Here is a 54,521-nt window from a genome sequence, read left to right on the forward strand (position 1 = left end):
GTTTTGTCGCGCTGATCGCGCTGCGGCTGATGGTGGGCGTGTTCGAGGCGCCCGCGTACCCGATCAACAGCAAGATCGCCACGGTGTGGTTCCCGGAGCGGGAGCGTGCCACCACCATCGGGTTCTACACCTCGGGCCAGTTCATCGGGCTGGCGCTGCTGACCCCGGTGCTGTCCTGGTTGCAGACGATGCTTTCGTGGCACTGGGTTTTTGTCAGCACCGGCCTGGTCGGCATCCTGTGGGCGGTGATCTGGTACGCCGTGTACCGGGAACCGCGTGATTCGCGGGCGAACGAGGCCGAGGTGGAGCTGATCCGGTCCGGTGGCGGGCTGGTGGACCTGGCGCGCGAGCGGCCGGAACGGGCGCGGATCACCCGGGCCGATCTGGCGGTGGTGCTGGGGCGGCGGAAGCTGTGGGGCATCTACCTCGGCCAGTTCTGCCTGACCTCGACGCTGTGGTTCTTCCTCACCTGGTTCCCGACGTACTTGGTCGAGTACCGGGAGATGGACTACATCAAGTCCGGTTTCCTGGCCTCGCTGCCGTTCGTCGCGGCGCTGGTCGGCGTGCTGGTTTCCGGTGTGCTGTCGGACTTCCTGCTGCGGCGGGGGGTCTCGCTCGGCGCGGCGCGCAAGGGGCCGATCATCGCCGGGTTGCTGCTGAGCACGTTGATGGTGGGCGCGAGCTTCACCGATTCGACGGCGCTGGTGATCGTGTTCCTTTCGGTGGCGTTCTTCGGGAACGGGCTGGCGTCGATCACCTGGTCGCTGGTGTCCGCACTGGCCCCGCGGCGGTTGTTCGGGCTGACCGGCGGGATGTTCAACTTCATCGGGAACCTCTCCTCGATCGCGACGCCGATCGTGATCGGCTTGATCGTGACCGATGAGAGCTTCACACCGGGATTCGCTTACATGACGGTGATCACGGTGGCCGGGATCCTGTCGTACGTGTTCCTGGTGGGGAAGGTGGAACGGGTCGAAGAACGGGGGTAGCGCTCGTGCGGAGGCTGGGTTCGGGTATACGTACGACCGGTCGTATACCTGGGTTCGGCTTTCGCGGCATGGTGATCTCGGTGGGGGCCCGGAGCTCGTGGTCGGACAGGAGTTGGCCCGGCGAATGCCGTCGCGAAGTGGAGCGGGGATCTTTCACCGGGCCGGTCATCGCTCGGCAGCCTAGGCCGGACCCAGATATCGGCAGCTTAGGCCGGACCCAGATTTACGTACGACCGGTCGTATACCTTGATCCGGCCTCCCGAGCGCGGCGACCCCGAGAGCGCGTCCCCCTGACGGGTGTTCGCGCGCGCGCCCGACCGCCCCGCGGCTTAGCGTGACCCCCAGGTGAACAGGGAGGAGCCGCGGCGATGAGCCATCACGCACCCGAGGTGGGCCGGAGCCCGATCACCGGACTGGCGAGGGCGGCGTGGCAGGCCGTGCTCGCCGCCGGGGTCATCGCCCTGCTGCTCGGCGTGGTCGTCCTGGTCTGGCCGGGGCCTAGCCTCCTCGTGGCCGGCGTGTTCTTCGGCGCCTACCTGCTGGTCAGCGGCATCTTCCAAGTGGTGGCAGCGTTCGGCACGCACGTAGCGACGCCGATGCGCGTGCTCGCCTTCCTCAGCGGTGCGCTCTCGGTCGTGCTCGGCGTCTTCTGCTTCACCAGCGCGTTGCGATCCCTGGTGCTGCTCGCCCTGTGGATCGGCATCGGCTGGCTGTTCCGCGGCATCACCCAGACGGTGGCCGCCGCCGCGGACATCGCCATGCCCGCCCGCGGCTGGCAGGCCTTCCTCGGGGTGGTCAGCGGACTCGCCGGCCTCGTCCTGATCGTCTCCCCGCTGAACTCGATCGCCGTGCTCACCGTGCTGACCGGGTGCTGGCTGCTGGTGGTCGGTGTGATCGAGATCGTCACCGCCCTCCGGCTGCGCGCGCGGTTCCGCTAGTCCAAACAGAACTCGTTGCCCTCGGGATCGGTCATCACGATGAACCCGAAGCTCAGCGGGGGCGCGGGTTCGTGCCGTTCCAGCCGGTGCGCGCCGAGCGCGACGAGCCGTTCGCATTCGGCCTCCAGCGCCGCCATGCGCTCGTCGCCCTGGAGCCCCGGCGCCGCGCGGACGTCGATGTGCAGGCGGTTCTTCGCCACCTTGTCCTCCGGCACCTGCTGAAAAAACAGCCGCGGCCCCTGGCCGTCCGGGTCCTCCACCGCGGAACTCGAATTGCGCTGGTCCTCGGGCACGTTCATCTTGGCCAGGAACTCGTCCCACGCGGCCAGCGGGTCGGCGCCCTCAGGCAGTTCGACGCCCGGCGGGGCCGGGTGCACGTAACCCAGCGCGTCGCGCCAGAAGCAGGACAGCGTCCGCGGGTCGTGCGCGTCGAAGGTCAGCTGGATGTGGCGGCTCATCGGGTGGCTCCGTTCATGTGCAGGTACAGGTCGCGCAGCAGGCAGACCTCGGACAGGTGGTGGATCAGCTCGCGGTGGATGTGCTGCACGAGGTCGGCCACGGCCAGCTCGGGATACGGCTCCTTGTCCCCGATCGGGGCCCGCAGCTCCGCCTCGCTCAGCCCGCGCACCCCGGTCAGCCAGACGTCGAGGTGCTGGTCGAGCTGCTCGAGCGCACCGGCCGCGGTCCCGGCATAGTCCCAGGTTTCGTAGGCCGCCGCCGGGGCACCGAAGTGCGCGGCGTTGCGCGCGGCGAGCACGCCGACGATGACGTGGGCGAGGCGCCAGGCGATGGTGGTGAAGGGCGCGGGCTCCGGCTGGGGGAAGGCGTAGTCGATGGTGAAGTCCCCGCCGCCCACCTGGATGGGCGCGGTCGAGGTGCCGCGCGGCCGCACGCTCCAGGCACCGGGCACCGGCGACCAGAAGTACTCGTCGTCGGTCAGGCCCTCGATGCGGGCGCGGATCTGGTGCCGCCAGTGCCATTCCCACTGCTCGCGCAGTGTCCGGTTCCAGTCGAACTCGTTCATGGGGAACACTCTGACACGCCTAGCGGACAGGATCGGTCCGCTATCTGTGGTGAGGTGAACGTTGTGGACGGTGACGACCGGGGCACGACCGAGCGGGTGCTCACCCTGCTCGGCCTGCTCCAGCAACGGCAGGTGTGGACCGGGCCCGAACTGGCGGGGCGACTCGGGGTCACGCCGCGCACGGTCCGGCGTGACGTCGAACGGCTGCGTGCGCTCGGGTACCCGGTGCACGCCAGCCAGGGCGTCGGCGGTGGTTACCAGCTCGGCGCCGGGCAGGACCTGCCGCCGCTGCTGCTCGACGACGAGGAGGCGATCGCCACCGCGGTCTCGCTGCTGGTCGGCGCGGGTGGCGCGGTCGCCAGTGCCGGGGACGCCGCGCTGCGGGCGCTGGCCAAGCTCGACCGGGTGCTGCCGGCGCGGCTTCGGCGCGAGGTGCGGGCGCTGTCCGGTTCGGTGGAGTCGTTCGACGGGGGCCGCGTGCCGGTCGACCCCGGGGTGCTGATGACGCTGGCCAGGGCGTGCCGCGACGAGGTCGAAGTGGGCTTCGGTTACGCGTCCGGCGTGCGGCGGGTCGAGCCGTACCGGCTGGTCGCCTCCGACCGGCGGTGGTACCTGCTCGCCTTCGACCTCGATCGGGTGGACTGGCGCAGCTTCCGCGTCGACCGGATGACCGAGGTGATCGCGCGGACCTGGCACTTCAGCCCGCGCGAGGCGCCCGACGCGGCGACGTTCGTGCAGGAGAGCGTCGCGGTCCGGGTGTACCCGCAGCAGGCGCGCTTCCTCGTGCACGCGCCCGCGAGCACGGTCCGCACGCAGATCTCGGGTTCGGCGGCGGTGGTGCGGCCTCGGGGGAAGGGGCGCTGCGAGGTGCTCAGCGGCGCGGCCAGCCTCGACTTCGTGCTCCTGCACGTGGTCCTGCTGGGGCACGACTTCGAGGTGCTCGAACCGCCGGAGCTCGCGGCGCGCTGCCGCGTGCTGGCGGACCGGCTGCTGGCGGCCGGGTCCGTGTGATCATGGCGGGGTGGAGCGGACATTCGAGACTGCGTCGGGGCCGATCATCGGGCGGGTCGAGGACGGGGTGGTGCGCGTGCTCGGGGTGCCGTACGCGACCGCGAACCGGTTCGAGCTGCCCGAGCCGGTGCCGCCGTTCAGCGAGCCCTTCCAGGCCTTCGACCGGGCGCCCGCACCACCGCAACACCGATCCGAGCTGCTGATCCGCCTGATCGGCGACGACGACCTCGGGGACGGTGAGGACTGCCAGCGCCTGTCGATCACCGCGCCCGCGGACCTCGCCGAGGGGGAACGCCTGCCGGTGCTGGTGTGGATCCACGGCGGCTCGTACGTCACCGGGGCGGGTGACCTCACCGTGTACGACCCGCGGTCGCTGGTGGGGGAGCAGCGGGTGGTGGTCGTGACGGTGACCTACCGGCTGGGCGTGCTCGGTTTCTTCGGCGACGGTGAGCGCGTGCCCGCGAACCTCGGGTTGCTGGACCAGCTCGCGGCGTTGCGCTGGATCAGGGACAACATTCTCGCGTTCGGTGGTGACCCGGAATCGGTGACGTTGTTCGGCCAGTCCGCCGGTGGTGACGCGATCGCGCACCTGATGATCAGCGAGGGGGCGGAAGGCCTGTTCCGGCGGGCGATCATCCAGAGCGCGCCGCTGGGCATCACCTCGGGCCGGGCCGCGATGACCACGGCGATGCTCGCGGCGGTGGGCGACCTGCCGCCGGACGCGCCGGTCAGCGACGTGCTGGCGGCGCAACGCGTGGCGGAGAAGGCGGCCAAGCGCTTCGGGCTGCCCGGTGGCATGCCGTTCGGGGTGCAGTACGGCCTGCCGCCGGTGCCCGCGGAGTCCACACGGGACGAAGCGTGGCGGAAGGCCGCGCCCCGGATCGACGTGCTCATCGGCTGCACGGCCGAGGAAGCCGCCTTGTTCGCCGGTGCGATCCCGTTGGTGGAAAGGCTTTTCCGGGTTCCTCTGCTGGGCGCGGCCGCTCGGTCGCTGACCACGCCGCTGAGCCGGAAGATCTACGACACCCCCGCCGCGGCTTTCGCACGCAGGCACCGGGACGCGGGCGGGCAGGCCGTGCGGTACCGGATGACGTGGCGGCCTTCGGGAAGTCCGTTCGGGGCCGCGCACATCACGGACCTGCCGCTGATCCTGGGTACGCGGCAGGCCTGGGAAGGCGCCCGGTTGCTGGGGAACGCCTCCTGGTCCGAAGTGGACCGACGAGGCCGTGCGGTCCGCGCCGTCTGGGCCGGTTTCGCGCGCACCGGCCAGGTTTCTGCTGCCGGGGCGGCAGCCGCCAGGGACAGCCTGGCCTTTCCTCGTTCTGAATCCACGATAGAGTGTGACGCAGGTCACGCGAATGGCGACGGTCCCACGGCCCAATTACCGTCGTGAGGCCAATGACCGAACCTGCCGCCGCGGGCCAGGGCGTCCCGGACGAGGACCGGCCCGATCTGGGCGGCGCCGACGTAGTCCGCACCTTCGGCCTGCTCTACGACCGCCACGCCAGAGGGCTGCACCGCTACCTGACCAGAAGAGCCGGGGCGGTCGCGGACGACCTCGTCGCCGAGACCTTTCTGGTGGCGCTCCAGACCAGGCACAACTACGCCCCCGATCGGGGGACGGCGCGCTCCTGGCTCTACGGCATCGCCACCAACCTGCTCCGCGGCCACGTCCGCGAGCAGACGCGCACCCTGCGCCTGGCCGCCCGGATGGTGGGTGAAGCCCGCCAGAACGCCGAGTCGCCCGACGCGCGGGTGCCGGATTCGGTCGACGCCGAGGAACAGACCAGACGGCTGGCCGGCGCGCTCGCCCGGATCGACCCGGGCAACCGCGACGCGCTGCTGCTCACCACCTGGGCGGAAATGGACGCGAACGAGGTGGCCGAAACCCTGGCCATCCCGGTCGGCACCGTCCGCTCCCGCCTCCACCGGGCGCGCCGCCAGTTGCGCGCCGAACTGGCCAGAAAGGACCGAGGACGATGAACGACACCGAAATCGACGACCTGCTGCGCCAGGTGCGCGCGGACGTGCGCACCGACGAAGACGTACTCGCTCGAGGCCGCGCGAAGGTGCTCGCCGCCGCGGCCGATGTGGAAGGGGTTCCCGTGCTGAAGGCCCGGACTGTCGAATCACCGAAGAAGAAGCGCTCGATGTGGCTCGCCGCGGCGGCCGCCGCCGTGGTGGTCGCGGGTGCGGTCGGCACCCAGTTGCTGCCGGGGGATGAGGCGGAGATCGACGTGGCCAGCGCCGCGATCCTGGACCGCGCCGCGCAGGCGCCGGGTACCGACGTGCCGCTCGCGCCCGGTCAGTTCCGCTACGTCGAGACCCACGCCTGGAACGTGAACCGGTCGCCGGAGAAGGACCTCACCTATCGCGTGGAGTCGGTGACCCGCGAGTGGGTGCCTGCCGACGAACGCCAGGAATGGTTGCTCCGCAAGGAATACACCGGCAACCGCGAATTCCTCTCCGGTGACGAACGCGATGCCGCACCGGAGAACACCACGGCCGAGGAGGACATGCGGGCGCCGTGCGGTGAATACGGCACCCCCACCGGGGGACCCGGGTGCGAAGGCACCTGGCAGCACCCGACCGCGGAATGGATGGCGGGCCTGCCACGCGATCCGGCGAAGCTCGGTGAGCTGCTCCGCGCGGACCTGCCGGACAACGACCGGGGCGAGGTCCGGGTCTTCGACTACGCGAGCGACCTCCTGCGCACCGGCCGCGTTCCCGCCGACCTGCGTTCGGCGCTGTATCGGGTGCTGGCCACCGTGCCCGGCATCAAGCAGGTGGACAACGCGGCCACTTTGGACGGTCGGGTCGGCACGGCGCTCGGCATCGAGGACGACGATTCACGCCACGACATCGTCATCGACCCGGTGACCGGCCAGTTCATCGGTGAGCGGGACGTGCTCGTCGAGGACAACGACGCCGGGATGAAGGCGGGAACGGTGCTCAAGTCGAGCTCGGTGAGCACCGGTACGGCCGACGAGATCGGCGTGGTACCGGCGAAATAAAACGGCCGCGGCCGGCCGGGCACCCCGGTTCGATTCCGCTGAGCGGCAGCGAACCGCCTTTTTCGGGACGACCGAGAACGTTCGGGTTGATCGACACGACTGAGCGAGCGATAAGGTCGGCCAAAAGGGGGTAAAATGTCGGGAATGCCCGCGATGGCGTGGTTCGAAGGCACCACCGATTTCATCCGCTGGTCCGCCCCCGACCGCGAACAATGGTCGGCGGTGCAGGTGCTCGACGACCGGCGCACCGGCCGCGTGGTGGCGATCACCGGCCGCGGCGACAACACCTACATGGCCTGGAAGGGTGTCGAGCGGAACATCTGGTGGTCACGCCTTGACGGCGGTGTCTGGTCGCCGCGGGAATCCACCGGTTTCCGCACGCTGACCTTTCCCGCGCTCGGCAGGCTCGGGGACCGGACCTTTCTCGCCTTCCGCGAGGAACGGCGTTATTTCCGGCCCCCGAGCCACCAGCAGCACACCATCTGCTGGGCCGAACTCCACGGCGATCACTGGGAACCCGAGGCGCACGACCTCGGCCTGCACTTCGTTGACGAAAACGTTTCGCTCGCCGAACACGACGGCTGCCTGCACATGGTCTGGCGGCGCACCTTCGACTCGCGGGTCTGCCGGGCGGTGTTCGACGGCGCCTGGACGGTCGAGGGCCCGCTCGGGAACTGGCGCACGAGCGCGGTGCCCGCGATCGCCTCCGACGGCGTGCGCCTGCACCTCGCCTGGCGCCGGGTCGAGGACGACCACATCGGCTGGGTGACCGGGAGCGGCGACCGCCTGGGTGACGAGGTGGTGCTGCGGGACCGGCGGAGCTCCGGCGCGCCGGCACTGGGCCGCTCCGGCGACGGCGAACTGGTGATGGTCTGGCTCGACGCGGCGGGCGGCGGGCTCCGGTGGGACCGCTGTCGTGACGTGCGCTGGGAGTCGAGGCCGCACGCGTTCAACGACCGGCGTGCCGACGCGTGGCACGGCGTCAGCCTCGCCTGAGCCGGGTTCATCCGGTGTGATCCATTTCACCGTTGCTCAACGCGGTGCCGCGGGCACACGTCCACCCAGTGTGGATCGGCCCAGCAGAGCCAAAACTCGCACTGCTGAGTGACCACAGTGGACTGAACGCCGGAGAAAGGGATTTCATGTCTCAGGCAGTTGTCAAGCGCGTGCTGGCCGGGAGCGTTGTCACCGCGGGGGTGCTCGCGCTGGGGATCACCGGGGCGTCGGCCGCCGTCGCCGTTCCGCCCGAGGAGGGCGAAGCGCCGGCGTGCGCGGTCGACCAGCTCAAGCTCGGTGCGGGCGAACCGGTTCCGGCCGGGGCACAGCACAGGATCACGTTGAGCCTCAAGAACATCTCCGACCGCACGTGCAGTGTGGACGGTCTGCCCGCGGTCGACCTGACCGGTCCGGCCGACCCGGTCTTCGGTGACACCTACCGCCTCGCGCCGGGGGCGCGGCCGGGCGGGTTCGCGGTTCTGGTGCCGGGTCAGGGGGAAGAGGTCGCCGAGGTGACCGTGCTCGGCGGCGGCTCCTGGACGCCCAAGGCCATCGAGGCCACACCGCCGGGGCAGGACGCGCCGCTGCTCCTCGAATGGCCGGGGCTGCCGGTGCTGCGCCAGGACGGGGCCACCCACCCGGGTTCCTTCGTGCAGGGCATCGGCTGAAGCGCGTGAAGAACCCGACCCTGGGCGCGGTCGCGCTGGCCGCCGGTGTGCTCGTCGCGACGAGTGCGCCGGCGGCCGCCGCCACCGGCGCGGACGTGGTGACCAAGATCGAGACCGAGGACCGCGCTGCGGCGCTGGCGTACTGGACGCCGGAACGCCTGGCCGCCACCGACCCGGAGAACGAAGCGCCCGCCGAGACCATCGGCACGGTGCGTCCCGGCCCGGTGCCCGCCGGGCTCGGCAAGCTGTACTTCACGCTCGTGCCGGGCGGGGACGGATCCTGTTCCGCGACCGCGGTGCCGAGCGCGAGCAAGGACGTCGTGCTCACCGCCGGGCACTGCGTCAACGCCGGGCTGACGCCGCAGGACGAGCCGATCCAGGTGACCAACGTGGTCTTCGTACCGTCCTATGAGGACGGTTCCGGCCCGCACGGGGTGTTCGCGGCACGGGCGTTCGCCTGGCCGGACACGTACCAGGGGCCGATGAGCGGAACCGACGACGTGGCCGTGCTGGCCCTCGACCCGGTCGATGGCAAGCACGTCGCCGACACCACGGGCACGCAGGAGGTCACCTTCGAGCGGCCGGAATCCCCCGCGCCCACGGACATCCTGGGCTACCCGGTGTCCCGGCTCGCGCACGGCCAGAAAGTCCAGCAGTGCGACGTGACGGCCGAGTACGCGCCGGATTCCGTGGTGGACAAGTGGATCTCGCCGTGCGATCTGGCCGGCGGGTCCAGCGGCGGCCCGTGGCTGACCGGCTTCGACGACGCCACCGGACTGGGCACCATCTACGGCGTGACCAGCTCGCGAGTTCGGTGAACCGCTCCTTTCATCAGGGTATGACTGCTAGCGTGTTGGGCTGAACACAAGCGGTCGCTGGGGGACGGGTCTTCAGGGAGGGGCAGGCGCGGTCATGACCGGAAGTACGGGTTTCAACACGCAGTCGGATGCGGAAGCGCAGGGTGGCGCCCCGCCCCCGCCCCCACCCCCTCCCGCCGCCGGCGACGCGGGCAACAGCTTCCTGGACAGCCTGTTCGCCGTGGACCCCTGGACGACGAGTCGGTCAAGCAGTTCAGTGCTGACGCCCAGCGGATCAAGGACCTGGCCACCGCTGGCCCAGCAGGCGGCGGTTTTCGCACTGGAACCCGAAGCGGGCCAGAAGTTCGTCAACGCGGTGACTCACTACGTCGACGAGGTCTGGCCCAGTCTCCGGAGCGACGTCATGGAGCTCGCTGAGTACCCGGAGCTGGGTAGCGGTCCGTACGTGGCCAAGGTGGCCGAGCACGACAGATCGGTGATGGATGGGGACGACGCTGCTCTCATACCCAACTTTGGGTATGCGCGAAAGCGCCTTAATAACTTTGTGGGAAGCGATACAGACGGCCACTCAGGCTTATTGTGAAGGCGACGAAGAATAAGCATGACTTTCAAGGCGATCGACAAAGAATGAGTGGACCTGTGCTGTCTTTGCGCACCTTGGTGATCCCGATGTTGGCGCTGGCCTTTCTGGCTGCCTGCACGGTGGAGGGGCCGGGAAATTCGGTCACCGTTCCGGCGGAGCCGCCGGCGGCGGAATCAACCGGGTCGAGTCCTTCGCCGCGTGACATTTTCGCCGGCGTTCAGGTGTGTGAGGTGCTTGACGGTGCCGTTGCGGGACAGGGTTTCCCGCCGGGAAAATTCTCTGATATCGGTAGCGACAACGGTTGCCGGGTCGAGAAGACCGGAATTTCTTTGGGTATGAGCCTGGATGACAAGCAAGGCATAGACGACTTCAAGGTGGACCCGTCGAAGAGGTTCAGCGGAGAAGTGAACGGACGGCGGGCATTCCAGGTCAAGGAGCCCCTTGGCGAGGTCGGGGACTGTCAGGTCGCCGTTGACATGGGCGCCAATGCCCGCTTCATTATCACCGTGGCGCTGGGGTCGAACCGGCCAACGGACGAAGCCTGCGCGCAGGCGACGAAGACCGCCCAAGTAGTCGAGCCGGAACTGCCGAAAGGGTAAGTGACGGTTGACCAGCCGATGTACGAGGCCGACGTCTACAGCAAGGCTTACACGGACGCAGGTGGCGGACAGGGGAACATCTTCGCCGAGCCGACGGCGATGGCCGACGCCCAGGCGTACTCCATCGTCCGCGGTCAGGCGCTGACCCACGGGCAGATTTTTCCGTGAGGGGCTTGATACCTCCCACCAGGATTACCTCGGTATCTCCCATGCGCAGCTCTACACGATGGCGCATACCGGCAATGGGGAGCAAGGGCACCGTCGACGAGAACGGGGTGACCACGCAGCTGTCCACCTCCGCCTTCGGTGACGCGGTGCGCGGGCTCTACGACCGCGCGGGCGAGCTGTGACCGGTTTGAGCCTCGTCAGGGACGGGGTGCGCGGGTAGCGTTCGCCCGTGGAAAAAGAAGCCCATGAGGTCGCCAGGAGTGCGCCGTTCCAGCTCGCCGCCCGGCTGGGCCTGGTGGCCTACGGCGTGGTGCACCTGCTCGTCGCCTGGCTGGCCGTGCAGGTCGCGCTCGGTGCGGGCGGCAAGGCGGACAAAACCGGGGCGCTGCAGTCGATTTCCGGCGGGGCCTGGGGTTCGGCGTTGTTGTGGCTGATCGCGGCCGGGCTGGCGGTGACCACGCTGTGGCAGCTGTTCTCGGCGGTCACCGGCAGCTGGCGCGGCGGCGCGGAACGCTGGCTCCGCGCGATGAACCTCGGTGAAGCGGTCCTGTTCGGCTATCTGGCCTACAGCGCGGGCAAGCTCGCGGCCGGGAAGCCCGCGTCGTCGACCGACAGCGCGCAGCTCGGGCTGATCGGTTACCTGCTGAGCCAGTCGTGGGGCAAGCCGGTGGTGGTGGCGCTCGGGGTCGGGATCGTCGTCGCCGCGGCGTTCATCGCACGTCACGGCCTGACCAAGCGGTTCAGCCGGGAGCACGACCTGAGCAAGGCGAGCCGGGGCGTGCGGACGGTCGTGCTGCGGCTGGGGCAGGTGGGCTACAGCGCGCTGGGCACGGTGTACGGCGTCGCGGGCGTGCTGGTGGTGATCGCCGCACTGCGGAGCAGGCCGGAACAGGCGACCGGGCTGGACGTGGCGCTGAAGCACCTCGCCGGGCAGCCGTACGGCTCGATCCTGCTGGTCGCCATCGCGCTGGGACTGGCGGCCTTCGCCCTGTTCACCCTGTTCGACGCCCGCTACCGCCGCGCCACCTAGTCACCCACCTGCCCGAGCCGCTGGTCGCCGAGTTCGGCGTGGAGGCCGGCCAGCAACTGGCGCAGGAGCTCCGCGAGCTGGGCCTGCTGCGCCGCGGACAGCGCCGACACCAGTTCCGCCTCGCGGCCGAGGACGCGGTCGACCAGCCGCTCGACCATGGCGTGCCCCGCCGGGGTGAGGGCGACGTCGACCTTGCGGGAGCCGTCGGCGCGCGTGGTGCGGGTGACCAGGCCGTCGCGTTCGGCGCGGGCCACGCGCTGCGAGATCGCACCCGCCGAGACGAGCGTCAGCTCGGTGAGTTCCCTGGTGGTCAGGCGGTACGGCGGCCCGCTGCGGCGCAGCACCGAGAGCAGGTCGAGGATCGCGGCGTCGGCGCCCGCCGCGGCCAGTGTGCGCGTGCGGTCCTCGCCGAGCAGCTTCGCCGCGTGCCAGATCCGGGTGACCACGCCGATGGAGTCCACCTGGGTGCCCGGCCGCTCCACGGTCCAGGCCAGCGCGATCGCGTCGACGGGGTCGTTCGGGTCGAGTGCCACACCACTCCTCGTTTAGATCTAAATCTTCTGCTACGTTTAGGCCTGAACATGTTAACCGACCGAAGGGGAGAACCCCGTGAGCAGGACCATCGTGGTGACCGGCGGCGGCACCGGGATCGGCAGGGCGATCGCGGCCGGGTTCGCGAAAGCCGGGGACGACGTCGTCATCACCGGACGGCGGCAGGAGGTGCTGGACCGCACGGCCGCCGAACTCGGCGTGCGGGCCGCGTGCTTCGACGCGGCCGACCCGGCGCAGGTGGAGCGGTTCGCCGCCACGCTCGGTGAACTCGACGTGCTGGTCAACAACGCCGGCGGCAACACCGACTTCGACCGCGCGGCGCCGGGCACGCTCGCCGCGGTCGCCGAGAACTGGCGGGCGAACCTCGACGCGAACGTGGTGACCGCGGTCCTGGTGACCACCGCCTGCCTGGAGAAACTGCGGCCCGGCGGGTCGATCATCACGATCGGCTCGATCGCCGCGGACAAGGGCGCCGGTTCCTACGGCGCCGCGAAGGCCGCGATCGCCTCCTGGAACATCGACCTGGCCAGGACGGTCGGCCCGCGCGGGCTGACCGCCAACGTGGTCGCGCCCGGCTACATCGCGGACACCGAGTTCTTCCGCGACAAGCTGACCGACGAACGCCGGTCGTCGCTGATCGACGCCGCGATGACCCGGCGCGCCGGTGCTCCCGACGACGTCGCCGAAACCGTCGCCTTCCTGGCCTCCAGCGGCGCCCGGCAGCTCACCGGCCAGGTGCTCAACGTCAACGGCGGGGAGTGGGCGACGCGCTGAGCGCCCGTCCCAGTACCCGCAGGCGCTCGCGGATCTCGGGGCCGGTTTCGAGTTCGAACCCCGGGGCCAGCGCACCGACGGCGGCGATGTACTGGGTGATGACCTCGGCGCTGTCGGTGCTCAGCAGAACGGTGCAGCTTTCCGGGCCGTCGTCCTGGATTCCGCCGGGGAGCGGGGAGAAGAGCTTGGCGCGGACCGTTTTCGCGGGCAACGGCACCCGCATTCGCGCGGTGTAGCGGTAGAGCGCGGTCGACAGCGAATTCATTACGTAATCGGCCGCGCTCTTCGCGGGGAGTTCGCGAGGGGTGAACCGGTGGCGCGTGGACGCGGGCTCGCCGATCCGATCGGCGCGGAAGACGCGCCAGTCCTCGCGGTGCACGTCGAAACCGAGCAGGTACCAGCGGCGTTCCACGGTGACCAGGCTGTGCGGCTCGACCCGGCGTTCGCTCGGCTGTCCGGCGCGGTTGCGGTAGGTGAAGGTGACCGTTTCCCTGTCCGCGCACCAGGAAGCGAGGGCGGCGAGGACGAGCGGATCGGCTCCGGGCGGTGCGTGCGGTGAGCTCGCCTCGGCGAGGGCGGCCAGTCGTGGCCGCAGGCGCGCCGGGAGCATGCGCTTGACCTTGGCCAGCGCCCGCACCGAACTGCTGTCGAGGTCGGTGATGCTGCCGCCCGCCCGCGTCACCAGCCCGGTGGCCACGGCGATCGCCTCGTCGTCGTCGAGTTGCAGCAGCGGCATCTTCTGCCCGGCGCCCAGGCGGTAGCCGCCCGCGGTGCCGGTGGTCGCTTCCACCACGTAGTCGAGCTGCCGCAGGCGTTCGACGTCCCGGCGCACGGTCCGGGTGGTCACGCCGAGCCGTGCCGCGAGGTCGCCGCCCGGCCATTCGGGACGGCTCTGGAGCAGCGACAGCAACCGGAGCAACCGCGTGGACATGTCCTGGTGCGTCATTTCTCCCGCCCGTCGCCTTGCGGACCTCTGGTGTCCGCAACGGATCCTACGTTGGCGACCATGATCGAGAACAACCACGAAGTGCCCGGTTACCAGCTGCTGGCGGCGCACCGGCCCGCGGTGGTCGTCGACGCGTCCACCAGCGAAGACATCCGCGACGCGGTGCGGCTGGCGGTGGCCAAGGGCGAGCCGGTCGCCGTGCAGGCCACCGGCCACGGGCTCACCCGGCCGCTCGACGGCGCCGGCGTGCTGATCACCACCGGGGGCATGGCGGCGGTCGAGGTGAACGCCGCGGCGGGCACGGCCTGGGTCGAGGCGGGCGCGCGGTGGCGGGACGTCATCGACGCGGCGGCGCCGTACGGGCTGGCGCCGCTGTCGGGCAGCCTGCCGGGCGTCGGCGCGGTGTCCTACACGCTGGGCGGCGGGGTCGGCGTGCTGGCCCGGCGGTACGGCTTCGCCGCCGACCACGTGCGCCGCATCGACCTGGTCACCGCGGACGGTGAACTCCGCGAGGTGACCGCCGAAAGCGACCCGGACCTGTTCTGGGCCCTGCGCGGCGGTGGCGGCAATTTCGGCGTGGTCACCGGGATGGAGATCGAACTGGTGCCGGTAGCGCGTCTCCACGGCGGCACGCTCACCTTCGACGTGAGGCCGGAGCTGCTGGAGACCTGGTACCGGTGGACGGCCGGGCTGCCCGAGGAGATGACCTCGGCGGTGGCGGTGCTCGCCTTCCCCGGTCACCACGTCGCCAAGGTTCAGATCGCCCACCTCGGGTCCGGAAAGGACGGTGACGAACTGCTGGAACCGTTGCGCGCACTGGGGCCGCTGGCCGACGAGGTGCGGGAGATCCCGTTCGCCCGGTCCGAAGTGGTCTTCGGCGAACCGGACCAGCCGCACGCCTACCGGGGTGACAACCTCCTGCTGGCCGACGTCGAGCCGGCCAAACTGCCCGCGCTGGCCGACCGCACTGCGGCGATGTGCGTGGTGGGCCTGCGGCACCTGGGTGGCGCGCTGTCGCGGCCCGCCGGGATCCCGAACGCCGTCGGTCACCGCGACGCCGGGTACCTGCTCGGCGTGCTTTCACCGACCAGCCCCGAGGAGGTGCCCGCGGTGCGTGCCCGGCACGATGCGCTGCTGGAACCGTGGTCGGCGCAGGCGGTCGGGCGCTCGCTGAACTTCCTCTTCGACGACGTCGATCCCGGGAAGGTCGAGTCCGCGTTCGCCCCGGCGGACTACCGGAAGCTGGCCGCGCTCAAGGCCGAACTCGACCCGGATGCGTTGTTCCGCGCGAACTTCCCGATCCCGCCGGGGTGAACCCCGCGTGGTTCAGTCGGCGGTGCACAGGCCGGTGCGCCACGCCCAGGCGGCCACTTCGACCCGGTTGCGGGCGTCGAGCTTGCGCTGCACGTTGGACAGGTGCGTTTTCACCGTCGCCTGGCTGACGTGCAGGCGGCCGGCGACTTCGTCGTTGGTGTGGCCGCGGGCGACCAGGCGCACCACGGCCTCCTCGCGTTCGGTCAGCGCCTCCACCGGTTCCGGCTCGGGCGCGGCGTCGGGAGTGCGCCGGGGCGCCAGGTGCGAGAGCAACCGCACGGTCACCGACGGGGACACCATCGAAGCGCCGGTCGCGGCCGCGCGCACCGCTTCGACCAGCAGCGCGGGTGACATGTCCTTGAGCAGGAACCCGCACGCGCCGTTGCGCAACGCCCGGTAGACGTACTCGTCGAGGTCGAAGGTGGTGGCGATGAGCACGTTCAGCGGGTCCCGCACCCCGGCCCCGGCCAGCAGCCGGGTGGCTTCCAGCCCGTCCAGCCCGGGCATGCGGATGTCGAGCAGGCACACGTCCGGGCGCAGGCGCCGGGCTTCGTCCACGGCGGCGCGGCCGTCGGCGACCGCGGCGACGACCTCGATGTCCGGCTGGGCGGCCAGGATCATCCGGAAGGCCGTGCGGATCATTTCCTGGTCGTCGGCGAGCAGCACCCTGGTGGTCATGGTGCCGATGATCCCTTCACCGGCAGCAGGGCGGTGACCCGCCACCCCCGCTCGGCCGGGCCGGCGACGAGCGAGCCGCCCGCGGCACCGACCCGTTCCTCCAGGCCGACCAGCCCGTGCCCGCCGGTGCCCTGCGGCGCGGGCGTGCCGTCGTCGGTGACGGTGAGTTCCAGCAACCCCTCGTCACCCGGCCGGGCGCGCACCTCCACCCCGGCGGCGTCCTCGGCGTGGCGCAGCACGTTGGTCAGCGACTCCTGCACCACGTGGTGCGCGGCGTCGAGCACCGGACCGGGCAGCGGCCGCGTGGCGAGTTCGGTGTCGAGCGCGGTGGTCACGGCGGGACCGGTGGGGGAGAACCCGCCGACGGCGGCGTCCACCACCTCGCCGAGCGTGCGGTACGGGAGGTGGGGCGCGGGTTCGTCGTCGCGCAGGGTGGTCACCATCGACCGCATCGAGGCCAGCGCCCGCGAACCGGCCAGCTCGATCCCGGCCAGCATCGCGTCCAGGTCGGCCGGGTCGGGCGTGATGCCCGCGGCGGTGGTGTAGCGCACCGCCTTGGTCTGGGCCACGATGCCGGTCACGTGGTGGGCGACGAAGTCGTGCAGGTCACGGGCGTAGGCCAGCCGCTGCGCCTGCTTGGCCAGCTCGAAGCCGTCGGCCCGGCGCCGGTCGTGCAGGCGCAGGTACAGGCCCAGCAGCACCAGGAAGGCCACGCCGAGGAGCAGCAGGGCCGCCATCAGCCCCAGGTACTCGCTCTCCACCTCGCCGACCCGCAGCGGCAGCAGCACGATCGCCACCGCCAGCGCGGCGGAGGCGCCCGCCGCCCGCAGTCGCGGGAACTGCACCACGCCGTGGACCAGCAGCCACGCCAGGCCGGCCAGCTCCACCACGCCGAACGTGTTGTCCGGCCAGTCCCGCGCCAGCCAGCAGTACGCGGTGAACGCCACCGAAACCGCGGCCACGCCGGCGACGGCCGCCGGGCGCACGGTGGTCAGTGCCAGCACGAAGACGGGCAGCGCCGCGCACAACGCCAGGCCCACGCCGGTCGGCACGCTCTCCGCGCTGAACGCCTCGGCCACGGCGAGCCCGAGTGCGACAACCACGATGGACACCACGGCGGCCCGCTGCGGCAGGCGGCGCCGATCGCTCAGTTCCGGCATGTCGATCACGCTACGACAACCCCACCGGCGCGGACCTCATCCTTTCGGCTGGGCGCGGCGACCGGGTCTAGGCGATCCGGTGGAGCGTCCTTTTCGGAGCACCGCCCAACCCGGTAAGTGTCCACTGTGGACCGACCGGTGCGCGGCGGATTCCCCCATCGGAACCAAGGCGTCCTAGCCACTGGCGCTTGGCGGAACCTTGGGCATATCTTGAACGCCAAGCCGGAGAGGAATTCTGATGGCGGCGGAGTTCTCCTTGCTGGGGGCGATCGAGGCCCGCGAACACGGTCGGCCGGTCGCGCTCGGGCACGCCCGGCAGCGCCAGGTGCTGGCCGTGCTGCTGGTGGACGCCGATCGACTGGCGCCGGTCGGCCGTTTGGTCGACCGCGTGTGGGGCGAACGGGCCCCGCAGGGGGTGCAGGCGACCCTCTACAGCTACGTCTCCCGGTTGCGCCGAGCGCTTTCGCTGCTCTCGCAAGCCGTCACCATCCAGCGCGGGCCCGGCGGCTACCTGCTGGCCGTGGACCCGGGCGCGGTCGACCTCCACCGGTTCCGGTCACTGACCGCGCGGGCTCGTGCCGCCGACGACGGGCAGGCCACGGCCCTGTTCGAGCAGGCACTGGACCTGTGGCGCGGAGAGCCGTTCGCCACCGTGGATTCGCCGTGGTTCAACGGCTTGCGAGAGGCACTGCACCGCGAGCGGTTCGCCGCCGAACTCGAACTGAACGACCTCCGGCTGCGCGGCGGCCGCACCGCCGAAGTGGTGACGGCCTGCGGTGCCGCGCTGGCCGCGCAACCGTTCAACGAGCGCGTGGCCGGGCAGCTGATGCTCGCCCTGTACCGCAGCGGCCGCACCGCCGACGCGCTGGCCTGCTACGAAAGCGCCCGCCGCCGCCTCGCCGAGGAGCTGGGCGTCGATCCCGGTGAGGCGCTGAACCGGCTGCACACCGGCATCCTGGGTGCCGATCCCGCGCTCGCCACCCCGGCACCGCCCGAGGACGGCGAACCGGAACCGGCGGTGCGCGTCCGCGCGTGGTCGCCGCCCGCGCTGCTCCCGTCCGGGGTCCCGGATTTCACCGGCCGCCCCGGCGAATCGGCGGCCCTGCGGGAGCAGTTGACCGGACGCGCCGGGGTCACGGTGATCGCCGGGATGGGCGGGGTCGGCAAGACCGCGCTCGCGCTGCACGCCGCGCGGCAGGCGGCGGAGGCCTACCCGGACGGGCAGCTCTGGGCGAACCTGCGCGGGGCGGAGGCGTCTCCGCTGAAACCCGGTGACGTGCTCGCCCGGTTCCTGCGCGCGTTCGGGCTGGCGGACCGGGCGATCCCGGCCGAGCCCGCCGAACGGGCGGAGCTGTACCGCACCCTGCTGGCCGGGCGCAAAGTGCTGGTGCTGCTGGACAACGCGGCTTCGGAGGAGCAGGTCCGGCCGCTGCTGCCGGCCACGCCGGGCAGTGCCGTGGTGATCACCAGCCGAGCCAGGCTGACCGCGCTCGAAGGCGCCCGGCGCATCGACCTCGACGTGTTCACCGCGGAGGAGTCGGTGGGACTGCTCGCGCGGGTGGCCGGCGAACACCGCGTGCGCTCACAAGCCGAGGACGCCGCGGAGATCGTCAGCCTGTGCGGCGCGCTCCCGCTCGGCGTGCGGATCGCGGGCGCCCGGCTGGCTGCCCGGCCCGCGTGGCGGTTGGCCCATCTGGCCGCGCAACTCCGCGACGCGCGCCTGGATCGGCTGGCCACCGGTGATCTGGCCGTGCGGGCCTCGCTGACCTTGAGCTACCAGGGGCTCGATGAGCGCTCGCGACGGTTGTTCCGCCTGCTGGGCCTGTTCGAGGTACCGGATTTCCCGGCGTGGCTGGCCGCGACCGTGCTCGACTGCCCGGTGGGCGAGGCGACCGAGCACGCCGAGGCACTGGTCGACGCGCACCTGCTCAGCGTTTCCGGCACCGACCCCGCCGGTCAGTACCGCTACCGCTTTCACGACCTGGTAAGGCTTTTCGCCGCCGAACGCGCCGAGGCCGAGGAACCGGAGGACGAGCGGCGGCGGGTGGTTTCCCGTGGTCTGGGCGGTTGGCTCGCCCTCGCCGAGCGCATGGCCGCGAAGATCCCCGGCCCGTGTTACGCCTCGATCAGCGGTGACGCGGTGCGTCCGCGGGCTGAGCGCCTCCTGCGCGGGTTCCGCGACGAATGGGCGGACAGCTGGTTCGACGCCGAGCGCGCCGCGTTGCTGTCGGCGGTCCGTCAGGCGTGCCGCCTCCGCGACGCCGAACTGGCCTTCGACCTGGCCGGGTGCCTGGAGAAGTACTTCGACCTTCGGGGCATGTACGCGGACTGGGCCAAGCTCGACACCGAGGTGATGACCGTCTGCCGGGACACCGGGCACCGGCTCGGGGAAGCGGTGATGCTGCGCGGCCTGCTCGACGTGACCACGTGGATCACCGACGGGCAGGACGGCAACGCGATGGCCCGGCTGCACGCGGAGGCCCTGCGCCTGCTGGAGGTGTTCACCGGACTGGGGCACCAACGCGGGATGTCGGACGCGGCGGTGATGTGCGCGTGGTCGTTCACCGCCACCGGTGCCTACACCGAGGCCGTCGCCATGGCCGAACGCGCGCTCGGCCTCGCGGAGATCTCGGGTCACCTCGGCGGGCGGATCCGCGCCGAACTGGCGCTCGCGCTGGCCCACTTCCAGAACCGGCGGGTGGACATCGCCATCGCCCACGCGGACAACGCGCTGGAGCACGCCCGGATACTGGGCAATCCGCGCTGCGAGGCCACCGCCCTGCAGTTCGCCGGGATCGGGCACCGCGAGCTGAGCCGGTTCGGCACGAGCAGGCGGATGCTCGAAGAGTCGCTGGCCATTTCCCGCCGCTACCGCGACAACTACACCGAGGTGCTGACCCTGCTCGCGCTGGCGCGCCTGCACTTCCAGTGCGGCGACCCCGAGGCGGTCCCGACCGCGCAGGCCTCGCTCGCGCTCAGCCGCGAGTACCGGATGACCCACCACCTGGCCGAGGCGCTCGAACTGCTCGGTGAACTCGAACTCGCCGCGGGCAACCCGGCCGGGGCGGTGCCCTACCTGGAGGAGTCGGTGGCGCTGTGGCGCACCCGTGGCTGGCACTCGTACCTGGCTACCGCGCTGACCGGGCTCGGCAAGGCCCACGCCGATACGGATCCGCGCGCCGCTGCGTCCGCCTTCGAGGAGGCACGCGCGTTGTTCGACCAGGCCGGGGACCCCGCCAAGGCCGCCGAAGTGGGGCAACTGGCCGAGCGGGCCGGTGAGTGGGCAGACTTGGCCGCAGGCGGGCCGGCGGTGGCGCCGGCGCCACGAACAGGTGAGGGAAGGTCCAGATGACCGGCAAGGATGTCGCGGCCAAGGCCACCGAACTGCTCCGGCTCCACCGCGAGCCGGAGTTGCTGCGGGTGGTCAACGTCTGGGACGTGATCAGCGCGAAGGTGGTCGGTGACACCGCGGGCACCACCGCGCTCGCGACGGCCAGCCACTCGATCGCCGCTTCGCGCGGTTACGAGGACGGCGAGAAGATCCCGGTCGCGGAGATGATCGAGGAGGTGGGGCGGATCGTCGCCGCCACCGAGCTGCCGGTGAGCGCGGACCTCGAAGGCGGTTACGGGAACGCGGCCGAGACGGTCCGGCGGGCGATCGGCGTCGGTGTGGCCGGGGCCAACATCGAGGACCAGCTCAAGCCGCTCACCGAGGCGGCCGCGCAGGTCGAGGCGATCGTGAAGGCCGCGGCCTCGGAGGGCGTGCCCGATTTTGTGCTCAACGCGCGCACCGACGCGTTCGTGAAGGCGGGCGACCGCGACCCGGCCGAGGTGCTCGCCGACGCGGTCCAGCGCGGCAAGGCCTTCCTCGACGCGGGCGCACCCGTGGTTTTTGTGCCCGGTTTGCTTTCCGAGGAGCAGATTTCCACGTTGAGCGAGGCATTCGGCCCGCAGCGGCTGACCGTCATCGGGCTGCCGGGTTTGCCGTCGCAGGAACGGCTCGTCGAACTCGGTGTCGCGCGCATTTCCTACGGCCCGCTTACGCAGCGGGTCGCGCTGACCGCGCTGGCGGAACTCGCCGAATCCGTGCGTGACGGCGGTGGAATTCCGGAAGGAACTCGTCCACTGAACTGAATTTCCCCGGCGCTGCGCCGATTCGGCGGTCGCGGGGGGCGGTCCGGCCCGGCCACAGTTGACGGGCCGGGCCCGGCCGGGCCCGCGGAGCGAAGGGGAAATCCGATGAGCAATCTGGTTCTCGCCCAAGCCGCCGTCGACATCAATCCCGGACTCGCCACCATCGGTTACGGACTGGGGGTGATCGGTCCGGGTATCGGGGTCGGGCTGATCTTCTCCGCGGTGATCAACGGCACCGCGCGCCAGCCGGAAGCGCAGAGCAAGCTGATGACGCTCGCGTGGACCACCTTCGCCATCATCGAGGTGCTCGCGCTGATCGGCATCGTGCTGTTCTTCATGGTCTGACGGATACCCGGGGGTGCGGGCCGGTTCGCCCGCGCCCCCGTTCCGCGAGGTCGGTGTCCTACCGGGGGTCCGGAACGACCTTGGCGATGGCGACGTTGGCCAGTTCGGTCGCGGTGGCCGAGACGTTCGCGCCGTCGGATTTGTTGGAGTACTCGAATTTGTAGACGACATTGCGGTAGCGGGCAGTGACGTCCGCCGACGTCTTGTTGACCGTGATCAGGGCCTCGTCCGCGCCCCGCACGTTCACCGCGGCACCTTTCTGCGCACTGCGCCGGTAGTGCTCTTTCGCGGCGTCCACTCCGGACTCGGTCCGGGTGGCGCGGAAGTGGTAACTGGTGACGATCAGGTGCGCCGCCGGCACCTTGTCCTGGGACCAGGTGTCGGTGTTGCTCCAGTTGCACTGCCCCTGTTCGCGCGCGTCCGAGGAACTGCTGGACCCGGTCGGCTTGAACGTCATCCGGCCGGGGATGTAGGCCTTCACCTCGTGCTCGTCGAAGACCGCGCAGCCGCCCAGCGATTTCTCCACGTCCTGGGAGGCGTCGATGGGTGGTGGCCCGTCGGGCTCGTCGTTCGCGGTGAAGACCCAGATGCCGACGCCCGCCAGTATGAGCACGAAGACGGTGGCGAGCACCCCGATCAGCAACCCCAGCTTCCGCTTCGGCGGCGGATACCCCTGGCCGTAGTGGGGGTGGTGCTGCTGCGGGTACTGCTGCTGGGATTGGAACTGCTGGTGCTGCGGCTGCTGGCTCTGCGATGGCTGGCCCGGCGGCGACGGCTGCTGCGGCTGCTGCGGCTGCTGGTGCGGCGGCTGCTGGTTCTGGTGCGGCGAGTACTGCTGGTTCTGCTGGGGCGGGTACTGCCCTGGCATACCGGGCCCGGTCATCCCACTCCCTCGGTCAAGCTGCCTCGTGCGTCGGGCGCCAGTCTCGCGAGGGGGCTTTCACCGCGCTTTCAGCCCGAGGAAACCGCCGCCGCCATCCGGTCGAGATCGGCGAGGAACTGCGCCCGGCGGCTCGCCGGAACGGCCTCGGTCAGGCGCTGGTCGATCGCGTAGACCGCCGCCCGTGCCTGGTCCAGGCGCTCCTGACCCGCGTCGGTGAGGCGCGCCGGCAGCGCCCGCCCGTGGTCGCTGGTGGCGGGCCGGGTGATCAGCCCGTCGGCCTGCAACGCGCGCAGCACCACGTTCATCGACTGCCGGGTGACGAACGTCCCCCTGGCCAGTTCGGCGTTCGACAACCCCGGCTGCTGGTCGAGCAGTTCGAGGCAGGCGTACTGCGGCACGGTCAGCCCGTGCTCCCGCAGCGCCTTGTCCATGGCGCCGCGCAGGGCGGCGGCGGCCCCCTTGAGGCGGTACCCGAGGCGGGCGGTCACGTCTTGCATGTCAGGAGTTTGACATACGACCACCGCCGGGTCTACCGTCGCTCATGTCAAAGTCCTGACATCAACCAGGAGGTACTCATGGGACCGGACTTCCTCGCCCTGCAGGTGCGCGACGTGGCGAAGGCGGCCCTCTTCTTCGAGGAGCAGCTCGGCCTGACCCGCGCGCCCGCCTCCCCGCCGGGCGCGGTGGTGTTCGCCACCGAACCCATCCCGTTCGCCGTGCGCGAGCCCCTGCCGGGCCTCGACCTCGACGCGATCGAGCAGCCGGGCGCCGGGATCGCGCTGTGGTTCCGCACGGACGACGCGCAGGCGCTGCACGACCGGCTGGCCGGCGCCGGTGTCCCGGTGCTACGGGCGCCGGAGAACGGCCCGTTCGGCCGGATGTTCACCTTCGCTGCCCCGGAGGGCTACGCGATCACCGCGCACGACGGCTGAGTCCACTGTGGAGCACCTCGGCCGTCCACTCCGGACGCGGCTGGGTGTGCAACCGCCAGTAGTGCTCGGCGATGTCGTCGGGGTCGAAGGCGGTGCCGGGCGCGACGGGGCCGTCCACGGTCACCGAAGCCACGTGGACGCCCTCGGCTCCGTACTGGTGGTCGAGCAGTCCGACCAGCGTGCGCACCCCGGCCTTGCCCAGGGACAGACTGGTGTAACCGGCTTTCGGCTCGGGCATGCCGCCGGTGATCAGGAACGAGCCCCCGGCCATCGCGGGCAGGACGTGCGTGGCCGCGGTCAGCGCGCCGAGCACGTTGACCGTGTACGCCGCCAGGTGCTCGCGGACGCTCAGTTCGCCGGGAGCGTCGGGCTGGATGAGCGCGGCGTTGTAGACCACGACCTCCGGCGGCCCGAGCCGGTCGATCGCGGCGTCGAGCGCGCCGCGCAACGAGGCTTCGTCGGCGGCGTCGGCGGTCAGCGAGAGCACTTCGGTGCCGTGAACGCCGACCGCGGCGGCGACGGCTTCGAGGGTGGAAGCAGTCCGGGCGAGCAGGGCGATCGGCAGGCCTTCCCTCGCGAAGCGGGCGGCGACCGCGCGGCCGATGCCCTGGCCCGCTCCGATGACAATGGCTCCCGGCATGGCACTCCCTCGAATCGGCGACGGCCGCGAACCTAGACCCTGACATCGGTGTGAAGGTCAAGTCACCGGATCGGGGGTTGGTGTTTCATCAGGAATTCATTGCTGTTCGTTAGTTTCTGACGAATGAAGAGGATTTCCGCATTTCTCGCCGGGGTCATGGCCACCGCGGGCGTGGTGCTCGCCGGGGCGCCCGCGGCGCAGGCCCAGTCGTGCGAGGGCACCTACACGATCGTGGTCGGCGGGACGGGGGACAACAACTCCGCCGCGCCCTACTGGGGTGGCAACATCAGCCAGCGCGTCGGCTACCCCGCCCAGCCGATCGGCATCAACGCCCGGCAGGGGGTGAACGAACTGAACCGGCTGATCCGCGACCACCGCAACGCCTGCCAGGACCAGCACGTCAAGGCGATCGGCTTCTCGCTGGGCGCGGCCGTGGTGCACACCTGGGTCACCGAGAACTGGGAGACCTTCGACAACGTCAACGCGGTGCTGATCGCCGACCCGAAGCGGGCGGGCGACCCGGGCGCGCCCGGTGCCGCCGCGCACCCGCTCGTCGCGCCGGTGGCCGGGTTCCCGCTGTCGGGGGCCGACGACTTCTTCGGCGACGTCCCGGTGCTCACCCTGTGCACCGACGACATCATCTGCGACGCGAACGCCGCCTCCGGCCTGCCGGGTTACCTGTGGGAGGGCAAGCACGGCAACTACAACTTCAACGTCGACACCTACGCCGACGACGCCAGCGGGCAGTGGTTCAACGGCGTCTTCTACCCGTGATCCGGCGCACGATTCGACGGCGGGAGCCCGGGTACTCATGAGTCCATGAGCACGATGGGCGTCGAGGAGGAGTTCGTGCTCGTCGACGCCCATCGGGTGCCGGTCCCGATCGCCGACAAGGTGTGCCACACGGCCGGGAGCCCGGCGGTCCGGCGTGAACTGCGGGACACCCAGATCGAGGTGGCCACCGGCATCTGCCGCACCGCCGCCGAACTCGAGGACCAGCTGACCACCGGCCGCGAGCTGGTCACCCGCGCGGCCGCCGAGCACGGCGCGATGCCGATGGCGACCGGCACGCCCGCCGAACCCTCACCGCCGCCCGGCCGGGGACGCGGGCGCGGCCGGGCCATCGACGACCGGTTCCGCGCGGTCGTCACCGACTACGAGGCCTGCGGTTGCCATGTCCACATCGGACTCGAAGACCGCGACACCGCGGTGGCCGTGGTCAACCACGTGGCCCCGTGGCTGCCGACGCTGCTGGCGCTGTCGGTCAACTCCCCGTTCCACGCCGGGCACGACACGGGGTACGCCAGCTGGCGCATGGTGCAGCAGTCCCGTTTTCCCGGCTCCGGGATCCCGCCGTGGTTCGCCGACTTCGCGGCCTACGAGCGCGCGGTCGACCGGCTGGTGGACTGCGGCGTGCTGATCGACGCGGACATGAGCTTCTGGCTGCTGCGGCTGTCCACCAAGTTCCCGACCGTCGAGTTCCGGACCGCCGATACCGCGAGCACGGTCGGCGAGGCGGTATTGCAGGCGTTGCTCTCCCGCGCACTCGTGCACCGCGCGCTGTCGGACCTGGCTGCCGGACGTGAGGCCGCCCCCTGCGATCCGCAGGTCGCCGCCGCCGCGGTGTGGGCGGCGGCCCGCCACGGTCTCACCGGCCCCGGCGTGGACGTCCGGCTGGGCACCCCGAAACCCGCCGAGGTGCTGGTCGCCGAACTCCTGGTGCACCTGCGTCCCGCCCTGGCGGACCAGGGCGACTGGGCGACCGTGCACGAACTCGTCGAATGGCTGCACCACCACGGAACCGGCGCCGAGCGGCAGCGCGCCTAGGGAACCAGCACCACCTTCCCGCTGGTGGCGCGGTTTTCCAGGGCCGCGTGCGCGGCGGCGGCTTCGGCGAGCGGGAACGCGTGCACGGCGGGAACGAGCTTTCCCTCAGCCACCGCGGCCAGCGCCCGGACTTCGTACGCCGGGCCCTCGTCGAGCCGCCCGAGGAGGTCGAGGAGCGCGTTTCTGGTGGTGATGCCGCGCGCGGCGGCCAGTTCCGGGTCCGGCACGTGGTCCTGCTGCGACGACGTGCCGATGGTGAGGAGCCGGCCCCCATCGGCGAGCAGGCGGTAGGCGGCTTCGGCCTTCGCGCCACCGACGCCGTCGAGGACCACGGTGACCGGACGCCCGTCGACGGCCTTTTCCCACCCCGGCTCGTTGTAGTCCAGCACCAGGTCGGCGCCGAGCGCCCGCACGACCTCCACCTTCTCCGGGCCACCCGCCGCGCCGATCACGGTGGCGCCGAGACCGCGTGCGTACTGCACCAGCAGCTGCCCGATCCCGCCGGCGGCCGAGGTGATCAGGACGGTGTCCTCGGCGGTCAGCTCGGCGACGTCGAGGAACTGAAGCGCGGTGGTGCCGGTGACCACCATCGCGACCGCCGCCTCGAACCCGACCTCGGCGGGAACGCGGTGCAACGCGGACACCTCGGCGACCGCCAGTTCCGCGTAACCGCCGGGCTCGCTCGCGGAGACGACCACCCGCGCGCCCAGCCAGGCGGCGTCCACCTCCGGGCCAACCGATTCGACCGTGCCCGCGACCTCGCCACCGAAGATCGACGGCAGCTCGGGCGGCGGTGGCGCGAGCCCGGTCTGGACGCCGGTGCGCATCACCGTTTCGATGAAGTGCACCCCGGCGGCGCGGACCGCGATGCGCACCTGACCGGGCCCAGGCTCGGGGTCGGGCACCGTTTCGTAGCGCAGGTTCGCCGCGGGGCCGTATTCGTGCAGAACGATTGCGTGCATGCGACCAGCGAACAACCTCAACCATGGTTCAAGTCAAGGGACCTGGTTGACTGGGCGCATGTCCGTGCGCCGTGTGATGCCCGTTGTCCAGTCCGAGAAGGAGCGGGAGAACCGCGAGTTCTACGGCCTGCTCGGTTTCGAGGAGGTGATGAACCACGGTTGGATCGTGACGCTGGCGTCGCCGGACAACCCGGGGGCGCAGCTCAGCTTCATGACGGCGGACAAAACCGCGCCGGTGTGCCCGGAGGTCAGCATCGAAGTGGACGATGTGGACGCCGCGTACGCGGAATTCCTGGCCAGTGGCGCGGAAATCGTGCACCCGCTGCAGGACGAGGAGTGGGGCGTGCGGCGGTTCTTCGTCCGCGATCCGAACGGCCGCGTGGTGAACGTGCTCAGCCACCGCTGACCCGCGCCCCGGTCGGGGGCGCGGGCGAGCGGGACCTCAGTCGGTGCCGAACTCCATCGCGGCGCGGTCCAGCACCGCGTCGCTGGAGGCGCGGCCGCGGGAGGCGATCGCCTCGGCGCCGCCCTCCGGCATCGCGCCGATCAGCCCGGTCGACGCCGCCTGCGCGGCCCCGATCAGCTTCGGGTGCGTGCTGCCGACCAGGCCGAGCCCGGCGTACTGCTCCAGCTTGGCACGCGAGTCGGCGATGTCCAGGTTGCGCATGGTGAGCTGGCCGATCCGGTCGCCGGGGCCGAAGGCGGAGTCCTCGGTCCGCTCCATCGACAGCTTGTCCGGGTGGTAGCTGAACGCCGGGCCGGTGGTGTCGAGGATCGAGTAGTCGTCCCCGCGCCGCAGCCGCAGCGTCACCTCGCCGATCACCGCGGTGCCGACCCAGCGCTGGAGCGACTCGCGCACCATCAGCGCCTGCGGGTCCAGCCAGCGGCCCTCGTACATCAGCCTGCCCAGGCGGCGGCCCTCGTTGTGGTACTGCGCCAGCGTGTCCTCGTTGTGGATGGCGTTGACCAGCCGCTCGTAGGCCGCGTGCAGCAGCGCCATGCCCGGGGCCTCGTAGATGCCGCGGCTCTTGGCCTCGATCACCCGGTTCTCGATTTGGTCCGACATGCCCATGCCGTGGCGCCCGCCGATCGCGTTCGCCTCCATCACCAGCTCGACCGCGCTGCCGAACTCCTTGCCGTTGATGCTCACCGGGCGACCCTGGTCGAAGCCGATGGTGACGTCCTCGGCGGGGATCTCCACCTCGGGGTCCCAGAACCGGACGCCCATGATCGGGTCCACCGTCTCGATGCCGGTGTCCAGGTGCTCGAGGGTTTTCGCCTCGTGCGTGGCGCCCCAGATGTTGGCGTCGGTGGAGTAGGCCTTCTCGGTGCTGTCGCGGTAGGGGAGGCCGTGCTCCTGCAGCCACTCCGACATCTCCTTGCGGCCACCCAGCTCGGTGACGAAGGCCGAGTCGAGCCACGGCTTGTAGATGCGCAGCTGCGGGTTGGCGAGCAGGCCGTAGCGGTAGAACCGCTCGATGTCGTTGCCCTTGAAGGTGGAGCCGTCGCCCCAGATCTGGACGTCGTCCTCGAGCATGGCGCGGACCAGCAGGGTGCCGGTGACCGCGCGGCCGAGCGGGGTGGTGTTGAAGTAGACCCGGCCGGCCGAGCGGATGTGGAACGCGCCGCAGCTGAGTGCGGCCAGGCCCTCCTCGACCAGCGCCGCGCGGCAGTCGACCAGTCGCGCGATCTCCGCGCCGTAGGCGGTCGCGCGGCCGGGCACCGAGGCGATGTCGGGCTCGTCGTACTGGCCGATGTCGGCGGTGTAGGTGCAGGGGAGCGCACCCTTGTCGCGCATCCAGGCGACCGCGACGGAGGTGTCGAGGCCACCCGAGAAGGCGATGCCGACCCGTTCGCCGGTGGGCAGGGAGGTGAGAACCTTGGACATAGCAAGAGTATGCATCCAAGGGAATAACCATGCAAATCCGGGGTGGTGAAACCCTCCGACCAGCGACGATGCCGGGTGGCTGAGGTGGCCGGGATGCTGATCGGCGGGGCGCCGCGGCCGCCCGGTGGTGGCTGAGGAAGGGGATGGCCACCGGGGCTCTGTCGGGACTGCCGGGACTCCGCCGGACTCGCTGCCCGGGCCGGGCGCATCGCCGAGGAGTGGTGGTCGGGGCCTCGTGCCGAGTGTCACGAAAGCCACTTTCGAGACGCCAGGCGTCTCGAAAGCCACATTCGTGACAGAGGGCCGCGCCTCACGCGGCCCGAGGGGCTCGCGGATGGGTGAACCAGCCCGCATAGGTGACGACCAGGCCCATCACCGCCAGGCCAGCGAAGAACAGGCGGGCCAGCAGCAGCGCCGTCGGGGAGAGCATGGTGGCGTCGACCGCGGACGACACCGTGTTCGGCACCGCGATCAGCAGGAACCCTCGCACCGCCACGAACCAGCCGAACAGCGAGATCGTGATCGCCGGCGGACCCCGCCGGCCGCGGTGCCCGCCGATGATCACCAGCTCGCCGCCCGGCATCGCCCGCGGGAATTCCTCGGTTTCGGCGGCCGACGTGGTGTCCGGCCGGGTGGCCAGGTGCTGCCAGCCCGCCCCGGCCAGGACGTCCAGCAGCCCGTCCGGAACGGTGTCGGCGGGCAGTTCGCCGCGGTCGCGCGCCTGCACCAGCACAGCCCGCCGGGCGTCGTCGCGGTGGTCGCCGAGCTGGTTCCGGTAGGCGGCGGCCAACTCGGGATAGTCCTCGATCGCGCCGTAGAGCCGTCGCAGCAGGCGGCGCGCCACCTGCTCGATGCTGAACGCCTCCGCGCCGCGTTCGAGGAACAGGTCGAGTCCGGCGGACAGCAAAAATTCCGTTGACTCCGCCGGGATGATCGCCACATGGTTGTTGATGGTCGTGCCGGGATCGACGCCGCGCTGGTCCGGCGCCTGATCGCCGCGCAGTTCCCGCACTGGCGGGACCTCGAAGTGATTCCGGTGGAGGTCGACGGCTGGGACAACCGGACCTACCGCCTCGGCGACACGATGACCGCCCGCCTGCCGACCGCCGAGGTCTACGTGGCCGCGGTGGCCAAGGAGAACGAGTGGCTGCCGCGGCTGGCGCCCGCGCTGCCGGTCGCCGTGCCGCGGATCCTCGGCCGGGGCGAACCAGGGGAGGGCTATCCCTTCCCGTGGTCGATCCGCGGCTGGCTACCCGGCGAGACCGCGGTACCCGAACGGCTCCCCGACCTGCCCGCGTTCGCCGTGTCGGTGGCCGAGTTCATCCATGCGCTCCAGCGCTGCGACACCACCGGCGGGCCGCTGGCCGGCGCGCACTGCTTCCACCGCGGCACCCCGCCCGCCCACTACGACGGGGAAACCCGGCGCTGTCTGTCCAAGTTGGACGGTCAGGTGGACACCGCGCGGGCGACCCGCGTCTGGGAAGCGGCGCTGGAAGCGCGCTACGACGGCCCGCCGCTGTGGTTCCACGGCGACCTCGCCTTCGGCAACCTGCTGGTGGAGCACGGAAAGCTGGTCGGGGTGCTCGACTTCGGCACCTCGGGCGTCGGTGATCCCGCCTGCGAACTGGTGCTCGCCTGGACGATGCTCGACGACCGCGCCCGCGCGGCCTTCCGCGAGGCGGTCGACCAGGACGAGGGCATGTGGGCGCGGGCCCGCGGCTGGGCGCTGTGGAAGGCCCTGCTCACGCTGGCCGCGGACCCGGCGAGGGACGACCAGCGGGAAGTGATCGAAAAGGTGCTCGCCGAAGCCTAGGGTCTACGACTGCATCGGGCTCATGTACTGCCAGGCGTCCGCCCACGACCGCAGCGGGCCCCGGCAGATGAACACGGCCTGCCCCTGCGTGCCGTTGTTGATCTGCTCGCCGTTGTCCACCAGCGTCACCGCCTTCACCTCGGCGAACAGGGATTCGGCGTCCTGCGGGGAGAAACCGACGACGATCGCGGTGGTGGCCGTTTCCGGCGGGCTGCCGAAGTACCAGTAACCCCGGTGCGGGCTGTGCACCTCGGGCAGGCCGCGCTCCGGGCCGTACTCGTCGAGCGCGCTGGCCTGCCAGTAGTGCCCGGCGAGCACGGTGGTGGTGGCGCGTTCGGCTTCCGGCACCGCGAGGTAGGCGCGTTCCACCGCGTCCACCATGTGCGGCCAGCCGAACTCCTCCAGTTGCATGTTCGCCGGGCTGAACGGCTGGTTCGCGTAGTGCGACAGCGGCCAGATCGGCGGCCCGGCGGGCAGGCCCCACAGCATGAGCACCCCGCACACCGCGTAGATCGGCCCGGCGATCCAGCGCACCTGCGCGCGCTTCGGCCCGCGCTGCTCGATCACCACCGCCGCGGCCGCCCAGCACACCACGAAGAGCCCCGCCATGTAGAACGAGCGCCCGTCGTTGTACCAGAACACGGCGATGATGCCCGCCGCGGCGAGGCCGTAGAAGCGGAACGGCCGCAGCGTCGGCGCGAAGAGCAGGGCCAGCACCCCGATGCACAGCATCACCGCGCCCAGCGGCCCGGCGACGTAGGAGAAGGCGACCGGGAAGAAGGTCTCCTTGCCGCCGCCCTCCGCCTCGATCTCCTTGGCCACCACCTCGGTCATCGCCGCCTGCGGCCAGTCGTGGGCACGCTGCCAGAGCAGGAACGGCACCGCCACCACGGCGGCGACGACCGCGCCGAGCCACAGCTGCTTCTTCAGCAGCATCTTGCGCGGGCCGAGCAGCAGCACCGCGATCGCGATGCCGATCCAGAACGCCGCCAGCATGACCTTGGCCTGCAGCCCGACGGCGGTGACCAGCGCGGCGTAGAGCAGCAGCCGGTCGTCGCGCTTGCGGACCCAGCGCAGCACCAGCCAGCCGGTCAGCGTCCAGAAGAACGAGTCGAAGGACTGGGTGGACAGCGTGTGCCCGGCGCCGTACATGAAGAACGGCGAGACGGCGAACACCCCGGCGGTGAGCAGCTGCGCCAGCTTGCCGCCGCCGAGTTCCCTGGCGATCAGCGCGGACAGGAACACCCCGGCGACGACCAGCGCGATGATCGGCAGCCGGGTGCCGATCACGGACTGGCCGAAGAGCAGGTCCATCGCGCGGGCCACCAGCGGGACCAGCGGCGGCTGGTCGGCCAGCCCGCTGCCCAGGTGCCGCCCGGCGGCCCGGAAGTACAGCTCGTCACCGAAGAACCCGTAGCGCCAGCTGGTCCCCAGCAGCAGGGCCGCGACCGCGCCCGCGACCACCGAGACCTGGCGCCAGGCCAGCTCCGGTGCCGTGGCGAGCGCCTGCTCCGGTGGGCGTTCGGCTACCGCGCTGGTCTGCAAAGAATTCTCCGAAACTGCTCCGATGTCGACAACCTAGGCTGCCACAACGCCGGGACCCGCACCTGCCCAGGCCCGGCTGGAGCACCGGGAACGTGTGCGGTACCACACGGATCAGTCCTCGCCACCGGACCAGTGGTGCAGGTAGGACAGCACGAAGCCGAGCAGGCCGGTGATCGCGGCGGCGGTGGTCATCGGCACGGCGAGCACACCGGCCACGCCTTCGACCACCGCGCCGCTGCCCACCACGATCCCGGCGGCCTGCCCCAGCACGAGTGCCACGCCGAGCACCAGGAACACCACCAGCCCGAGCTTGAAGACCGGCATGGTGACGCGCTTGAGCAGGGCGCGGGCGGGCGATTCGCTCATCAGGGGCTCCAGTGGGTTCAGGCGAAGAGGGGCAGCACACCGACGGCGACCAGCACGCCGATGAGCAGGACGGGCAGCACGAACCAGAGGATCAGCCGGACGAACATCCGGGCCGGGTCCACCCCGGCGATGCCGCTGGCGATGTAGATCGGCGCCGCGCCCGGTGGTGAGGCGCCCTCGGTGGAGGCGAAGATCAGGATGGCCACCGCCGCCGCGACCGGCGGTACCCCGGCGGCGACCAGCGCGCTGAAGCTCACCCCGCCGACCGCGGCGATGGTCGCGGTCCCGGTCAGCGGCGCCGAGATGATCACGATCAGCAGCCCGACCAGCGTGGCGATCACCACGGCCGGCGCGTCGATGCGTTCCATCAGCCCGGTCAGCTCGGCGACCAGGCCGAGTTCGCCGAGGCAGGCCGCCGCGGCGAAGGCGAAGAACAGGGTGGCGCCGATGATCGCGTACTTCGGGGCCATCGCGCCGAGCAGCTCGTTCCAGCCGCGGCCGGTGCGCGGCAGCCGCCGCCAGGCGACCAGCAGGGTGCCGATGATCATCAGCACCGGGATCCAGACCACGATGCTGATCTCGCCGGCCGCGTCCTCGCCGATCCAGCCTTCGAGCAGCTTCTGCCCGGTTTCGACGGTGAGGAACACCGGGATGGCGATGCCCGCGTAGACCAGCAGCGAGGTCCAGCCCTGCCGCCACGCGGTCCGGAACGGCAGGATGCCCTCGGGCTCCACCCGGCCGATCTTGTGCCTGCGCACCCAGATGAACACCACCAGGAACCGGTAGAGCACCGTCCACGAACCACCGACGAAGGCGCCGACGAGCAGCTGGTCGGCGGTCAGCACCGGGGCCACCGCGGCCGAGCCGAGCAGCAGGAACATCGACGAGCTGGGCGGGATCGAGATGCCCAGTCCGGCGTTGCCCGCGACCAGGCTGGCCGCCAGTTCGGGCCGCCAGTTCGAGCGGACCATCCACGGAATGGTCACCGAGCCGACCGAGGCGGCGATGCCGGACCCCGAGCCCGCCGGTCCGCCGAGCAGCGCGGAGGCGGCCGTCGAGACGTACCCGGAACCCCCGCGCATCCGGCCGAACACGGCGTTGAGCAGGGTGACCTGGCGGTCGATCAGGCCCAGTTCGGTGAGCAGGTAGCCCATGAAGACGAACGCGAGTGCGGCGAACACGACCTCTTCGGCGGCGGCGTCGGCGATCCCCGCCGCGGCCAGCGAAAGCGCTTCGGTCCCGCCGAACAGGCAGACCACCACGAAGCCCAGCACCATGGCCTCGCCGATGTTGCGCTTGAGGACGGCGTTCCAGACCACGATGACAACGATGTAGGTGACCAGCGCCCAGACGGCGACGCCCATGTGTACTCCTTTGTAGCGGGCGTGAAAAAGGAATTCAGGCGGCCAGGCGTGCGGCCAGCTCGAGGACGCGGCGTGCGCGGTCGACGATGGGCTGGTCGACGAAGGTGCCGTCGGGCAGGGCGATCGCCCCGCGGGCGCCGGCTGCTTCGGCGGCCTGGACCACGGCGCGCGCCCTGGCCACCTCCTGCTCGCTCGGCGCGAAGGCCCGCCGCACCACCGGGATCTGCCGGGGGTGGATGACCGAGCGGCCGAACATGCCGAGTTCCCGGCCGCGCCGGGTGCTGTGCAGCAGCCCGTCGTCGTCCCGGACGTTGGCGTGCACCGACATGGCCGGTGCGGGAAGTCCCGCGACCGCGGCGGCGAGCACCGCGCGCAGTCGCAGGTGGTCCAGCGCGTCGGACGCGGTGAGCGCCAGCGCCGAAGCCAGGTCCTGTTCCCCCAGGCCGAGACCGGCGGTGCGGGGGTGGGCGGCGATCTCGTCCATGGCGGCGAGCCCGCGCGCCGACTCGATCAGCACGTGCACGCGGAAACCCGCGGGCAGCAGGTTGTCCAGCGCGTCGAGCTGGGCGGTCGATTCCACCTTCGGCAGGCGGAGACCGCCGAGCCCGGGCAACCCGGCCAGCGCGGCGAGATCGCCGAGGTCGCCGATCCGCACGTGCCGCGGCGGCCCGTCGTGCGGCTGGGACAGGTATTCGGCCACGGTCGCGCGTGCGGTGTCCTTGTCCGCGGGCGCGACGGCGTCCTCCAGGTCGATGAGCACGACGTCGGCCCCGCTCGCGGCGGCTTTTTCGAACCGTTCGGGCCGGTCACCGGGGACGTAGAGCCAGGTCAGCGGCGCGTTCACGCGACAACGCCCCGGTCCCGCAGCGCCGCGATCCGCGTGTGGTCGTAGCCGAGTTCGCCGAGCACCTCGTCGGTGTGCCTGCCCTTCGCCGGACCGGGCCACCGGACCTCGCCGGGGGTCTCGGACAGCCGGAACTGGACGTTCTGCACGGTGACTTCGCCGAGTTCCTCGTCCGGCAGGTCGAGAAAGGTGCCGAGCGCCTGGTACTGCGGATCCTTCACGATGTCGGAGGCGTCGTAGACCAGCGCGATCGCCGCCTGTGCCTCCTCGAAGGCCGCGATCACGTCCTCGCTGTCGCGTTCGGCGATCCACCCGGCGACGGCGGCATCGAGTTCTTCGACGTGCGCGACCCGGCCCTGACCGGTGGCGAACCACGGCTCGTCGATCAGCTCGGGCCTGCCGACCAGGCGCATCACCCGCTCGGCGATGGACTGCGCGCTGGTGGAAATCGCCACCCACCGGCCATCGCGCGTGCGATAGGTGTTGCGCGGCGCGTTGCTGTTGGAGCGGTTACCGGTGCGCCGCGGCAGCACGCCGAGCGCCTTGTACGCGGTGACCTGCGGCCCGAGCAGCCCCAGGATCGGCTCGATGATCGCCATGTCGATCACCTGCCCGCGGCCGGTCTGCCGGCGCGCGTCCAGCGCCACCATCACCGCGTAGGCCATGGCCAGCCCGGCGATGCCGTCGGCCAGCGCCAGCGGCGGTAGCACCGGCGGTCCGTCCGGCTCACCGGTGGAGGAGGCGAACCCGCTCATCGCTTCGGCGAGCGTGCCGAACCCCGGCCGCTTCGCCATCGGGCCGGACTGGCCGAATCCGGTCATCCGCGCGATCACCAGGCGCGGGTTGAGTTCGTGCAGTTCGGCCGGTCCGAGGCCCCAGCGCTCCAGCGTGCCCGGCCGGAAGTTCTCGATCAGCACGTCGCTGCGCGCGGCCAGCTCCCGCAGGATCGCCTGGCCGTCCTCAGTGGACAGATCGACCGCGGCGGTGCGCTTGTTGCGGGCCAGCGACTTCCACCACAGGCCGGCGCCCTCGGCGGCCGGGCCGTGGCCGCGGGCCGGATCGCCCTTGCGGGGGTGCTCGATCTTGATCACGTCGGCGCCGAAGTCCCCGAGCATGGCCGCCGCGGACGGCCCGGCGAACAGGGTGGCGACGTCGAGAACGCGGAGCGACGACAGTGGGCTCATGACTCATAAGTTATAAGACTCGGCCGAGTGCGCCAGGGTCCTGTTGTGCAGGTCACAGGCGCCCGGCGAATTCGACCTATGTGTGCTGGCCGTAATACAACGTATTACGTTGAGAACACATAGGTGGAAACGAGGGCCGACGCGGCGTTCGCGCCGCCCGGTAGCGTGGTCGCCACCGCGGGTATCGAGAGGGGTTTCGGGGCATGGCTGGACCACCGCAGAGCAAGGCGGACTACGTCTACACCTCGCTGCTCGACGACCTGCGCAACGCCCGCATCTCCGGCGGCACCCCGCTGCGCGCCACCGAGATCGCCCAGCGGCTCGGGGTGTCCATCACGCCGGTGCGGGAAGCGCTGCGGCGCCTGGAGAACGACCGGCTCATCCGGTACGAGCAGCACCACGGCGCCACGGTGATCGACCTGTCCGCCGACGCGCTGGTCGAGTACTACAACGTGCGGGCCGTGGTCGAGGGGCTCGGCGCCCGGCTCGCCGCCGCGCGGATCACCGACGAGCAGCTCGCGCGGCTGCGGGCGATCCACGACCGGATGGTCGCCGACGAGGGGGCGGGCCGGTACGAACTGCTCGGTGAGCAGAGCCGCGAGTTCCACCTGGCCATCGCGGACATCGGCGGCCCCGCCTTCCTCGGCGCGCACGCCAGGGCCGTGCGCAACAACTTCCCGGTGCCCGCGCACGCCTCCCTCTGGCTGGACCCGGACCAGGCGCGCAACCACCTGACCGTGCACGAACAACTGCTCAAGGCGCTGAAGGCGGGCGACGGCACCACCGCCGAACGGATCATGATCGACCACGTCCAGTTCAGCGGGAAGTACCGGCTCGACCGCCCCGGCGGCTAGCACCGGACACCGCCTAAGCGTCCCGGAGCAGCTGCTCGAAACTGGGCACCGAGCTGAACTCGTCGGCGGGTTTGCGCGGCTGGGCGCCGAGCACCTTCCTGGCCAGTTCCGCGCCGGCGCGGTCGATCCGTTCGCGCAGGGCGCCGTCGTCGGCCCAGTCGTCGGTGGCGGCGAACACCGAGGTGGTCACCACGTCCGCGTGCAGGTAGGTGAACAGCGGGCGCAGGTTGTACTCCAGTGCCAGCGAATGCCGCGGCGTGCCGCCGGTGGCGCCGAGCAGCACCGGCAGCCCGGTCAGCGCCCTGTTGTCCAGGATGTCCACAAAGGACTTGAACAACCCGGAGTACGAGGTGGTGAAGACCGGGCTGACCGCGATCAGCCCGCTCGCCCCGGTGACCTTCTCGAGCACCTCGGGCAGGCCACCGGCCGGGAAGCCGGTCAGCATCATGTTCACCACGTCGTGCGCGATGTCGCGCAGTTCCACGGTTTCCACGGTCACCTCGGCGCCTTCGGCTTCGAGCGCGGCGGCGGTGGCCGCGCCCAGCCGGTCGGCGAGCAACCGGGTGGACGACGGCTGCCGCAGGCCCGCCGAGATGGTGACGATCTTGACCTCGTTCATCGCGTTCTCCACTCAGACGAGTTCGGACTGCTGGGCCTGCTCGGACTGCTGGGCGGCGACGCGGTCGGCGTGGCTCGGCGGGTTCGACGGCACGTGCTCCGGCCGCTTCGCCTCCATCTCCTTGCGCAGCACCGGGACGACCTCCTCGGCGAGCAGGTCGATCTGCTCCAGCACGGTCTTCAGCGGCAGCCCGGCGTGGTCGACCAGGAACAGCTGGCGCTGGTAGTCGCCGACCCCCTCGCGCATGCCCGCGTACCGCTCGATCACCTGCTGCGGGCTGCCCACGGTCAGCGGGGTGCTCGCGGTGAAGTCCTCCATCGACGGCCCGTGCCCGTAGACCGGCGCGTTGTCGAAGTACGGGCGGAACTCGGTCCACGCGTCCTGCGAGTTCTTCCGGATGAACGCCTGGCCGCCGAGGCCGACGATGGCCTGGTCGGCCTTGCCGTGGCCGTAGTGCTCGAAGCGCTGGCGGTAGAAGTTGACCATCTGGGCGGTGTGGGACATCGGCCAGAAGATGTTGTTGTGGAAGAAGCCGTCGCCGTAGTACGCGGCCTGCTCGGCGATCTCCGGGCTGCGGATCGAGCCGTGCCAGACGAACGGCGGCACGCCGTCGAGCGGGCGCGGGGTCGAGGTGAAGCCCTGCAGCGGGGTGCGGAACTTGCCCTCCCAGTCGACCACGTCCTCCTCCCACAGCCGCCGCAGCAGCGCGTAGTTCTCGATGGCCAGCGGGATGCCCTGGCGGATGTCCTGGCCGAACCACGGGTAGACCGGGCCGGTGTTGCCGCGGCCGAGCATCAGGTCCATCCGGCCGTCCGAGATGACCTGGAGCATGGCGTAGTCCTCGGCGATCTTCACCGGGTCGTTCGTGGTGATCAGCGTGGTCGAGGTGGACAGCGTGATGTGCTCGGTCACCCCGGCCAGGTAGCCGAGCAGCGTGGTCGGGGAGGAGGCCACGAACGGCGGGTTGTGGTGCTCGCCGGTGGCGAAGACGTCCAGTCCGGCCTGGTCGGCGTGCTGGGCGATCTTCAGCATCGACCGCACGCGCTGGGTGTCGTCGGGGGTCTCGCCGGTGGTGGGGTCCGTGGTGACGTCGCTCACGGTGAAGATGCCGAACTGCATGGGGAGCCTCCTGTGGTCCTCCGGCGCCCGGGGTGGCGCTACCGGGTAAACGTCTCGCGCGAAAGAATATTTCCCGCGAGACGTTTCGGCTCACCCGAGGGGGTCGAAATGCAGGGCGAGCAGGCGGGGCACGTCCTCGCGCTCGGCCCTGGCCATCCCGCATTCGGTGCAGATGCCCCAGTCCCGCCGGACGTGGCGCCGGATCAGGGCCGCCTGCTCGGCCGCGTGGACCGGCTGGTCGGGGTGGTACGGGACCAGGGAGAAGTAGAGCTCCGCGGTCGTGTCGAGGTCGGCGAGCGGGGCGAAGAACTCCTCGGCGTGCTGGTACTGGGGCACGGTGAAGGAGACCCAGGCGGCGCGGGGCAGGGCGTTGGCCAGCTCGACCTGGGTGCGCAGCGAGCGCGGCTCGACCATGTGGCGGTGCTCGAAGTCGCCGTAGCAGAGGTGGACGCCGGCGGGCACGGCCGCGGGAACGTGGTCGAGCAGAGCAGCGAGCTTGCCGGTCAGGTCGTCGGCTCGGCCGGGGTCGAGGTCGATGGTCACCGTCTCGACGGCGGCGTCCCACTGCACGGCGAGGTCTTCGGGCGGGATCTGGGCCAGCAGGTGGTCGAGGTCGGCGAGCAGGGCGGTCGCGTAGGAGGGGATGAGGCGGTCGCGGTCGTCGGGGTGGAAGAGGTTGCCGACGGCCAGCGGGGTCGGGTACTGCACCTGGAACCGGGTGCCGGGGCGGATCACGCCCTCGTCCCGGAGTCGGGTGAAGGTCTTATAAGACTTCGTGTACTCGCGGGCGTAGCCGAGGTCGGGCCAGGGCAGCGTCGCGGGGTCGGTGCCGGGGGCGAGGCGGACGGTGGGGCCGCCGCTGTAGTCGTTGGCCGGGGTGTGGTCGTCGAAGACGAGGCCGGGGGTGGCTCGGACGAGCGGCAGCTGGAAGCCGATCCATTGGGCGCGCTGGCCGGTTTCGCCGTCGGGGAGGCGCTTCGCGCGGTGCGGGGCGAGTGCGCGCAGCACGCTTTCGGTGTCGGGCAGGTTGACGCCGCCGTTGAAGTGGACCTGCATGGGGCTCTCCTCGGGGTCAGGCATTCGTCTTGGTGCGCAGGGAAGTGGTGGTGAGCAGGGCGATGGCGAGCAGGGCGGCGCAGAGGTAGGCGGCGAAGGCGAGCGCGTCGGTCATCGCCTGGCCGCCGGTGAGCGAACCGGAGGCGCTGAAGAACACCGTGGTGATCACCGCGATGCCCAGTGCGGAACCGAGTTCGCGGGTGACGCTCTGGATGCCCGAACTCTGGCCGGCGCGTTCGGGCGGGATCTCGGCGAGCACCACGTTGGTCACCTGCGCGGTGGCGAACCCGACGCCGACGCCGTAACCGAGCAGCGCGAGCACGATCGGCCACCAGCTCGTCTCGGGGCTGGCCAGCAGGCCGAGTGCGGCGAGACCGCCGATTTCCAGCGCCAGGCCGAGGCGGACCTGGGTGAGCGGGGACGACTTCATCGAGAAGCTGGCGCCGCTGGCCGCGAAGCTGCCCAGCGCCAGCGCGGCCAGTGCCCAGGCCGCTTCGAGCGGGGTGTAGCCGAGGGTGAGCTGGAGCCACAGCGGCAGGACCGCGAGCAGGCCGAACTCGCCGATGCCGACGAGCAGGGTGATCGCGTTGCCGTTGCGGAAGGACGGGATGGTGAACAAGCGGACGTCCAGCAGGGCGGCGTCGCCGAGCTTGGCCTGGCCGCGGAGGAACACGGTCAGCAGCAGGGCCGCCAGCACGAGGGCGACCAGCGCCGGGGACGGGCCGGCGGACCAGAGCCACGGTTCGGTGATCAGCAGCCAGCCGTGGCTGCGGCCCTCGATCAGCGCGAACGCGATGAGGCCGAGCCCGGCAGCTGACAACACCGCGCCGGTGAAGCCGATCCGGCCGCTTCGCCGGGGCGTCGCGGGCAGGTAGGCGAATGCCACGAGGGCGATCAGGGCGGCGAGCGGCAGGTTGATGCCGAACGCCCAGCGCCACGAGAACCCGGCCAGCCAGCCGCCGAGCAGCGGGCCGAGCGCGGCCGCCGCGCCGATCGTCGAACCCCAGACGGCAAACGCTTTCGCCCGGTCCGGGCCGGGGAACGCGGTGTTCACCAGCGACAGCGAGGCGGGCAGGATCAGCGCGCCGCCGACGCCCTGCAGGAAGCGGGCGGCGATGACCAGTTCGCCGGTCGGCGCGAGCGCGACGGCGAGGCTGGTCGCGGCGAACACCGCCAGCCCGAAACCGAACACGCGGCGGGCGCCGTGCAGGTCGGCGAGGCGGCCGGTGAGCAGGAGCAGGGCGGCGAAGACGATGGCGTAGGACTCCTGGACCCACTGCGCCTGCGCCGAGGAGAGCGCCAGGTCCTCGATGACCGGCGCCAGGATGACGTTGACGATCGTGAGGTCGACCACGATCAGGGCGACGCCGAGGGAGACGGCGACGAGTCCGAGCCAGCGGTGCGCGGGACGGTGCACTATGCTGAAACCTCCATGGTGAAGTAACTTCATCATGAAGTTAGTTTGGCGGACGGTAGGTTGTCAATCTGGGTCGCGGCGACGGGGAGAGGTCATGAAGAAGGTCGGTTCCAGCGGGGAGTCCCCGGTGGATCGGGTGCTGGACGGGTTGCGGGGTTTCGGCGCGCACTACACCGAGTTCACCCGGGGGTTCGCCGCCCACCTGGGCCTGCACGCCACCGACGCGGCGGCGCTGGTGGAGATCCTCTACGCCGAGGACCACGGGGAGCCGCTGTCACCGGCGCGGTTGAGCGAGCGGATCTCGCTGACTTCCGGTGCCACCACGGCGTTGCTGCACCGGTTGGAGCGCGCGGGGCACATCGTCCGGACGCGCGAGCACAGCGACCGGCGGATCGTCACGCTGCGGAGCAGCCCGGAGATCCAGGGGCCGGGGCGGGAGTACTTCGGCCCGCTGGCGGAGCACCTCGGCGCGATGCTGGCGAAGTACCCGGCCGCGGAAATCGCCCGCTTCGAAGCCTTCCTGGCCGATCTGCAGTCCACTATGGACACGGTGCTGGCCGAACAGCAGCACTGAGACGGACTTCCTGCCGCGCGGGCCCTACCGCTCGGGCTCTGCTGCCGCTCGGGCCCTACCGCGCAGGCCCTGCCCCGCGCAGGCCCTGCCCCGCCCAGGGCAAGGCCCTGCCCCGGGGCGGGCCTTGCCCTGGGCGGGCCTTGCCCCGGGGCGGGCCTTGCCCCGGGTGGGTCCTGCCCCGGGGCGGGCCTTGCCCCGGGCGGGCCCTGCCCGGGCGAGGTGCGGTGAATGTGGCTTTCACAGCGGAATCCGCTGTGAAAGCCACATTCACGGCACTCGCTGACGGCGGCGGCCTGGCACGAAGGGGGCTTTCGGAGCGTCTCGAAAAGCCGCCGTCGGGACGTTCGCCGGGGCTGGGGTCAGAGGGATTCGGCGGCGGCGGTGGCTACCTTGAGCACGTCGGATTCGCAGGTGGAGGTGCTGATCGAGGCATCGGCGTCGGCGTAGTAGGTGGCGCCGATGTAGGCGTTGCCGATCAGCACGTGCACCGAGCATTCGTCGGTGTTGAAGGAGGTGCGCGTGGCCTTGTCCGCCCCGGGCACGTCGGCCGAGCCGCCGGGGGTGCCCTGTCCGGCCATGGTGTCGTAGTAGCGGCTCGCCGCCGCCGCGCCGGCGCCGCTCTTGCCCGGCAGCGAGGTCGACAGGTGGATCGACAGCTCCACCCGGATCGGGCTCTCGCCGGAGTCCCACAGGCACGAGTGCCCGTTCATGGTCACGTCCGGATCGGAGGTGCCCAGGTCCTTGGTCTCGTCGCTCATCTTCTCCGGCAGGCCGCTGACCCGGCTCTCCACGTCGGTACACCCGGGCACCTTGGTGAACCGGTCCGGCGGGCCGGCCGCGCTGCTCGGCGCGGAGATCGGCGCCGAGCGCGACGAGGAACTGTTGCTGTCGATCAAAAAGTACGCCCCCACGCCCAGCCCGCCCAGCAGCAGCACACCCACCAGGCACAGCGTGACGATCAGCCCGGTGTTCGACTTCTTCGGCGGCGGATACCCCGGATATCCCGGATAACCCTGCGGATGCCCCTGATATCCCTGCGGCGGCGGGTAGCCCGGCTGCATGTTTCGTCCCCCCAACTGACGCGCTGGCGCCCGTCAGTAGACCACACAGCCCGCGGCCACCCGCCGTCCGGAGTGGACTTCATTCACACCTGAAAGCGGACAATTCCCTCGGCTGCCAGGTAGACGGCCCCGTCCGGGCCGACCGCCAATCCGGCGAACGGGATCGGCGCGCCCGGCATGCCGTCGGCGAACAGGGCCCGTGGCTCCGCCGGTGGTGGCGCGACCGCCAGGTCCGTGGCCTCGATCCGCGACTCGCCCGTGCTCAGCGAAATCGCCCGCAGCCGGCCGTGCGTGGTTTCCACCGTGAACACCTCGTCGCCGCGCACGGCCAGGCCCTGCGGTGCGCCGAGTTCCGTGGCGATCGGCACCGCGTCACCGTCCTCGATGCGGAACACGCCCCCGCGGTGGTCGTCACTGAAGTACACGCGGTCCGACGGGTCCAGCGCCACGTCCACCGGGTGGTCGAGGCCCTCGGCGAGCACACTCACCTCGTCCGCCGAGTCGATCGCCACCACGCGGCCCGCGTCCGCTTCGGCGACCACCAGCGCGCCATCGGCCCGCACCGCGATGCCCATCGGGCGCGCCAGCCCGTTCGCCCGCAACCGCGACTCGCCGGTGGCCGGGTCGTACGTGCTCACCTGCCCGTACTGCGAGGTCAGGTGCAGCAGCTCACCGTCGGCGACCACGCCGTGGGTGAAGATCAGCAGCTCGTCGGTGCGCACGCCGCCCGACGGATCCGGGCTCGCCAGCCGGTAGTGGTCGCCGGCGTGGACGCGGCCGCCCAGGTCGACGGTCACCCCGTACGGCCCGCCGAACCCCGGTTCGACCACCTGCCGGATCCGGCCGTCCGGATGCAGCTCGGCCAGGCCACCACTGGCGTAGCTGGAGACGAACATCCGGTTCTCCGCGTCGAAGGCGGCGTTGTCCAGCCCCACCACCCCGCTGGTCAGCAGCGAACGGTCACCGCTGCCGTCGATCCGGGTGACGATGCCCGCCGCGCCACGGGACAGCACGTGCAGCACGCCACCGCGGTCGAACCGCACGGCCACCGGCTCGTGCACCTCCTCGGCGACCAGTTCCGGCGCACCGCCGTCGAGCGGCACGCGGAACACCTGCCCGGTGAGCATGTGCGGGTAGTAGAGGCAGCCGTCCGGGCCGAGCTGCATCGCGTTGCCCATGGCCAGCCCGTCGGCCAGCACGCGCACCGTGCCGCCGGTCAGCTCCACCACCCGGCCGCCCGGGCGCATCTCGTTCACGAACAGCCGGTCGCCGACGCAGGTGATCCCGTTGGGCAGCCGCAGTTCCTCGGTGACCAGCTGGAACTCGCCGCCGGGATCGCGCCGCCACACCCGCCCGGGCACCAGATCGGTGATGTACATCGAGCCGTCGGCACCGAAGGCGAGGTCATCCGGCGACTGCACCGGACCGCCCTCGGGCACCACGATCTCGACGTCACCGGAACCGAGGTCCACCGCGCTGATCCGCCCGGCGAGGAACTGCGCCACGTACAGGCGGCCGTCCGGGCCGAACGCGACGCCGTTCGAACCGGGCAGCGGGTTCGGCCGGGTCAGCCGGGTGCCGCTCATTCGGCCTCCGCCATGACCTCGTCCATCCGGTGCGCGCGCCAGTCGCGCAGCACCTCGTGGAAGGCGATCGGCCCGTCGCCGTAGGAGAACCGGCGCTCGTGCGGCATGCCCTCGTTGTTGTAGTACCCGGGCGTGCACTCGAGGTGGAACTTGTACTGGTCGGCCGACTTCACCTCGATCGTGGCCACCCAGCCGTCCTCGGCCGCCGCGGTCGGCTCCACGCAGCGGACCCCGCGCCGCCGGGCTTCGGCGACCACCTCGCCGACGTGCGTGGCCTGCTCGTCGAGGATGTGCACGAAGTTCACCGAGGCCGCGTTCTGCAGCGGTCCGAGGTGGAAGAGGTTGGGGAACTTGCTGCTGTAGAACCCGTGCAGCGTCTTCGGCCCGCGGCCCCAGTGCTCGAACAGCGAGATCCCGCCGCGCCCGTGCACCGGCAGCTTCCCGGACAGCACCCCGGAGATGCCGACCTGGAAACCGGTGGCGAAGACGATGCAGTCCACTTCGTACTCCCGGTCGCCGACCACCATGCCGCGCTCGGTGATCCGCTGCACCCCGCCGTGGTCGGCGGTGTCCACCAGGGTGACGTTGGGGCGGTTGAAGGTCTCCAGGTAGTTGTCGCTGAACGTGGGCCGCTTGCACATGTAGCGGTACCAGGGCTTCAGCAGTTCGGCCGTCGCCGGGTCCTCGACCAGCCGGTCCACCCTGGCGCGGAGCTCGTTCATCTTCTGGAAGTCGACGATCTCGTCGATCTGCTCGCGCTGCTCGGCGGACAGCTCCGGGTAGGAGTCGCTCGGGATGAGCTTCTGCAGCAGCTGCGCGCTGCCCGTCCAGGCGTCGGCGACCAGGTCCTCCTCGGTGGGTCTGCCGGTGACCACGGAGAGGAAGTTGTCGCGGCGGCGCCGGTGCCAGCCGGGGGTGAGCGAGGCGGCCCACGCCTGGTCCGTCCGGCGGTTCCCCCGGACGTCCACAGTGGACGGCGTGCGCTGGAACACGTACAGGTGCTCGGCGTCGCGGCCCAGGTGCGGCACCACCTGGATGGCGGTGGCGCCGGTGCCGACTACGGCCACCTTCTTGTCCGCCAGCCCGGTCAGGCCGCCCTCGGCGGTGCCGCCGGTGTAGTCGTAGTCCCAGCGGCTGGTGTGGAAGGTGTGCCCCGTGAACGTCTCGATCCCGGGAATGCCGGGCAGTTTCGGTGTGCTGAGCGTGCCGCTGGAGACCACCACGAACTGGGCGCGCATCCGGTCGCCGCGGTCGGTTTCCACCACCCACTCGGATTCGTCGTCGTCCCAGCGCAGCGAGGTCACCCTGGTCTGGAAGCAGGCGTCGCGGTAGAGGTCGAACTTCCGCCCGATCGCCCGCGAGTGCTGCCGGATCTCCTCACCCGGCGCGTACTTCCACTCCGGGACGTAGCCGACCTCCTCCAGCAGCGGGAGGTACACATAGGACTCGATGTCGCAGTGGATGCCGGGGTAGCGGTTCCAGTACCAGGTGCCGCCGAAGTCCCCGCCGTCGTCGATCAGCCGGATCCGGTCGAGCCCGGCCTGGCGCAGCCGGGCCCCGGCGAGCAGGCCGCCGAACCCGCCGCCGACCACGATGGCGTCCATCCGGTCGGTCAGCGGTTCGCGCTGGTAACCGGGGTCGACGTACGGATCGGCGCCGTACGAGCTGAACTCTCCTTCCGTGCGGCGGTACTGCGCGTTGCCGTCGGGGCGGATCCGGCGTTCGCGCTCGGCCCGGTATCTGGCGCGCAGGGCGTCCGGGTCGAAGCCGAGGTCGTGGGGAGTGGGCATGACTGCCTTTCCGGTGGTGGGGACTACCAGGTGACGGGGAGCGCGTAGACGCCGTAGACAAAGCCGTCGTGCTTGAACGGGATGTCGGCGAAGTCGGCGGCCAGCGCCAGTTCGGGGGCGCGCCGGTAGAGCGTGCGGTAGACCACCTCCAGCTCCAGCCGGGCGAGCGGCTGGCCGAGGCACTGGTGCACGCCGAAGCCGAAGGCGACGTGGTGGCGTGCCTCGCGGGTGATGTCGAGGCGGTCGGGGTCGGGGAAGGCGTCGGCGTCGCGGTTGGCGATCTCGTTGGGCAGCACCAGCCCTTCGCCCGCGCGGACCACCTGCCCGGCGACTTCGAGGTCCTCCAGCGCGACGCGGCGCCGACCGCCGTGGGTGATGTTGAGGTAGCGCAGCATTTCCTCGACCGCGCGGGTCGCCACGGTGGGATCGTCGGACTCGCGCAGGAGCTCGAGCTGGCCGGGGTTGCGCAACAGCAGCAGGGTGCTCAGCGCGATCATGTTCGCGGTGGTCTCGTGCCCGGCGATCAGCAGCAGCACGGCCATCGCGGTGGCCTGCTCGAGGTTCAGCTCGTCCGCCTTGATCCGCTCGCACAGCCGCGACAGCAGGTCGTCGCCGGGGTTGTCCATTTTGGACATCAACAGGCCGCCGAGGTAGCGGGCCAGGTTGCCGGACGCCTCGGCCCGCTGCTCCGGGGTGGAGTTGCGGTTGATCATCGTCTTGCTGTTGTCCTGGAAGAACCCGTGATCGCGGTACGGCACGTCGAGCAGTTTGCAGATGACCAGCGACGGCACCGGCAGCGCGAAGCCCTCCACCAGGTCGGCCGGTTTCGGGCCGCCGAGGAACTCGTCGAGCGCGTCGTCGACGATCTGCTGCACCATCGGCCGCATCGCCGCCACCTTCTTGATCGCGAAGGCGGACCCGACCATGCGCCGCAGCCGCGCGTGCTCGGGGTCGTCCATGCCGATGAAGCTGAGCGTGGCCCGGCCGGGGGCCTGGCGCGGGTAGGTCGGGTGCATCATGTCGGCGCTGACGCGGGGATCGGTGAGCACCGCGCGCTGGTCGGCGTACCGGGTGACCAGCCACGGGGTGCTGCCGTCCCACAGCTTGATCCGGGTCATCGGCGTCTCCCGCTGGAGCTCGCGCAGTTCCGGCGGCGGGTCGAAGGGGCAGCCCGCGGCCCGGGCCATCGGGTACTCGGGGGTGGGCACGGTGCTGGTCATCGGGAACCTCCAAGGTGCTGCCGGCGGTGCAGACGGGCTTGTTTCGGCATGTTCCAGCCGAGTACGCCGACGGCCTTGCCGTGGCGTGCGTAGCGGGCGACGAAGCGCCGGGCGGCCGGATCACCCTCGACCACGCTCACCTCGGCGTCGGCGGTGAGCACGCCGTGGATCTGCAGCTTCGCGTCGAACTGGTCGGTCCAGAAGTACGGGATCGGGGTGTACGGCTGGTCGGCGCCGAGCAGGTTGGCGGCCACGGCCAGCGCCTGCTCGGTGGCGTTGGTGCGGTTTTCCAGGCGCAGCAAGGAACCGAGGTGCTCGTGGTGCCAGCGGGCGACGTCACCGGCGGCGTAGATCCCGTCGGCCGCGCGGCACCGGGAATCGCAGACGACGCCGTTGCCCAGCACCAGACCACTGTCCTCCAGCCAGTCCGTGCAGGGAATGGCCCCGAGCGCCACGACCACCAGATCGGCCTCCAGCACCTCGCCGGTGCACAGCCGCGCGCCGGTGACTCGGCCGCTGTTCGCGGCGTCGGTGGTGAGGCCGTCGACCCCGGCGCCGAGCCGCAGTTTCACCCCGTTCTCGTTGTGCAGTTCGGCCAGCAGACCGGAAGCCAGCGGCCCGAGTTGCGCGGCCAGCGGGGCGGCCTGCGGTCCGGCGAGCACGACCTCCACGCCGAGACCCCGTGCGGTGGCGGCGATTTCGGCACCGAGCACCCCGTCACCGACGACCAGCAACCTGCGTGCGGCGAGCAGTTCGGCGCGCAGGGCGAGCGCGTCGTCCAGTGAGCGCAACACGTGTACTCCGGTCAGGCCCTCCTGACCGGGCAGCGTGCGCGGGCGGACCCCCGTGGCCAGCACGATCGCGTCGGCGGCCAGCGCGCGCCCGGATTCCGTGTGCACGGTGCGGTTCGCCACGTCCAGCGACGCGGCGGCGTCGCCGAGCAGGAACTCCGCGTCCAATGCGTCGAGCACCTCGCGGGTGCGCAGGTGCGAGCGTTCGGGCTGCCAGGCCCCGGCGAGCACCTGCTTGGACAGCGGCGGCCGGTCGTAGGGCACGTGCTCTTCGTCGCCCAGCAGGGTCAGCGCGCCGGTGTAACCCTTGCGGCGCAAGGCTTCCGCAGTGGCGAGCCCGGCGGCCGAGGCGCCGGCGACGAGCACCCTGGCCGGAGTGCTCACGCCTCGCTCAGCGCGATCGCGGCGGCCGGGCAGACGTCGGCGGCCTCGCGCACCGCCGCTCGCAGGTGCTGGGCGGGTTCGGCCTCCAGCAGCACCACCACGCCGTCCTCGTCGCGCTGGTCGAACACCTCGGGGGCGGCCAGCACGCACGAACCGGCACCGCAGCACTTGTCCTCGTCGACCGTGATCTTCACGTTTCTTGTCCTCTCGGGTGTTTCGGCTACCGGCCGGGGGTGACCGGCGCCGTCCACAGGCCGGTGATCGCGTCGATCAGGCCGGTGGCGGTGCGCTCCCAGGTGTCCTGGCGCCCGGTGCCCTCGGCGAGGGCGCGCTCGCGCTCGGCGCAGCCGTGGGAGATCAAGTGGCGGGCCATGTCACCGCGTTCCAGGTGCACGGGCACCGGGAGCGCGGGCAGGCAGTGGTTGAGCCGCTCGACCACCTGCCGGACCGGCTCGCCGGCCAGCGCGTCGTCGACGACCACCCGCCGCAGCACCGGATCGGTCATCACCTGCTCGCCGAAGCGGGCGAACCAGGTGGGGCTGCCGAGCTCGGCCAGGTGCTCGGTGAACGGGCGGACCAGGCAGGCGATCCAGTCGCGCACCTCGCCGTGGCCCTCGATCCGCTCGATCATCCGCACGCGGCGGTGCTCGATCGGCTCGGCGTGCCGGTGCAGGATCGCCCGCACCAGCGCGGTCCGGTCGCCGAAGTGGTAGCCGACGGCGAAGTTGTTGCCCTGTCCGGCGGCTTCGCCGATCTGGCGGTGGGAGACCGCGGTGACCCCGTGCTCGGCGAACAACCGCTCCGCCGCGGTGAGGATCGACTCACGGGTGCTCACCGAGCGCCCGTACCGGCTCACCGTGCCTCCTCACGTCGTTCAACGGCCTGTCGGAAAACAGCTAACCGACTTCGCGGGCTTGAGTCAAGCGACTGACTTAGATTTCGGCCGATGTCCCGGTGTGACGGCCTCGGTGCGTGGGGTAACCGCGGAGCGAATTTCACACGTGTGTCGCGTCCGTAATACGGCGTATTACGGACGCGACACCGGTGTGAAAATCAGCGGGTGATCGGGGCGGTCCAGAGGCCGGTGATGGCGTCGATCAGGCCGGTGGCGGCCTCGTCCCAGGTGGTGCGCGGGGTGGCGGTGCCTTCGGCGAGAGCTCGTTCGCGTTCGGCGACCACGTGCACCAGTAGCGTGCGCAGCATGTCGCCGCGTTCGGCGCGCACCTCGGGTGGCAGGACAGGCGGGCACTGCCGGGAGTTGTCGATCACCGACTGCAGTGACGGCGTGGCCAGCGACTCTTCGGTCATGATCGCCCGGAACGCCGGGTCGGTCATCACCTGCGCGCTGAACCGCCCGTACCAGGACTGGCCGTCGAACGAGGCCAGGTGCGTGGTGATCGGGCGGACCAGGCAGGCCACCCAGTCGCGGACCTCGCGGGAGCCCGCGGCGGCCGCGGCCATCTCGGTGCGCAGTGCCTCGATCGGCCCGGAATGCCGCCGCACGATCGCGCGGACGAGATCGGCCTTGGTGCCGAAGTGGTAGCCGACGGCGGCGTTGTTGCCCTGCCCGGCGGCGGCGCTGATCTGCCGGTTGGACACCGCGTAGAGCCCCTGCTCGGCGAACAGCCGTTCCGCGGTGGTCAGTATCTGCAGCCTGGTGGCGCCGACCTGCGCGGATCGGGGGGTTCTGCCGAGTTCGGTCACCACGATCACCACCGTACAGGGGCGGTGTGCGGGGCACTGACCAGGACGAGTTCGCCCACCACCGCGAGCCTGCTCATCTACTGTCCTCCTGGGGGTCGCCGGGGGGACAGTCAAACCGGACAGTTTATGCTAAGTCAAGCGCCTGCTTTAATTCTGTTGTTTACCGAGCTCAGGGAGGCCGCCTCGTGGCGTCCATGCCAGTGACCACGCCCGCCGAACCCGCCGATCCGGCGCCGGTGGCGGCCCGGCGGCCCAACCTCGTCGTCGCCGTGCTGGCCTTCGGCGGGGTGACCGTCGCGCTGATGCAGACGGTGATCATCCCGCTGGTGCCCCTGCTGCCCGACCTGCTCGGCTCCACCCCGGCCGACACCGCCTGGGCGATCACCGCCACCCTGCTCGCCGCCGCGGTCGCCACGCCGACCATGGGGCGGCTCGGCGACATGTACGGCAAGCGCCGGATGCTGCTGATCAGCCTCGGCCTGCTGATCGCCGGCTCGGTGCTGGCCGCGCTGAGCACCAGCCTCGCGCCGCTGGTGGTGGCGCGCGTGCTGCAGGGACTGGCCTCCGGCGTGATCCCGCTGGGCATCAGCATCATGCGGGACGAACTGCCCGCCGAACGGCTCGGCTCGGCGACCGCGCTGATGAGCGCGTCGCTCGGCGTCGGCGGGGCGCTGGGCCTGCCGCTGGCGACGCTGCTCGCCGAGAGCGTCGACTGGCACGTGCTGTTCTGGGTCGCGGCGGGCCTCGGCGCGCTGGCCACCGCGCTGGTGGTGACCGTGGTGCCCGAGTCGTCGGTCCGCTCCGGCGGGCGGTTCGACTTCGTCGGCGCGATCGGGTTGTCGATCGTGCTGCTGTGCCTGCTGCTCGCTGTGTCGAAGGGCGCGGAGTGGGGCTGGGGCAGCGGGCTGACCCTCGGCCTGCTCGGCACCGCGGCGGTGGTGCTGCTGGCCTGGCTCCGGTGGGAACTGCGGACCCGCGAACCGCTGGTGGACCTGCGGACCTCGGGGCGCCGGCCGGTCGCGCTGACCAACCTGGCCTCGGCGGTGTTCGGCTTCTCGATGTTCGCCATGTCGCTGGTGCTGCCGCAGTTGCTGCAACTGCCCGCGGCGACCGGGCACGGGCTCGGGCAGCCGATGACCGTGGTCGGCCTGGTGCTCGCGCCGTCCGGGCTGGTGATGATGGCGATGGCGCCGGTGTCGGCCAGGATCACCCGGCTCAGCGGCCCGCGCACCACGCTCATCGCGGGCACGCTGGTGGTCGCGCTCGGTTACGGGCTCAACTTCTTCCTGATGAGCGAGATCTGGCAGCTGGTGGTGATGTCCAGCCTGATCGGGTGCGGGATCGGACTGGCCTACGGCGCGATGCCCGCGTTGATCATGTCGGCGGTACCGGTGTCCGAAACCGCGGCGGCCAACAGCCTGAACACGCTGATGCGCTCGATCGGCACGTCGGTGTGCAGTGCGGTGGCCGGGGTGGTGCTCTCGCAGCTGACCGTGCCGTTCGGCCCGGTCGAGGTGCCTTCGCTCGCCGGGTTCCGGGTGGTCGTCGCGATCGGGGCGGGCGCGGCGCTGGCCGCGGCCTTCATCGCCTGCTTCATCCCGCGGCGCGCCCCGGCCGCGTAGGGTCGGTGGTGAGCAGAGGGGAGCGACCGATGACCGAGCCGGAGGGCACCGACTACACCAGCGCGGGTGTGCCGAACTTCGACTACGTGCGCGACAAGATCGACAAGCGCTTCGCCACCGCCGAGGGTTCGACCGAGCTGGCCGGGCTGGGCGGTGAGGAGACCGTCGAGTCGCTGGACAAGAAGCTGGCCGACCGGGACGAGGCGGCGAAGTCCAAATTGGACGAGATCCGGCGGTCGATGCGCGGGGAGTGACGCCGTGCGGGTGGAGATCGTGGCGTTGCTGGTGTCCTCGCGGCACGCCTTCGAGGGCAGGCCGAAGGACGGGCCGCGGCCCGATCCCGAACCGCCGGCGCGGGAGCGGGTCACCGTGCGCGCCGGCCTTGGCTTGGTCGGCGACCGGTTCTTCAACCACGCCGCGCACCGCCACGCCGCGGTGACCGTGTTCGCCGCGGAGTCGCTCGACCACCTGGTGGACGCGCTGAGCCTGCCCGCCGCGCCGGATCCGCACCTGACCCGCCGGAACATCACCCTGCGCGGCTTCGATGTCGATGGGCTGGAGCGCGGCACGGTGTTCAGCCTCGACTCCGGTGACGGGCCGGTCCGCTTCCGCGCGCACCGGCCCGCGCACCCCTGCGCCTGGATGGACGTGGTGCTTGCGCCGGGCGCGTTCCGCGGGTTGCGGCGACGCGGCGGGATCCGGTGCGAACCGCTCGACGACGGAGTGCTCCGCCTCGGTCCCGCCGCGCTGGAGTTCTAGCGCACCACGTCGACGGAGAGCTGGTGCTTGCCGGCGACCGTGCAGGCGTCGTGCTCGAAGGGCACGAACATCGCCGCCGTGTCACCCGGCGCGTAGACGCGCAGGCCCCGCGAAAGGGCGGGCTGGCACTCGGTTTCGTCGTACACCCCGGCGTTGACCACGGTGAGCGGGCTGTCGGCGTGACCGCCCGGAGCGATCCGGACCAGTGCGCCCTGGTCGGCGGGTACGCGCTCGGCCGGGTCGCCGAGCTGGTGCCCGTCGTCGCCGGCCACGAAGGACACGCCGGGGCTGCCCTTGAGCGAGCACGCTTCGCCGGACTTGTTGGTGAACCGGAGGGTGAAGTGGTTCTGGTTCATTCCGGCGCCGCCCTCGTCGGGGACCAGGGAGAGGTCGAGGGAGGCCGCCTTGCACAGGCCTTCTGTGTGGGCGGTGGCCATCGAGACCGGTTTGGTGTCCATAGTGGACTCGTCCGGAGTGGACGGTGCCGGGGCCGGGCCTTGGGCTTGGGCTGGGGCCGGGTCTTGGGCAGCTGCTGGGGCTTGTGCCTGGGACTGGGGCGCGGGCTGGCCGCTGGTGCCGCACGCGGCCAGTGCGCCGGTGGCGCCGAGCGCCGCCGCGGTCATCGCGATCCGCCGGAAAGCACGGGTCCTGGTCGGCTGCTGGGTCATGGCCGTTCCTCCTCGTTGTCCGTCGGAGCCTCACTTCGTAAGATGCGTGGTCCCCCGATCCGGTTGTGCTTTCCGGGATTTGCATGAAATAGGTCAAGATTTCGCAACCCGCGGCACGGCGGCTCCCGATTTGACCGCTTCGAGCGCATCGTCCCAGGGCATCGGCTCGCGCCTGCTCCCGTCGCGCAGGCGCAGGGCGACCTCGGCCCGCGCGGCTTCGCGGGCGCCGATCACCGCCTGGAACGGCACCAGCCTGCCGTTTCGCACGCGTGCGCCGAGGCTGCCCTGTTCCTCGATCTCCGCCCGCAGACCCAGATCGACGGCGCGATCGGCGAATTCCCGTGCGCTGCCGGATGTGGCTTCGGAGATCGGCAGGACCAGCACCTGCACGGGCGCGAGCCACGCCGGGAACGCACCGCCGTGCCCCTCGACCAGGTGCGCGACGGCGCGTTCCAGACTGCCGATGATGCTCCGGTGCACCAGCACCGGCCGGTGCTTCGCGCCGTCCTGGCCGACGTAGTGCAGGCCGAACCGCTCCGGCTGGTGGAAATCGACCTGCACGGTGGACAGGGTCCATTCGCGACCGACGGCGTCGGCCAACTGCACGTCGATCTTGGGGCCGTAGAACGCCGCTTCCCCTTCGACGGCTTCGTAGTCCATGCCGTCCAGTGCTTCGCGCAGCACGGCTTCCGCCCGCCGCCACATTTCCGGTGCGGCGACGTACTTCCCGCCGGCACCGGGCAGGGAAAGGCGATAGCGGGCGGGTTTGAAGCCGAGGTGGTCGTAGGCCTGGCCGATCAGGTCGAGCGCCGCGCGGACCTCCGGTACGACCTGTTCCGGCGCGCAGAAGATGTGCCCGTCGTTGAGCTGGATGGACCGCACGCGGGCCAGGCCGCCCAGCACGCCGGACGCCTCGGCCCGGTACATGCCGCCCAATTCGGCCAGGCGCAACGGAAGTTCGCGGTAACTGCGCCCGCGTGACCGGTAGATCAACGCGTGGTGCGGGCACAGGCTCGGCCGGAGCACCACCTGCTCCTCCCCGAGGTCCATCGGCGGGAACATGTCGTCGCGGTAGTGCGCCCAGTGCCCGGAAAGCTCGTACAGCTCCCGTTTCCCGAGCACCGGCGAGCACGCGTGCCGGTAGCCGGAGCGGCGTTCGGCGTCGCGGAGGTACTCCTCCAGCGCGTGCCGGACGGCGGCTCCGGCGGGCAGCCAGTACGGCAGGCCGGCGCCGATCAGCGGATCGCCGCCGAACAGGCCCAGTTCGCGGCCGAGTTGCCGGTGGTCGTGCATGGTGGTCTCCTCCCG

At 71.2% G+C, this 54,521-nt stretch carries 58 protein-coding genes and 1 pseudogene (1 of these 59 cut by a window edge); 28 read left to right on the forward strand and 31 right to left on the reverse strand.

Going from position 1 to position 54,521, the window contains the following annotated elements:
* Together JYK18_RS22295 and JYK18_RS22300 are read left to right on the forward strand one after the other, a co-directional pair.
* Positions 1-989: the 3' portion of an MFS transporter gene (locus tag JYK18_RS22295; protein WP_206803861.1), read on the forward strand. The gene continues 322 nt to the left of window position 1, outside the view; the window shows 989 of its 1,311 coding nt (coding positions 323-1,311); the start codon falls outside the window, past its left edge; its stop codon occupies positions 987-989.
* A gap of 368 nt (positions 990-1,357) precedes the next feature.
* A complete protein-coding gene (locus JYK18_RS22300; RefSeq protein ID WP_206803862.1) occupies positions 1,358-1,927 on the forward strand; it encodes an HdeD family acid-resistance protein in 570 nt (189 codons plus the stop codon).
* Here the strand turns inward: JYK18_RS22300 and JYK18_RS22305 are convergent.
* Together JYK18_RS22305 and JYK18_RS22310 are read right to left on the reverse strand one after the other, a co-directional pair.
* Positions 1,924-2,385: a VOC family protein gene (locus tag JYK18_RS22305; RefSeq protein ID WP_206803863.1), complete on the reverse strand. Its 462-nt coding sequence runs from the start codon at positions 2,383-2,385 to the stop codon at positions 1,924-1,926. The two genes, JYK18_RS22300 and JYK18_RS22305, sit on opposite strands and share 4 nt — an antisense overlap.
* Positions 2,382-2,951 carry a DinB family protein gene (locus tag JYK18_RS22310; protein ID WP_206803864.1) on the reverse strand — a complete coding sequence of 190 codons (570 nt, stop codon included), beginning with the start codon at positions 2,949-2,951 and terminating at the stop codon, positions 2,382-2,384. The genes JYK18_RS22305 and JYK18_RS22310 overlap by 4 nt, the downstream gene beginning before the upstream one ends.
* 63 nt (positions 2,952-3,014) lie before the next feature.
* On the opposite strand from JYK18_RS22310, the gene JYK18_RS22315 reads away from it, so the two are divergent.
* From JYK18_RS22315 to JYK18_RS22365, 11 genes are all read left to right on the forward strand, one after another.
* On the forward strand, positions 3,015-3,962 hold the full coding sequence (locus JYK18_RS22315; protein WP_206803865.1) for a YafY family protein: 948 nt from the start codon (positions 3,015-3,017) through the stop codon (positions 3,960-3,962).
* 10 nt (positions 3,963-3,972) lie between these two features.
* The gene (locus JYK18_RS22320; RefSeq protein ID WP_206803866.1) at positions 3,973-5,355 is read left to right on the forward strand and encodes a carboxylesterase family protein; all 1,383 of its coding nucleotides are present in this window, start codon (positions 3,973-3,975) and stop codon (positions 5,353-5,355) included.
* 5 nt (positions 5,356-5,360) lie between these two features.
* Positions 5,361-5,945: an RNA polymerase sigma factor gene (locus JYK18_RS22325; protein WP_206803867.1), complete on the forward strand. Its 585-nt coding sequence runs from the start codon at positions 5,361-5,363 to the stop codon at positions 5,943-5,945.
* Entirely contained in the window at positions 5,942-6,976 is a 1,035-nt protein-coding gene (locus JYK18_RS22330; RefSeq protein WP_206803868.1) for a CU044_5270 family protein, read from the forward strand. The genes JYK18_RS22325 and JYK18_RS22330 overlap by 4 nt, the downstream gene beginning before the upstream one ends.
* Positions 6,977-7,120: 144 nt before the next feature.
* Positions 7,121-7,972 (forward strand): hypothetical protein, encoded by an 852-nt coding sequence (locus JYK18_RS22335; RefSeq protein ID WP_206803869.1) that lies wholly within the window; start codon positions 7,121-7,123, stop codon positions 7,970-7,972.
* A 146-nt stretch (positions 7,973-8,118) separates the two neighbouring features.
* Complete coding sequence (locus tag JYK18_RS22340; protein WP_206803870.1) at positions 8,119-8,640, forward strand: DUF4232 domain-containing protein; 522 nt, start codon at positions 8,119-8,121, stop codon at positions 8,638-8,640.
* 5 nt (positions 8,641-8,645) lie between these two features.
* The gene (locus JYK18_RS22345) at positions 8,646-9,458 is read left to right on the forward strand and encodes a serine protease (protein WP_206803871.1); all 813 of its coding nucleotides are present in this window, start codon (positions 8,646-8,648) and stop codon (positions 9,456-9,458) included.
* Positions 9,459-9,552: 94 nt separating this feature from the next.
* Positions 9,553-10,041, forward strand: a complete 489-nt coding sequence (locus JYK18_RS22350) for a hypothetical protein (RefSeq protein ID WP_206803872.1) — start codon at positions 9,553-9,555, stop codon at positions 10,039-10,041.
* Between the two features lie 56 nt (positions 10,042-10,097).
* Positions 10,098-10,640, forward strand: coding sequence for a DUF3558 family protein (locus tag JYK18_RS22355; protein ID WP_206803873.1), 543 nt, complete (start codon positions 10,098-10,100; stop codon positions 10,638-10,640).
* Entirely contained in the window at positions 10,641-10,808 is a 168-nt protein-coding gene (locus tag JYK18_RS22360; RefSeq protein WP_206803874.1) for a hypothetical protein, read from the forward strand.
* A gap of 229 nt (positions 10,809-11,037) precedes the next feature.
* Positions 11,038-11,838 carry a DUF1206 domain-containing protein gene (locus tag JYK18_RS22365; protein WP_206803875.1) on the forward strand — a complete coding sequence of 267 codons (801 nt, stop codon included), beginning with the start codon at positions 11,038-11,040 and terminating at the stop codon, positions 11,836-11,838.
* Here JYK18_RS22365 and JYK18_RS22370 read toward each other — a convergent pair.
* Positions 11,835-12,371, reverse strand: a complete 537-nt coding sequence (locus tag JYK18_RS22370) for a MarR family winged helix-turn-helix transcriptional regulator (protein WP_206803876.1) — start codon at positions 12,369-12,371, stop codon at positions 11,835-11,837. The two genes, JYK18_RS22365 and JYK18_RS22370, sit on opposite strands and share 4 nt — an antisense overlap.
* A gap of 76 nt (positions 12,372-12,447) precedes the next feature.
* Between JYK18_RS22370 and JYK18_RS22375 the strand changes: the two genes are divergently transcribed.
* On the forward strand, positions 12,448-13,164 hold the full coding sequence (locus tag JYK18_RS22375; protein WP_206803877.1) for an SDR family NAD(P)-dependent oxidoreductase: 717 nt from the start codon (positions 12,448-12,450) through the stop codon (positions 13,162-13,164).
* Here JYK18_RS22375 and JYK18_RS22380 read toward each other — a convergent pair.
* Positions 13,136-14,110 (reverse strand): YafY family protein, encoded by a 975-nt coding sequence (locus JYK18_RS22380; RefSeq protein WP_206803878.1) that lies wholly within the window; start codon positions 14,108-14,110, stop codon positions 13,136-13,138. The two genes, JYK18_RS22375 and JYK18_RS22380, sit on opposite strands and share 29 nt — an antisense overlap.
* Positions 14,111-14,170: 60 nt before the next feature.
* On the opposite strand from JYK18_RS22380, the gene JYK18_RS22385 reads away from it, so the two are divergent.
* On the forward strand, positions 14,171-15,424 hold the full coding sequence (locus JYK18_RS22385) for an FAD-binding oxidoreductase (protein WP_206803879.1): 1,254 nt from the start codon (positions 14,171-14,173) through the stop codon (positions 15,422-15,424).
* Positions 15,425-15,436: 12 nt separating this feature from the next.
* On the opposite strand, the gene JYK18_RS22390 is transcribed toward JYK18_RS22385, so the two are convergent.
* A complete protein-coding gene (locus JYK18_RS22390; RefSeq protein ID WP_206803880.1) occupies positions 15,437-16,102 on the reverse strand; it encodes a response regulator transcription factor in 666 nt (221 codons plus the stop codon).
* The gene (locus JYK18_RS22395) at positions 16,099-17,262 is read right to left on the reverse strand and encodes a sensor histidine kinase (RefSeq protein WP_206803881.1); all 1,164 of its coding nucleotides are present in this window, start codon (positions 17,260-17,262) and stop codon (positions 16,099-16,101) included. The genes JYK18_RS22390 and JYK18_RS22395 overlap by 4 nt, the downstream gene beginning before the upstream one ends.
* A gap of 238 nt (positions 17,263-17,500) precedes the next feature.
* Between JYK18_RS22395 and JYK18_RS22400 the strand changes: the two genes are divergently transcribed.
* The 3 genes from JYK18_RS22400 to JYK18_RS22410 all read left to right on the forward strand — a co-directional run bounded on the left by JYK18_RS22400 (position 17,501) and on the right by JYK18_RS22410 (position 21,741).
* Complete coding sequence (locus JYK18_RS22400; RefSeq protein WP_206803882.1) at positions 17,501-20,614, forward strand: AfsR/SARP family transcriptional regulator; 3,114 nt, start codon at positions 17,501-17,503, stop codon at positions 20,612-20,614.
* Entirely contained in the window at positions 20,611-21,396 is a 786-nt protein-coding gene (locus JYK18_RS22405; protein ID WP_206803883.1) for an isocitrate lyase/phosphoenolpyruvate mutase family protein, read from the forward strand. Before JYK18_RS22400 ends, JYK18_RS22405 begins: the two co-directional genes overlap by 4 nt.
* 105 nt (positions 21,397-21,501) lie before the next feature.
* Positions 21,502-21,741, forward strand: coding sequence for an ATP F0F1 synthase subunit C (locus JYK18_RS22410; protein WP_206803884.1), 240 nt, complete (start codon positions 21,502-21,504; stop codon positions 21,739-21,741).
* A gap of 58 nt (positions 21,742-21,799) precedes the next feature.
* On the opposite strand, the gene JYK18_RS22415 is transcribed toward JYK18_RS22410, so the two are convergent.
* Together JYK18_RS22415 and JYK18_RS22420 are read right to left on the reverse strand one after the other, a co-directional pair.
* Positions 21,800-22,624 carry a hypothetical protein gene (locus JYK18_RS22415; protein WP_206803885.1) on the reverse strand — a complete coding sequence of 275 codons (825 nt, stop codon included), beginning with the start codon at positions 22,622-22,624 and terminating at the stop codon, positions 21,800-21,802.
* A 68-nt stretch (positions 22,625-22,692) separates the two neighbouring features.
* The gene (locus JYK18_RS22420) at positions 22,693-23,121 is read right to left on the reverse strand and encodes a MarR family winged helix-turn-helix transcriptional regulator (protein ID WP_206803886.1); all 429 of its coding nucleotides are present in this window, start codon (positions 23,119-23,121) and stop codon (positions 22,693-22,695) included.
* A 78-nt stretch (positions 23,122-23,199) separates the two neighbouring features.
* Here JYK18_RS22420 and JYK18_RS22425 point away from each other — a divergent pair, with 78 nt between their 5' ends.
* Positions 23,200-23,556 (forward strand): VOC family protein, encoded by a 357-nt coding sequence (locus tag JYK18_RS22425; RefSeq protein ID WP_206803887.1) that lies wholly within the window; start codon positions 23,200-23,202, stop codon positions 23,554-23,556.
* Here JYK18_RS22425 and JYK18_RS22430 read toward each other — a convergent pair.
* Entirely contained in the window at positions 23,537-24,196 is a 660-nt protein-coding gene (locus JYK18_RS22430; RefSeq protein ID WP_206803888.1) for an SDR family NAD(P)-dependent oxidoreductase, read from the reverse strand. The genes JYK18_RS22425 and JYK18_RS22430 overlap by 20 nt on opposite strands.
* A gap of 123 nt (positions 24,197-24,319) precedes the next feature.
* On the opposite strand from JYK18_RS22430, the gene JYK18_RS22435 reads away from it, so the two are divergent.
* Positions 24,320-24,970, forward strand: coding sequence for a cutinase family protein (locus tag JYK18_RS22435; RefSeq protein WP_206803889.1), 651 nt, complete (start codon positions 24,320-24,322; stop codon positions 24,968-24,970).
* A gap of 45 nt (positions 24,971-25,015) precedes the next feature.
* A complete protein-coding gene (locus JYK18_RS22440) occupies positions 25,016-26,023 on the forward strand; it encodes a glutamate--cysteine ligase (RefSeq protein WP_206803890.1) in 1,008 nt (335 codons plus the stop codon).
* Here the strand turns inward: JYK18_RS22440 and JYK18_RS22445 are convergent.
* Positions 26,020-26,985, reverse strand: coding sequence for a zinc-binding dehydrogenase (locus JYK18_RS22445; RefSeq protein ID WP_206803891.1), 966 nt, complete (start codon positions 26,983-26,985; stop codon positions 26,020-26,022). The genes JYK18_RS22440 and JYK18_RS22445 overlap by 4 nt on opposite strands.
* A gap of 58 nt (positions 26,986-27,043) precedes the next feature.
* On the opposite strand from JYK18_RS22445, the gene JYK18_RS22450 reads away from it, so the two are divergent.
* Positions 27,044-27,391, forward strand: coding sequence for a VOC family protein (locus JYK18_RS22450; RefSeq protein ID WP_206803892.1), 348 nt, complete (start codon positions 27,044-27,046; stop codon positions 27,389-27,391).
* 36 nt (positions 27,392-27,427) lie between these two features.
* Here JYK18_RS22450 and argG read toward each other — a convergent pair whose 3' ends face one another.
* Both argG and JYK18_RS22460 read right to left on the reverse strand, forming a co-directional pair.
* Positions 27,428-28,873, reverse strand: coding sequence for an argininosuccinate synthase (argG, locus tag JYK18_RS22455; RefSeq protein WP_206803893.1), 1,446 nt, complete (start codon positions 28,871-28,873; stop codon positions 27,428-27,430).
* 310 nt (positions 28,874-29,183) lie between these two features.
* On the reverse strand, positions 29,184-29,813 hold the full coding sequence (locus JYK18_RS22460; protein ID WP_206803894.1) for a TetR-like C-terminal domain-containing protein: 630 nt from the start codon (positions 29,811-29,813) through the stop codon (positions 29,184-29,186).
* Here JYK18_RS22460 and JYK18_RS22465 point away from each other — a divergent pair, their 5' ends adjacent.
* On the forward strand, positions 29,814-30,686 hold the full coding sequence (locus JYK18_RS22465; RefSeq protein WP_206803895.1) for an aminoglycoside phosphotransferase family protein: 873 nt from the start codon (positions 29,814-29,816) through the stop codon (positions 30,684-30,686).
* A gap of 3 nt (positions 30,687-30,689) precedes the next feature.
* Here JYK18_RS22465 and JYK18_RS22470 read toward each other — a convergent pair whose 3' ends face one another.
* From JYK18_RS22470 to JYK18_RS22490, 5 genes are all read right to left on the reverse strand, one after another.
* A complete protein-coding gene (locus JYK18_RS22470) occupies positions 30,690-32,231 on the reverse strand; it encodes a glycosyltransferase family 39 protein (protein ID WP_206803896.1) in 1,542 nt (513 codons plus the stop codon).
* A gap of 111 nt (positions 32,232-32,342) precedes the next feature.
* Positions 32,343-32,597, reverse strand: coding sequence for a hypothetical protein (locus JYK18_RS22475; protein WP_206803897.1), 255 nt, complete (start codon positions 32,595-32,597; stop codon positions 32,343-32,345).
* A gap of 17 nt (positions 32,598-32,614) precedes the next feature.
* Complete coding sequence (locus JYK18_RS22480; RefSeq protein WP_206803898.1) at positions 32,615-33,961, reverse strand: TRAP transporter large permease subunit; 1,347 nt, start codon at positions 33,959-33,961, stop codon at positions 32,615-32,617.
* A 34-nt stretch (positions 33,962-33,995) separates the two neighbouring features.
* Positions 33,996-34,805: a CoA ester lyase gene (locus JYK18_RS22485; protein WP_206803899.1), complete on the reverse strand. Its 810-nt coding sequence runs from the start codon at positions 34,803-34,805 to the stop codon at positions 33,996-33,998.
* Positions 34,802-35,989: a CaiB/BaiF CoA-transferase family protein gene (locus JYK18_RS22490; RefSeq protein WP_206803900.1), complete on the reverse strand. Its 1,188-nt coding sequence runs from the start codon at positions 35,987-35,989 to the stop codon at positions 34,802-34,804. Before JYK18_RS22490 ends, JYK18_RS22485 begins: the two co-directional genes overlap by 4 nt.
* A 203-nt stretch (positions 35,990-36,192) precedes the next feature.
* Between JYK18_RS22490 and JYK18_RS22495 the strand changes: the two genes are divergently transcribed.
* Positions 36,193-36,843 (forward strand): GntR family transcriptional regulator, encoded by a 651-nt coding sequence (locus JYK18_RS22495; RefSeq protein ID WP_206803901.1) that lies wholly within the window; start codon positions 36,193-36,195, stop codon positions 36,841-36,843.
* Positions 36,844-36,856: 13 nt separating this feature from the next.
* On the opposite strand, the gene JYK18_RS22500 is transcribed toward JYK18_RS22495, so the two are convergent.
* The 4 genes from JYK18_RS22500 to JYK18_RS22515 form a co-directional block, all read right to left on the reverse strand.
* Complete coding sequence (locus JYK18_RS22500; protein ID WP_206803902.1) at positions 36,857-37,462, reverse strand: FMN reductase; 606 nt, start codon at positions 37,460-37,462, stop codon at positions 36,857-36,859.
* Positions 37,463-37,474: 12 nt separating this feature from the next.
* Complete coding sequence (locus tag JYK18_RS22505) at positions 37,475-38,581, reverse strand: LLM class flavin-dependent oxidoreductase (protein ID WP_206803903.1); 1,107 nt, start codon at positions 38,579-38,581, stop codon at positions 37,475-37,477.
* Between the two features lie 90 nt (positions 38,582-38,671).
* Positions 38,672-39,637 carry a hypothetical protein gene (locus JYK18_RS22510; RefSeq protein ID WP_206803904.1) on the reverse strand — a complete coding sequence of 322 codons (966 nt, stop codon included), beginning with the start codon at positions 39,635-39,637 and terminating at the stop codon, positions 38,672-38,674.
* A 16-nt stretch (positions 39,638-39,653) separates the two neighbouring features.
* On the reverse strand, positions 39,654-41,054 hold the full coding sequence (locus tag JYK18_RS22515; RefSeq protein WP_206803905.1) for an MFS transporter: 1,401 nt from the start codon (positions 41,052-41,054) through the stop codon (positions 39,654-39,656).
* 94 nt (positions 41,055-41,148) lie between these two features.
* Between JYK18_RS22515 and JYK18_RS22520 the strand changes: the two genes are divergently transcribed.
* A complete protein-coding gene (locus tag JYK18_RS22520; RefSeq protein WP_206803906.1) occupies positions 41,149-41,628 on the forward strand; it encodes a MarR family winged helix-turn-helix transcriptional regulator in 480 nt (159 codons plus the stop codon).
* 359 nt (positions 41,629-41,987) lie between these two features.
* Here the strand turns inward: JYK18_RS22520 and JYK18_RS22525 are convergent, their stop codons facing one another.
* From JYK18_RS22525 to JYK18_RS22560, 8 genes are all read right to left on the reverse strand, one after another.
* Positions 41,988-42,689, reverse strand: coding sequence for a hypothetical protein (locus JYK18_RS22525; protein WP_206803907.1), 702 nt, complete (start codon positions 42,687-42,689; stop codon positions 41,988-41,990).
* A gap of 83 nt (positions 42,690-42,772) precedes the next feature.
* Entirely contained in the window at positions 42,773-44,275 is a 1,503-nt protein-coding gene (locus JYK18_RS22530) for an SMP-30/gluconolactonase/LRE family protein (protein ID WP_206803908.1), read from the reverse strand.
* Positions 44,272-46,065 carry an NAD(P)/FAD-dependent oxidoreductase gene (locus JYK18_RS22535; RefSeq protein ID WP_206803909.1) on the reverse strand — a complete coding sequence of 598 codons (1,794 nt, stop codon included), beginning with the start codon at positions 46,063-46,065 and terminating at the stop codon, positions 44,272-44,274. Before JYK18_RS22535 ends, JYK18_RS22530 begins: the two co-directional genes overlap by 4 nt.
* A 23-nt stretch (positions 46,066-46,088) precedes the next feature.
* A complete protein-coding gene (locus JYK18_RS22540) occupies positions 46,089-47,285 on the reverse strand; it encodes a cytochrome P450 (RefSeq protein WP_206803910.1) in 1,197 nt (398 codons plus the stop codon).
* On the reverse strand, positions 47,282-48,460 hold the full coding sequence (locus JYK18_RS22545; RefSeq protein ID WP_206803911.1) for an NAD(P)/FAD-dependent oxidoreductase: 1,179 nt from the start codon (positions 48,458-48,460) through the stop codon (positions 47,282-47,284). The genes JYK18_RS22540 and JYK18_RS22545 overlap by 4 nt, the downstream gene beginning before the upstream one ends.
* Positions 48,457-48,654: a ferredoxin gene (locus tag JYK18_RS22550; RefSeq protein WP_206803912.1), complete on the reverse strand. Its 198-nt coding sequence runs from the start codon at positions 48,652-48,654 to the stop codon at positions 48,457-48,459. The genes JYK18_RS22545 and JYK18_RS22550 overlap by 4 nt, the downstream gene beginning before the upstream one ends.
* 26 nt (positions 48,655-48,680) lie before the next feature.
* Entirely contained in the window at positions 48,681-49,316 is a 636-nt protein-coding gene (locus JYK18_RS22555; protein ID WP_206803913.1) for a TetR/AcrR family transcriptional regulator, read from the reverse strand.
* 197 nt (positions 49,317-49,513) lie between these two features.
* A complete protein-coding gene (locus tag JYK18_RS22560) occupies positions 49,514-50,167 on the reverse strand; it encodes a TetR/AcrR family transcriptional regulator (RefSeq protein WP_206803914.1) in 654 nt (217 codons plus the stop codon).
* 191 nt (positions 50,168-50,358) lie between these two features.
* Between JYK18_RS22560 and JYK18_RS22565 the strand changes: the two genes are divergently transcribed.
* Genes JYK18_RS22565 through JYK18_RS22575 form a run of 3 tightly spaced genes read left to right on the forward strand, consistent with a single transcriptional unit; the run spans position 50,359 to position 52,545 of the window.
* Positions 50,359-51,786 carry an MFS transporter gene (locus JYK18_RS22565; RefSeq protein WP_206804424.1) on the forward strand — a complete coding sequence of 476 codons (1,428 nt, stop codon included), beginning with the start codon at positions 50,359-50,361 and terminating at the stop codon, positions 51,784-51,786.
* 29 nt (positions 51,787-51,815) lie between these two features.
* On the forward strand, positions 51,816-52,040 hold the full coding sequence (locus JYK18_RS22570) for a hypothetical protein (protein ID WP_206803915.1): 225 nt from the start codon (positions 51,816-51,818) through the stop codon (positions 52,038-52,040).
* A gap of 4 nt (positions 52,041-52,044) precedes the next feature.
* The gene (locus tag JYK18_RS22575) at positions 52,045-52,545 is read left to right on the forward strand and encodes an MOSC domain-containing protein (RefSeq protein WP_206803916.1); all 501 of its coding nucleotides are present in this window, start codon (positions 52,045-52,047) and stop codon (positions 52,543-52,545) included.
* Here the strand turns inward: JYK18_RS22575 and JYK18_RS22580 are convergent.
* The gene (locus JYK18_RS22580; RefSeq protein ID WP_206803917.1) at positions 52,542-53,213 is read right to left on the reverse strand and encodes a DUF4232 domain-containing protein; all 672 of its coding nucleotides are present in this window, start codon (positions 53,211-53,213) and stop codon (positions 52,542-52,544) included. The two genes, JYK18_RS22575 and JYK18_RS22580, sit on opposite strands and share 4 nt — an antisense overlap.
* A 93-nt stretch (positions 53,214-53,306) precedes the next feature.
* Positions 53,307-54,512: pseudogene (gene thrS / locus JYK18_RS22585) on the reverse strand (threonine--tRNA ligase); the annotation flags it as partial.
* Positions 54,513-54,521: the final 9 nt, after the last annotated feature.

The organism is Amycolatopsis sp. 195334CR (assembly GCF_017309385.1).
Taxonomy (GTDB): Bacteria; Actinomycetota; Actinomycetes; order Mycobacteriales; family Pseudonocardiaceae; genus Amycolatopsis.

Coding starts and splice junctions, on each gene's coding strand:
- JYK18_RS22410 (WP_206803884.1), top strand. CDS start 21,502: ATGAGCAATCTGGTTCTCGCCCAAGCCGCCGTCGACATCAATCCCGGA.
- JYK18_RS22480 (WP_206803898.1), bottom strand. CDS start 33,961: ATGGGCGTCGCCGTCTGGGCGCTGGTCACCTACATCGTTGTCATCGTG.
- JYK18_RS22450 (WP_206803892.1), top strand. CDS start 27,044: ATGTCCGTGCGCCGTGTGATGCCCGTTGTCCAGTCCGAGAAGGAGCGG.
- JYK18_RS22535 (WP_206803909.1), bottom strand. CDS start 46,065: ATGCCCACTCCCCACGACCTCGGCTTCGACCCGGACGCCCTGCGCGCC.
- JYK18_RS22405 (WP_206803883.1), top strand. CDS start 20,611: ATGACCGGCAAGGATGTCGCGGCCAAGGCCACCGAACTGCTCCGGCTC.
- JYK18_RS22310 (WP_206803864.1), bottom strand. CDS start 2,951: ATGAACGAGTTCGACTGGAACCGGACACTGCGCGAGCAGTGGGAATGG.
- JYK18_RS22335 (WP_206803869.1), top strand. CDS start 7,121: ATGCCCGCGATGGCGTGGTTCGAAGGCACCACCGATTTCATCCGCTGG.
- JYK18_RS22440 (WP_206803890.1), top strand. CDS start 25,016: ATGAGCACGATGGGCGTCGAGGAGGAGTTCGTGCTCGTCGACGCCCAT.
- JYK18_RS22580 (WP_206803917.1), bottom strand. CDS start 53,213: ATGACCCAGCAGCCGACCAGGACCCGTGCTTTCCGGCGGATCGCGATG.
- JYK18_RS22530 (WP_206803908.1), bottom strand. CDS start 44,275: ATGAGCGGCACCCGGCTGACCCGGCCGAACCCGCTGCCCGGTTCGAAC.
- JYK18_RS22425 (WP_206803887.1), top strand. CDS start 23,200: ATGGGACCGGACTTCCTCGCCCTGCAGGTGCGCGACGTGGCGAAGGCG.
- JYK18_RS22380 (WP_206803878.1), bottom strand. CDS start 14,110: ATGACGCACCAGGACATGTCCACGCGGTTGCTCCGGTTGCTGTCGCTG.
- JYK18_RS22465 (WP_206803895.1), top strand. CDS start 29,814: ATGGTTGTTGATGGTCGTGCCGGGATCGACGCCGCGCTGGTCCGGCGC.
- JYK18_RS22525 (WP_206803907.1), bottom strand. CDS start 42,689: ATGCAGCCGGGCTACCCGCCGCCGCAGGGATATCAGGGGCATCCGCAG.
- JYK18_RS22490 (WP_206803900.1), bottom strand. CDS start 35,989: ATGAGCCCACTGTCGTCGCTCCGCGTTCTCGACGTCGCCACCCTGTTC.
- argG (WP_206803893.1), bottom strand. CDS start 28,873: ATGTCCAAGGTTCTCACCTCCCTGCCCACCGGCGAACGGGTCGGCATC.
- JYK18_RS22445 (WP_206803891.1), bottom strand. CDS start 26,985: ATGCACGCAATCGTTCTGCACGAATACGGCCCCGCGGCGAACCTGCGC.
- JYK18_RS22300 (WP_206803862.1), top strand. CDS start 1,358: ATGAGCCATCACGCACCCGAGGTGGGCCGGAGCCCGATCACCGGACTG.
- JYK18_RS22430 (WP_206803888.1), bottom strand. CDS start 24,196: ATGCCGGGAGCCATTGTCATCGGAGCGGGCCAGGGCATCGGCCGCGCG.
- JYK18_RS22495 (WP_206803901.1), top strand. CDS start 36,193: ATGGCTGGACCACCGCAGAGCAAGGCGGACTACGTCTACACCTCGCTG.
- JYK18_RS22305 (WP_206803863.1), bottom strand. CDS start 2,385: ATGAGCCGCCACATCCAGCTGACCTTCGACGCGCACGACCCGCGGACG.
- JYK18_RS22340 (WP_206803870.1), top strand. CDS start 8,119: ATGTCTCAGGCAGTTGTCAAGCGCGTGCTGGCCGGGAGCGTTGTCACC.
- JYK18_RS22390 (WP_206803880.1), bottom strand. CDS start 16,102: ATGACCACCAGGGTGCTGCTCGCCGACGACCAGGAAATGATCCGCACG.
- JYK18_RS22510 (WP_206803904.1), bottom strand. CDS start 39,637: ATGCAGGTCCACTTCAACGGCGGCGTCAACCTGCCCGACACCGAAAGC.
- JYK18_RS22350 (WP_206803872.1), top strand. CDS start 9,553: ATGACCGGAAGTACGGGTTTCAACACGCAGTCGGATGCGGAAGCGCAG.
- JYK18_RS22325 (WP_206803867.1), top strand. CDS start 5,361: ATGACCGAACCTGCCGCCGCGGGCCAGGGCGTCCCGGACGAGGACCGG.
- JYK18_RS22475 (WP_206803897.1), bottom strand. CDS start 32,597: ATGAGCGAATCGCCCGCCCGCGCCCTGCTCAAGCGCGTCACCATGCCG.
- JYK18_RS22420 (WP_206803886.1), bottom strand. CDS start 23,121: ATGCAAGACGTGACCGCCCGCCTCGGGTACCGCCTCAAGGGGGCCGCC.
- JYK18_RS22570 (WP_206803915.1), top strand. CDS start 51,816: ATGACCGAGCCGGAGGGCACCGACTACACCAGCGCGGGTGTGCCGAAC.
- JYK18_RS22385 (WP_206803879.1), top strand. CDS start 14,171: ATGATCGAGAACAACCACGAAGTGCCCGGTTACCAGCTGCTGGCGGCG.
- JYK18_RS22565 (WP_206804424.1), top strand. CDS start 50,359: ATGCCAGTGACCACGCCCGCCGAACCCGCCGATCCGGCGCCGGTGGCG.
- JYK18_RS22500 (WP_206803902.1), bottom strand. CDS start 37,462: ATGAACGAGGTCAAGATCGTCACCATCTCGGCGGGCCTGCGGCAGCCG.
- JYK18_RS22505 (WP_206803903.1), bottom strand. CDS start 38,581: ATGCAGTTCGGCATCTTCACCGTGAGCGACGTCACCACGGACCCCACC.
- JYK18_RS22540 (WP_206803910.1), bottom strand. CDS start 47,285: ATGACCAGCACCGTGCCCACCCCCGAGTACCCGATGGCCCGGGCCGCG.
- JYK18_RS22400 (WP_206803882.1), top strand. CDS start 17,501: ATGGCGGCGGAGTTCTCCTTGCTGGGGGCGATCGAGGCCCGCGAACAC.
- JYK18_RS22395 (WP_206803881.1), bottom strand. CDS start 17,262: ATGCCGGAACTGAGCGATCGGCGCCGCCTGCCGCAGCGGGCCGCCGTG.
- JYK18_RS22415 (WP_206803885.1), bottom strand. CDS start 22,624: ATGACCGGGCCCGGTATGCCAGGGCAGTACCCGCCCCAGCAGAACCAG.
- JYK18_RS22330 (WP_206803868.1), top strand. CDS start 5,942: ATGAACGACACCGAAATCGACGACCTGCTGCGCCAGGTGCGCGCGGAC.
- JYK18_RS22520 (WP_206803906.1), top strand. CDS start 41,149: ATGAAGAAGGTCGGTTCCAGCGGGGAGTCCCCGGTGGATCGGGTGCTG.
- JYK18_RS22435 (WP_206803889.1), top strand. CDS start 24,320: ATGAAGAGGATTTCCGCATTTCTCGCCGGGGTCATGGCCACCGCGGGC.